42 protein-coding genes and 3 pseudogenes (2 of these 45 cut by a window edge) are annotated in these 57,671 nt (G+C 70.6%); 20 read left to right on the top strand and 25 right to left on the bottom strand.

Annotated elements, in window-relative coordinates:
• Positions 1-7, bottom strand: partial view of a FadR/GntR family transcriptional regulator gene (locus ABT009_RS35255; RefSeq protein WP_351304526.1) — the start only. It extends 728 nt beyond the left edge of the window; 7 of the gene's 735 nt are visible here — the first part of the coding sequence; it begins with the start codon at positions 5-7; its stop codon lies beyond the left edge, outside the window.
• Between the two features lie 218 nt (positions 8-225).
• Between ABT009_RS35255 and pgm the strand changes: the two genes are divergently transcribed.
• The gene (gene pgm, locus ABT009_RS35250; RefSeq protein ID WP_351304523.1) at positions 226-1,866 is read left to right on the top strand and encodes a phosphoglucomutase (alpha-D-glucose-1,6-bisphosphate-dependent); all 1,641 of its coding nucleotides are present in this window, start codon (positions 226-228) and stop codon (positions 1,864-1,866) included.
• Positions 1,867-1,941: 75 nt separating this feature from the next.
• On the opposite strand, the gene ABT009_RS35245 is transcribed toward pgm, so the two are convergent.
• On the bottom strand, positions 1,942-3,429 hold the full coding sequence (locus tag ABT009_RS35245) for a hydrolase (RefSeq protein WP_351304520.1): 1,488 nt from the start codon (positions 3,427-3,429) through the stop codon (positions 1,942-1,944).
• Between the two features lie 257 nt (positions 3,430-3,686).
• Between ABT009_RS35245 and ABT009_RS35240 the strand changes: the two genes are divergently transcribed.
• From ABT009_RS35240 to ABT009_RS35225, 4 genes are all read left to right on the top strand, one after another.
• A complete protein-coding gene (locus ABT009_RS35240; RefSeq protein ID WP_351304517.1) occupies positions 3,687-4,817 on the top strand; it encodes an XdhC family protein in 1,131 nt (376 codons plus the stop codon).
• Between the two features lie 207 nt (positions 4,818-5,024).
• Positions 5,025-6,290: an aminotransferase class V-fold PLP-dependent enzyme gene (locus tag ABT009_RS35235; protein WP_351304514.1), complete on the top strand. Its 1,266-nt coding sequence runs from the start codon at positions 5,025-5,027 to the stop codon at positions 6,288-6,290.
• Between the two features lie 244 nt (positions 6,291-6,534).
• Positions 6,535-6,897 (top strand): recombinase family protein, encoded by a 363-nt coding sequence (locus ABT009_RS35230; protein ID WP_351304512.1) that lies wholly within the window; start codon positions 6,535-6,537, stop codon positions 6,895-6,897.
• Positions 6,898-7,191: 294 nt separating this feature from the next.
• Entirely contained in the window at positions 7,192-8,718 is a 1,527-nt protein-coding gene (locus ABT009_RS35225; protein WP_351304509.1) for a hypothetical protein, read from the top strand.
• Positions 8,719-9,195: 477 nt separating this feature from the next.
• Here ABT009_RS35225 and ABT009_RS35220 read toward each other — a convergent pair.
• Together ABT009_RS35220 and ABT009_RS35215 are read right to left on the bottom strand one after the other, a co-directional pair.
• Positions 9,196-10,470 (bottom strand): annotated as a pseudogene (locus tag ABT009_RS35220) (DUF6777 domain-containing protein); the annotation flags it as partial.
• A gap of 151 nt (positions 10,471-10,621) precedes the next feature.
• Positions 10,622-10,858, bottom strand: coding sequence for a response regulator transcription factor (locus ABT009_RS35215; protein ID WP_351304504.1), 237 nt, complete (start codon positions 10,856-10,858; stop codon positions 10,622-10,624).
• A 336-nt stretch (positions 10,859-11,194) separates the two neighbouring features.
• Between ABT009_RS35215 and ABT009_RS35210 the strand changes: the two genes are divergently transcribed.
• Positions 11,195-13,636: a SpoIIE family protein phosphatase gene (locus ABT009_RS35210; protein WP_351304501.1), complete on the top strand. Its 2,442-nt coding sequence runs from the start codon at positions 11,195-11,197 to the stop codon at positions 13,634-13,636.
• Positions 13,637-13,783: 147 nt separating this feature from the next.
• Here the strand turns inward: ABT009_RS35210 and ABT009_RS35205 are convergent, their stop codons facing one another.
• The 5 genes and pseudogenes from ABT009_RS35205 to ABT009_RS35185 form a co-directional block, all read right to left on the bottom strand.
• Positions 13,784-14,332 (bottom strand): hypothetical protein, encoded by a 549-nt coding sequence (locus ABT009_RS35205; RefSeq protein WP_351304499.1) that lies wholly within the window; start codon positions 14,330-14,332, stop codon positions 13,784-13,786.
• 390 nt (positions 14,333-14,722) lie between these two features.
• On the bottom strand, positions 14,723-15,217 hold the full coding sequence (locus ABT009_RS35200; RefSeq protein ID WP_351304497.1) for a DUF1153 domain-containing protein: 495 nt from the start codon (positions 15,215-15,217) through the stop codon (positions 14,723-14,725).
• Between the two features lie 145 nt (positions 15,218-15,362).
• Entirely contained in the window at positions 15,363-16,052 is a 690-nt protein-coding gene (locus ABT009_RS35195; RefSeq protein ID WP_351304495.1) for a hypothetical protein, read from the bottom strand.
• Between the two features lie 893 nt (positions 16,053-16,945).
• The gene (locus ABT009_RS35190; RefSeq protein WP_351304492.1) at positions 16,946-17,137 is read right to left on the bottom strand and encodes an antitoxin; all 192 of its coding nucleotides are present in this window, start codon (positions 17,135-17,137) and stop codon (positions 16,946-16,948) included.
• An 885-nt stretch (positions 17,138-18,022) separates the two neighbouring features.
• Positions 18,023-19,039: pseudogene (locus ABT009_RS35185) on the bottom strand (DUF6777 domain-containing protein); the annotation flags it as partial.
• A gap of 445 nt (positions 19,040-19,484) precedes the next feature.
• Here ABT009_RS35185 and ABT009_RS35180 point away from each other — a divergent pair.
• Positions 19,485-20,831 (top strand): streptophobe family protein, encoded by a 1,347-nt coding sequence (locus ABT009_RS35180; protein WP_351304491.1) that lies wholly within the window; start codon positions 19,485-19,487, stop codon positions 20,829-20,831.
• 90 nt (positions 20,832-20,921) lie between these two features.
• Here ABT009_RS35180 and ABT009_RS35175 read toward each other — a convergent pair whose 3' ends face one another.
• The 7 genes from ABT009_RS35175 to ABT009_RS35145 form a co-directional block, all read right to left on the bottom strand.
• Positions 20,922-24,464, bottom strand: coding sequence for a S8 family serine peptidase (locus ABT009_RS35175; RefSeq protein WP_351304488.1), 3,543 nt, complete (start codon positions 24,462-24,464; stop codon positions 20,922-20,924).
• Between the two features lie 335 nt (positions 24,465-24,799).
• On the bottom strand, positions 24,800-25,810 hold the full coding sequence (locus tag ABT009_RS35170) for a serine/threonine-protein kinase (RefSeq protein ID WP_351304485.1): 1,011 nt from the start codon (positions 25,808-25,810) through the stop codon (positions 24,800-24,802).
• The gene (locus ABT009_RS35165; RefSeq protein ID WP_351304483.1) at positions 25,807-26,526 is read right to left on the bottom strand and encodes an SH3 domain-containing protein; all 720 of its coding nucleotides are present in this window, start codon (positions 26,524-26,526) and stop codon (positions 25,807-25,809) included. Before ABT009_RS35165 ends, ABT009_RS35170 begins: the two co-directional genes overlap by 4 nt.
• An 11-nt stretch (positions 26,527-26,537) precedes the next feature.
• Positions 26,538-28,931 (bottom strand): ABC transporter ATP-binding protein/permease, encoded by a 2,394-nt coding sequence (locus ABT009_RS35160; protein ID WP_351304480.1) that lies wholly within the window; start codon positions 28,929-28,931, stop codon positions 26,538-26,540.
• Positions 28,932-29,037: 106 nt separating this feature from the next.
• Positions 29,038-31,590 (bottom strand): glycoside hydrolase family 65 protein, encoded by a 2,553-nt coding sequence (locus tag ABT009_RS35155; protein WP_351304477.1) that lies wholly within the window; start codon positions 31,588-31,590, stop codon positions 29,038-29,040.
• Positions 31,591-31,592: 2 nt separating this feature from the next.
• On the bottom strand, positions 31,593-32,378 hold the full coding sequence (locus tag ABT009_RS35150) for an HAD family hydrolase (RefSeq protein WP_351304475.1): 786 nt from the start codon (positions 32,376-32,378) through the stop codon (positions 31,593-31,595).
• Positions 32,375-34,759, bottom strand: a complete 2,385-nt coding sequence (locus ABT009_RS35145; RefSeq protein WP_351304472.1) for a phosphoketolase family protein — start codon at positions 34,757-34,759, stop codon at positions 32,375-32,377. Before ABT009_RS35145 ends, ABT009_RS35150 begins: the two co-directional genes overlap by 4 nt.
• Positions 34,760-34,809: 50 nt before the next feature.
• Between ABT009_RS35145 and ppk2 the strand changes: the two genes are divergently transcribed.
• Positions 34,810-35,628 (top strand): polyphosphate kinase 2, encoded by an 819-nt coding sequence (gene ppk2 / locus ABT009_RS35140; protein ID WP_351304469.1) that lies wholly within the window; start codon positions 34,810-34,812, stop codon positions 35,626-35,628.
• 12 nt (positions 35,629-35,640) lie between these two features.
• Here ppk2 and ABT009_RS35135 read toward each other — a convergent pair whose 3' ends face one another.
• On the bottom strand, positions 35,641-36,519 hold the full coding sequence (locus ABT009_RS35135) for a universal stress protein (RefSeq protein WP_351304573.1): 879 nt from the start codon (positions 36,517-36,519) through the stop codon (positions 35,641-35,643).
• A 253-nt stretch (positions 36,520-36,772) separates the two neighbouring features.
• Between ABT009_RS35135 and ABT009_RS35130 the strand changes: the two genes are divergently transcribed.
• Positions 36,773-37,252, top strand: a complete 480-nt coding sequence (locus tag ABT009_RS35130; RefSeq protein ID WP_351304466.1) for a VOC family protein — start codon at positions 36,773-36,775, stop codon at positions 37,250-37,252.
• Positions 37,253-37,420: 168 nt separating this feature from the next.
• Entirely contained in the window at positions 37,421-38,659 is a 1,239-nt protein-coding gene (locus ABT009_RS35125; protein ID WP_351304463.1) for an FUSC family protein, read from the top strand.
• Between the two features lie 243 nt (positions 38,660-38,902).
• On the opposite strand, the gene ABT009_RS35120 is transcribed toward ABT009_RS35125, so the two are convergent.
• Positions 38,903-39,460 carry a hemerythrin domain-containing protein gene (locus ABT009_RS35120; protein WP_351304460.1) on the bottom strand — a complete coding sequence of 186 codons (558 nt, stop codon included), beginning with the start codon at positions 39,458-39,460 and terminating at the stop codon, positions 38,903-38,905.
• A gap of 309 nt (positions 39,461-39,769) precedes the next feature.
• Between ABT009_RS35120 and ABT009_RS35115 the strand changes: the two genes are divergently transcribed.
• Positions 39,770-40,999, top strand: coding sequence for a PP2C family protein-serine/threonine phosphatase (locus ABT009_RS35115; protein WP_351304457.1), 1,230 nt, complete (start codon positions 39,770-39,772; stop codon positions 40,997-40,999).
• 60 nt (positions 41,000-41,059) lie between these two features.
• Here ABT009_RS35115 and ABT009_RS35110 read toward each other — a convergent pair whose 3' ends face one another.
• The 3 genes from ABT009_RS35110 to ABT009_RS35100 all read right to left on the bottom strand — a co-directional run bounded on the left by ABT009_RS35110 (position 41,060) and on the right by ABT009_RS35100 (position 44,895).
• A complete protein-coding gene (locus tag ABT009_RS35110; RefSeq protein WP_351304454.1) occupies positions 41,060-41,578 on the bottom strand; it encodes a mycothiol transferase in 519 nt (172 codons plus the stop codon).
• 217 nt (positions 41,579-41,795) lie between these two features.
• On the bottom strand, positions 41,796-42,902 hold the full coding sequence (locus ABT009_RS35105) for an NAD(P)-dependent alcohol dehydrogenase (protein ID WP_351304451.1): 1,107 nt from the start codon (positions 42,900-42,902) through the stop codon (positions 41,796-41,798).
• Between the two features lie 505 nt (positions 42,903-43,407).
• Positions 43,408-44,895 carry an aldehyde dehydrogenase family protein gene (locus tag ABT009_RS35100; RefSeq protein WP_351304448.1) on the bottom strand — a complete coding sequence of 496 codons (1,488 nt, stop codon included), beginning with the start codon at positions 44,893-44,895 and terminating at the stop codon, positions 43,408-43,410.
• A gap of 206 nt (positions 44,896-45,101) precedes the next feature.
• Here ABT009_RS35100 and ABT009_RS35095 point away from each other — a divergent pair, with 206 nt between their 5' ends.
• Both ABT009_RS35095 and ABT009_RS35090 read left to right on the top strand, forming a co-directional pair.
• Positions 45,102-45,542, top strand: coding sequence for a MarR family winged helix-turn-helix transcriptional regulator (locus ABT009_RS35095; protein WP_351304570.1), 441 nt, complete (start codon positions 45,102-45,104; stop codon positions 45,540-45,542).
• 155 nt (positions 45,543-45,697) lie between these two features.
• Positions 45,698-46,551: pseudogene (locus tag ABT009_RS35090) on the top strand (pentapeptide repeat-containing protein).
• 158 nt (positions 46,552-46,709) lie between these two features.
• Here ABT009_RS35090 and ABT009_RS35085 read toward each other — a convergent pair.
• On the bottom strand, positions 46,710-47,117 hold the full coding sequence (locus ABT009_RS35085) for a hypothetical protein (RefSeq protein ID WP_351304445.1): 408 nt from the start codon (positions 47,115-47,117) through the stop codon (positions 46,710-46,712).
• 234 nt (positions 47,118-47,351) lie between these two features.
• On the opposite strand from ABT009_RS35085, the gene ABT009_RS35080 reads away from it, so the two are divergent.
• Together ABT009_RS35080 and ABT009_RS35075 are read left to right on the top strand one after the other, a co-directional pair.
• Complete coding sequence (locus tag ABT009_RS35080; RefSeq protein WP_351304442.1) at positions 47,352-48,167, top strand: PP2C family protein-serine/threonine phosphatase; 816 nt, start codon at positions 47,352-47,354, stop codon at positions 48,165-48,167.
• Positions 48,168-48,171: 4 nt separating this feature from the next.
• Positions 48,172-49,194 (top strand): MASE1 domain-containing protein, encoded by a 1,023-nt coding sequence (locus ABT009_RS35075; protein WP_351304439.1) that lies wholly within the window; start codon positions 48,172-48,174, stop codon positions 49,192-49,194.
• A gap of 30 nt (positions 49,195-49,224) precedes the next feature.
• Here ABT009_RS35075 and ABT009_RS35070 read toward each other — a convergent pair whose 3' ends face one another.
• On the bottom strand, positions 49,225-49,863 hold the full coding sequence (locus ABT009_RS35070; RefSeq protein WP_351304436.1) for an HAD family acid phosphatase: 639 nt from the start codon (positions 49,861-49,863) through the stop codon (positions 49,225-49,227).
• Between the two features lie 310 nt (positions 49,864-50,173).
• Between ABT009_RS35070 and ABT009_RS35065 the strand changes: the two genes are divergently transcribed.
• The gene (locus ABT009_RS35065; RefSeq protein ID WP_351304433.1) at positions 50,174-50,938 is read left to right on the top strand and encodes a nucleotidyltransferase domain-containing protein; all 765 of its coding nucleotides are present in this window, start codon (positions 50,174-50,176) and stop codon (positions 50,936-50,938) included.
• Between the two features lie 38 nt (positions 50,939-50,976).
• Here ABT009_RS35065 and ABT009_RS35060 read toward each other — a convergent pair whose 3' ends face one another.
• Together ABT009_RS35060 and ABT009_RS35055 are read right to left on the bottom strand one after the other, a co-directional pair.
• Entirely contained in the window at positions 50,977-51,420 is a 444-nt protein-coding gene (locus tag ABT009_RS35060; RefSeq protein ID WP_351304430.1) for a cupin domain-containing protein, read from the bottom strand.
• A gap of 77 nt (positions 51,421-51,497) precedes the next feature.
• Positions 51,498-52,508, bottom strand: coding sequence for a formylglycine-generating enzyme family protein (locus ABT009_RS35055; RefSeq protein WP_502990023.1), 1,011 nt, complete (start codon positions 52,506-52,508; stop codon positions 51,498-51,500).
• A gap of 630 nt (positions 52,509-53,138) precedes the next feature.
• On the opposite strand from ABT009_RS35055, the gene ABT009_RS35050 reads away from it, so the two are divergent.
• The 4 genes from ABT009_RS35050 to ABT009_RS35035 all read left to right on the top strand — a co-directional run.
• Positions 53,139-54,353, top strand: coding sequence for a D-alanyl-D-alanine carboxypeptidase family protein (locus ABT009_RS35050; RefSeq protein WP_351304427.1), 1,215 nt, complete (start codon positions 53,139-53,141; stop codon positions 54,351-54,353).
• 171 nt (positions 54,354-54,524) lie between these two features.
• The gene (locus ABT009_RS35045; RefSeq protein ID WP_351304424.1) at positions 54,525-55,838 is read left to right on the top strand and encodes a substrate-binding domain-containing protein; all 1,314 of its coding nucleotides are present in this window, start codon (positions 54,525-54,527) and stop codon (positions 55,836-55,838) included.
• Positions 55,839-55,938: 100 nt separating this feature from the next.
• On the top strand, positions 55,939-57,273 hold the full coding sequence (locus ABT009_RS35040; RefSeq protein ID WP_351304421.1) for an ABC transporter substrate-binding protein: 1,335 nt from the start codon (positions 55,939-55,941) through the stop codon (positions 57,271-57,273).
• Positions 57,274-57,379: 106 nt separating this feature from the next.
• Positions 57,380-57,671, top strand: partial view of a carbohydrate ABC transporter permease gene (locus ABT009_RS35035; RefSeq protein WP_351304419.1) — the 5' end (the start) only. It continues 695 nt past the right edge of the window; 292 of the gene's 987 nt are visible here — the first part of the coding sequence; the start codon lies at positions 57,380-57,382; its stop codon lies off the right edge, out of view.

Genomic DNA, 57,671 nt, shown 5'->3' with positions numbered 1-57,671 from the left:
GGTTCACGGTGGTGATACTCCAGGTGGCCGGACGAGGCTGTCAAGGGTTTGTATGCGCCGGGGTCCATTTCCATTCATTTCCATGGGGCCGTGAACCTCGGTGCTTCGCGGAGCGCCCCGCCCGGCCACTCTGGGACCGGCCGGAGGCGCACTCGCGGATCACGCCCACGAACCGGGAAAATGGACCCACAACCGAACGCACAACCGACGCCAAGGAGCGGGCTCATGCAGCACGAGCGAGCGGGGCAGCCGGCCCAGCCAGAGGACCTCATCGACGTCGCCCGGCTGGTGACCGCGTACTACGCGCTGCACCCCGACCCGGCCGAGCCGGGCCAGCGCGTGTCATTCGGCACGTCGGGCCACCGCGGATCGTCGCTCGCCACGGCCTTCAACGAGGACCACATCGCCGCGACCAGCCAGGCCATCTGCGAGTACCGGGCCCGGCAGGGCACCGACGGGCCGCTGTTCCTCGGCGCCGACACCCATGCGCTGTCCGAGCCGGCCAAGGTGACCGCCATCGAGGTGTTCGCCGCCAACGGCGTGACGGTGCTCATAGACGCTGCCGACGGCTACACCCCCACCCCGGCCGTGTCGCACGCCATCCTCACCCACAACCGCGGCCGCGCGGCGGGCCTCGCGGACGGCGTCGTGGTCACCCCGTCGCACAACCCGCCCGCCGACGGCGGCTTCAAGTACAACCCGCCGAACGGCGGCCCGGCCGGGTCCGACGCCACCTCCTGGATCCAGGACCGCGCCAACGAGATCATCGCCGGTGGCCTGAAGGAAGTCCGGCGGCTTCCCTACACCCAGGCCCTGGCGGCGCCCACGACCGGGCGGTACGACTTCCTCGGCTCCTATGTCGAGGACCTGCCCAGCGTGCTGGACCTGGACGCGGTGCGGGCGGCGGGCGTGCGCATCGGCGCCGACCCGCTGGGCGGCGCTTCGGTCGCGTACTGGGGCCGTATCGCCGAGCAGCACCGGCTTGACCTGACGGTGGTCAACCCGCTGACGGACCCCGCCTGGCGGTTCATGACCCTGGACTGGGACGGCAAGATCCGTATGGACTGCTCGTCGCCGTACGCGATGGCCTCGCTCATCCAGCAGCGCGACCGCTTCCAGATCGCCACCGGCAACGACGCCGACGCCGACCGGCACGGCATCGTCACCCCGGACGCCGGTCTGATGAACCCCAATCACTATCTCGCCGCGGCCATCGCCTACCTCTACACCCACCGCGACCAGTGGCCCGCCGACGCCGGCATCGGCAAGACGCTGGTGTCGTCGAGCATGATCGACCGGGTCGCCGCCGACCTGGGCCGTGACCTGGTCGAGGTGCCCGTCGGCTTCAAGTGGTTCGTGGACGGGCTGGTCGACGGCTCGCTCGGCTTCGGCGGCGAGGAGTCGGCCGGGGCGTCCTTCCTCCGGTGCGACGGCTCGGTGTGGACCACCGACAAGGACGGCATCATCCTGGCCCTGCTCGCCTCCGAGATCCTGGCCGTCACCGAGGAGACCCCCTCGGAGCACTACGCCATTCTGACCGAGCGCTTCGGCGAGCCCGCGTACGCCCGTATCGACGCGCCCGCGTCCCGCGAGGAGAAGACCATCCTCGCCAAGCTCTCACCGGAGCAGGTCACCGCCGACACCCTGGCCGGGGAGCCGGTCACGGCCGTGCTCACCGAGGCGCCCGGCAACGGAGCCCCCATCGGCGGCATCAAGGTGACCACGCCCAACGCGTGGTTCGCGGCCCGCCCGTCCGGCACTGAGGACGTCTACAAGATCTACGCCGAGTCGTTCCTGGGGCCCGAGCACCTCGCGCAGGTGCAGGAGGAAGCGAAGGGCGTGGTGTCGGCGGCGCTGGGCAGCTGACGCCGACGCGAAGGGGGCCGGGTCCAGCAACCCCGGCCCCCACCTGCGGCGTTACCACTTTCAGGTCACATCGGGTCAGCTCACGTCGATGGCCGTGTCGTCGACGACGAACGACGTCTGCAGGACGGAGCCCTCGGTGCCGGTGAACTTGAGCGTGACGGCCTGTCCGGCGTAGGAGCTGAGGTCGAAGGTGCGGCGGGTGTAGCCGGTCGCCGCGTTGAGGTTGGAGTAGGTGGCCAGGGTGGACAGGACCGTGCCGCTGCTGTTGAGAACCTGGACCTTCAGGGTGTCGTAGGCCGTGGTGGTCGTGGTCTCGGCTGTGTCGATGTGCAGATAGAAGCTGAGGGCCGCCGAGCAGCCGGACGGGATGGTCACCGCCTGGGACAGGGTGTCGGTGTGCGCGGAGCCGTATCCGGAGAGCCAGGCCTTGTACGAGCCGGTACGGGCGGCCTGGCCTGAGTCGTTGGTGATGACGCCACTGGTGGCGGACCAGGAGGTCGCGCCGGACTCGAAGCCGGGGTTGGCGAGCAGCTGAGCGGCCGTGCAACTGGTGCCGCCTCCCCCGCCGCCGTCGCCTTCGCCGCCCGACAGCCACTCGGTGGCGTTGAGCGCGAGCGCGGCATTGGTGCCCGCGGTGTCGTTCCAGCCGTCGTAGAGCGTGTTGCCGGACTGGCCGGTGCCGTCGTCGATGGGTGAGCTGTCGCCCCAAACTGCGACCCGGCCGCTGCCGAAGGTGCTGGTGGCGAAGAAGGCGCCGGTGTTCCCGGAGTAGCCGGAGCGGTAGACCAGGCCCTTGACGGAGGAGTTGGCGGACGGGGTGAGCGTGACGGTCGTACCGCTGCGGATGATGCTGCCGGTGACCTTGCCGAACGATCCGTTCAGCACCGGGTCCGCGGTGTCCGTGATGGCCCTCGGATTCTCGGTGCCGATGCTCAGCGAGTCGACGGAGAAGCCGAAGGGGTTGGTGCTGTCGACGCTGTTGTTGGACATCAGGTCGTTGATGACCTCGACCGCGTCGTAGCCGTCGTTGTTGCGGTCCGCACCGGTGTGGTCCGAGACCAGGAAGAGGCCGCCGCCGTTCTGCACGAACTTCATGACGGCCGTCTTCTCGGCCGCGCTGAGCAGGACGTTCGGCTCCGGCAGCACGAACGTGTCGAAGTTCTGCAGGTCCAGCGCCGAGGTCGTGCCGTAGGTGATGGTGTTGCCCGATGGCAGCGTCTTGAGCGAGTAGTCGCCCGTCTTCTGCAGGGCGACGCCCCAGGCGGAGATGGCGCCGGTCCAGTCCGTCTCGGCCGTGGGGGTCGCGTCCTGGCCCAGCGGGTCGGGCTGGCTTGTGCCGATGATCCAGTCGGCGTTGCCGGCGGTCTCGGCCTTGGTGTTGTCGAAGAGCACGCGGTGCGGGGTGGCCGCGGCGGCCTCGGTGGCCTGGGTGGATGCCGCCGCCGTCATGTCGGCCGGGGCGGCTCCTGCCGTGCCCGTGGCCGTGCCCGCGGACAGCAGTCCGCAGAGGGCCAGGACCGCGGCGGCTGAGAGTCTGTGGCGGGATCTTGTGGATCCGAGCATCCGGCATACCTCCGTGAGGGGTGGGGGAAGGAGCGGTGCGGGTGTCGGGTCTGCGCGCGTAGACAAGTAGGTCGACGAACCGTCGAGCTACACATGGGGCGCGTGCACCGTACATGACAATCCACTCCTCGCAACAGACCACACGCGGCCCGGCGCGGCCGGGATGGCGGCGGCGCTGCCGAGCATGGACGCTTTCGTCAAGGGGCACAGTCTGGTCACGCCGGAGAACCCGGCAGCGGTGGAGAGAGGAGCGGACGATGCGTGAGATCCTCCCGGCGCTCAGCCGGTGGTACGCGCAGGGGTCGCCGTTCGGGCTGGCCACCGTCGTCGTGGTCAGCCGCAGCGCACCGCGCGATCCGGGGGCATCGATGGCGGTGGGCCCGGGTGACGAAGTTGTGGGCAGCGTCTCCGGCGGTTGTGTGGAAGGCGCCGTGTTCGAGCTGGCCAAGGAGGTCGTGGAGGGCGGCGAGGCGCGGCTGGAGACGTTCGGCTACAGCGACGAGGACGCGTTCGCCGTCGGTCTCACGTGCGGCGGCGAGATCACCCTTCTCGTACGGTCCGTCTCGCCGGAGACCGACCTCTCGTTCGGCGATGTCGCCGAGTCGGTCGCCGCGGGCCGCCCGGTCACCGTGGCGACGGTGATCGACGGCCCGGCGCCACGCGGCGCCACGCTGGCCGTGTGGCCGGACCGGGTGTCGGGTTCGCTGGGTTCGACCGGGCTGGACGTGGCCGTCACCGCCGACGCACGGGGTGAGCTGGCGCAGGGCGCCACCGGGCGGCGGCACTACGGCCCGCACGGGGAGCGGCGGGAGGACGCCGTCACGGTGTTCCTGCACTCCTTCGCCCCGCCGCCGAGGATGCTGGTGTTCGGCGCGATCGACTACGCGGCTGCGGTGGCGAGGATCGGTGACTTCCTCGGCTATCGGGTCACGGTGTGCGACGCCCGGCCGGTGTTCGCGACGCCGAAGCGGTTCCCCGCGGGCGTCGAGGTCGTCGTCGAATGGCCGCACCGCTATCTGAGCGGCACCGTCACCGACCAGCGCACGGTGATCTGTGTCCTGACCCATGACCCGAAGTTCGACGTCCCGCTGCTTGAGGAGGCGCTGCGCCGTCCCGCGGCGTACATCGGCGCGATGGGTAGCCGCCGCACGCACGACGACCGTATGAAGCGGCTGCGCGATGCCGGGCTCAGCGAGGAGGAACTCGGCCGGCTGCGCTCGCCGGTGGGCCTGGACCTCGGGGCCCGTACGCCCGAGGAGGTGGCCGTCTCGGTCGCTGCCGAGATCGTCGCTCTCCGCTGGGGCGGCACCGGCACGCCGCTGGCGGAGACAACCGGCGCGATCCATCCGCCGGGCGCGGCGTCGCAGTCGGACCCTGCGCCGCAGTGACGAGTACCGCCTTCGTCCTCGACGGGAGCGGCAAGGAAACCCGCGGGCAGGGCGGGGCGGGCACGGCCAGGGGCGGGCGTCACCGGCACGCCGACCGCTTGATCCCCCGGTCCCTCGGGCTGCGTGAACACCTGGTGGGCGAGGTGGTGGGAGCGCTGTGCCAGGATGCCGCGGAGTCATCAGATCGAGATACGGAGCCCTCGCCCTGTGAGCCAGACCGACGTCACCACGGCGCCGCCGCGCCCCCTGCTCCTCGCGGACGGACGGCCTGCCGCCGAAGCCTGGTCTCTGGACCCCGCGCAGAAGCACCTCAACCACGGATCGTTCGGCGCGGTTCCGGTCGTGGCGCAGGACGAGCAGAGCCGGCTGCGGGCGGAGATGGACCGGTCTCCGGGCCTCTGGTTCCCGGGCCTGTCCCAGCGGGTCGCCCGTGCCCGGGCCGAGATCGCGGCGTTCCTCCACGTCGCTGCGGAGGACCTCGCGCTCGTCCCGAACGCGAGCGGCGGCGCGAGTGTGGTCTATGCGAACGTCCCGTCCCGGCCCGGCGGCGAAGTCCTCGTCACCGACCACGGCTACGGGGCCGTGACCATGGGGGCCGAACGTCTCGCCCGGCGCTGGGGCGGCACGGTCCGTACGGCTCATGTGCCGCTCGACGCCGACGAGGACCAGGCGTACGAGGCCGTGGCCGCCGGGATGAACGAGGCGACCGGCCTGATCGTCCTCGACCACATCACCTCGGCGACCGCGCGCTGGATGCCCGTCGAGCGGATCGGTGCGGAAGCGCGGGCCAGGGGAATCCCGGTTCTTCTGGACGGGGCGCATGTGCCCGGACTCGCCGAGGACCCGTTGGCCGGCGTGGAGTGCGATTTCTGGATCGGCAATCTCCACAAGTTCGGCTGCGCGCCCCGCGGCGCGGCTGCGCTCGTCGCCCGCGGTGCGCTGCGCGACGGGCTGTATCCGCTGATCGACTCCTGGGGCGCTCCCGATCCGTTCCCCGACCGTTTCGACACCCAGGGAACCGTCGACGTCACCAGCTATCTGGCAGCTCCGGCCGCGCTCGACTTCGTCGAGTCCAACTGGGGCTGGGGCACGGCCCGTACGTACATGGGCGATCTCGCCGACTATGCCGAGCGGATCCTCGCCGAAGCCTTCTCCGGACTCATCGGCGAGAGCGCCACCGTCGACGTCGGCATGCCTGTCAACGCGCTCCGTCTGGTGCGGCTTCCGGACGGTCTGGCCCCGACACGCGTCGACGCGGACGCCCTGCGGGACCGGGTGGCGCGGGAACTGGGTGTGGAAGCGGCCTTCACCAGCTTCGACGGCGTCGGCTACATGCGGCTGTCGACGCATGTCTACAACACCGCCGAAGACTTCGAGTACTTCGCCGAGCGCTGTGTCCCGATGCTCGGGGCGTGGGCCCGCGAACGGCTCACCGCGGGCGGCGTGACGGGTTGCCAGCAGTTCCTTGGTTGACTGGTCATGCTTGGCCATTTTGGGATTACTTGCCGGGATGGTTCAAGGGATGGTTTCGGCGACGCGGGCTGTGTGGATTCTGGGTGTGTGGACCCGGACGCTGTGCAGGTACACGGCATCTGGCGTGCTGGCGGACCGCAGGTCACCGGGAGGGAAGCGCGTGTTCTCCGTGGTCGAGCTGGAGGCACTGCGGGCCGTGGCTGGACGGCTGCCGGACGTTGAGGGCGTAGTGCTGTAGGGGCGTGTGTCGTCGCAGCGGCAGCGCACTGAGGGCGACCTCGATCGGCAGATGGCTCGGTTGCGGAAGGCTGCGGCCAGTCGGCCGGTGGGCGAGTTCTTCGATGTCGCGTCGGGTCTGTCGGACCAGCGCCGGGGCCTGCGGTGGGCGTTGACGTTGTGCCAGCGGCCGGAGGTGTCGGTGCTGCTGGTCGAGCATGAGGGGCGCCTGGCCCGATTCGGAACCGGCATCATACGGGATGTGATGCTGCCGGCCTTCGGCGTAGAGCTGGAATTTGCCGGTACGGATGAAGACCTGGACGCTTCGCAGGAGTCGGAGCTGGTGAGGGACATGCTTGCGGTGGTCACGTCGTTCTCGGGCCGGTTGTAGGGGCAGCGTTCGGCGAAGGCCAGGGCGTTGACGAAGGCAGTTAAGTCCACTGCACCCACCCCGGACTTGTAGGACATGCTTGGCCACGAATGGTAGGGCGATCTTGTCGCTCGGGGAGGAGGCTGGCCAGTGGCGCGTAAGAAGCGTGGCGAGCGCCTGCGTGAGCTGGCTACCCCTTTCACTGTCGCCGCGCCGTCTGGTGCCCGTATACGGGACCGTGTGCACGACACCGATGCTGACGCCGAAGTCCTCACGCTGGTTGGCCAGCATCTGGGTCACCATCAGCGGGCTGACTTGGCCCGACGCGTTGAGATCGGCAAGGTGCGCGTCAAGGACAACCAGCGCACCGAGCGCAAGCGTGAGCTGACGAAGCACGCGTCGTCCCGTATGGCCGGTGCGATGACCAGGGCGAGCGAGGACCAGTACCAGCTGTCGTTGCGGTGCCTGTACGACGAGGCATCCAGCCTGCGGCGTGCGATCCGCACCATCACCCGGCGCCTGGCTGTCGCGTGCGGCACCAAGAAGGGCAAGGTCCGCGGATACAAAGACCAGGCCGAACGCTTCCAGAAGCAGCGTCGCTTGCAGGTCCTCAAGGCCCGTCTCACGGCCGTAGATGCGCGTATCGCATCCGGCCGGCCGAGCATTGTGGTCGGCGGCCGGCGCCTGGCGAAGGCCCGGCACAACCCCGCTGACGCACATCTGACCGAGGCTGAGTGGCGCGCACGCTGGGATGCTGAGCGGCTGTTCCTGACCGCCGATGGCGAGTCGGGGGCGCCGTTTGGGAACCACACGATCTGCGTGGACCCGAACGACGGCAGCGTCACGATCGTGCTCCCGGAGCCGCTGCGGCATCTCGCAAACATGCCTCGGGGCCGGTACCGGCTGGGCGGCACCGTCGCCTTCTCCCACCGCCGTGACGAGTGGCTCGACCGGGTGACCGCCAACAGGGCAGTCCGGTACGACTTCGCATACGAGCCGAGCCGTGGACGCTGGTACCTGGATGCGTCCTGGGGCGCCGACAGGGCCGTCCTCCCTACCCCGGGCGAGATCCGGGACTTCGGCGAGCGGACGATCGGCATCGACCTCAACGCCGACCACCTTGCCGCCTACGTCCTCGACCCGCACGGCAACCCGATCGGCCAACCTCACACCATCCCACTCGACCTGGTCGGCCCGGCATCGCAGCGGGACGGCCGCCTGCGTGACGCGATCAGCCAGCTCATCACGCTTGCCCGGCAACATGACTGCGCGGGCATCGTGGTGGAGAACCTCAACTTTGACGACGCCCGCGCCACCGGCCGGGAGCGGATGGGACGCGGTGGCCGGGGCAAAAAGTTCCGGAAGACGGTGGCTGGTATTCCCACCGCCCGGTTCCGGGAACGGCTGCGCGGCATGGCGTTCCATGCCGGCCTAGTCGTCATCGCGGTCGATCCGGCGTACACCAGCATCTGGGGCGAGCGGTACTGGAAGACCCCGCTCCAGCAGACCAACAAGAAGACCACCGTCACACGCCACCACTCGGCGGCTGTGGCGATCGGCAGGCGTGGCCTGGGACACCGGATCCGGCGTCGGCCAGGTGTGACCCCCGCTCACCAGAGGATGAGCGCGGGGAGAGCTACCGGCCAGACCGTATTCGTTCCCAGGCCACGCGGGACCGCGAGTCCACCCAGGACAGCGAGCGCGCCCGTACGGGGCGGTAAGACTCGACAGTGCCAAGGTGACCAACTCGCGCTGTTCCCCGACCCCGAAGACCGTTCGAGGGGTCACCGGATCAACGATCCGGTAAGTCATGGTTCGGCCAACACTGGCCAATCACGATAGGAACGGTTAGCGCAGCCCGCCGGACTCACGTCAGCTTCCGCTCCCGTCAGACTGCGGTCGAGTACGGGGTGGGTCGCGGGGCTGAGGCGGGGGCGGTCTCTTGGGGGGAGGCGGGCTGACCGGGGGTGGCGGTCGCGTTGCCCCGTGAGGTCTCGGACTCGGAAGGGGCCGGGGTGATCAGGGAGTCGTAGGGCTTCGGGGGCTCCGGGGACTTTGGGGTTCCGAAGATGTCGGCGGATCTGTGGAGCCCTTGGAATCCGGAGGCTTCGGGGAGTCGGACGACTTGGAGGATTCCGAAGAGCCTGGGGATTCCAGGGATTCGGAGGACTCTGGAGATTCCGGGGATTTCAGGGATTCGGGGGATTCGGGGGACGCCGTCGCCCCTGGAGTCCCAGCCTCGTCCGGCGGTTGGGTTGACCCCGGCGTCTCTCCCGAGTCCGGCGGCTGCGAGGACTCCGTCGCGTCCAGCGACTTGGGAGACACCGGTGGGTTCGCGGACTCGCGCGAGTCAGGCGGAGTTGACGATTCCGAAGGCCCGGGCGGCTCAGGGGACTTGGGGGGCTTACCCGACTCAGGTGGCGTTGGGGACTCGGAGAGCTCGGAGGACTCGGAGGACGGAAGAGGCTCCGAGGAACGCGACTCCGGAGACGAGGTGCCCGGCGACGGCGCGTCCGTACTCGGCGAGGCCGTGTCCGTCGTCGGCGCCGGTTCCTCCGCCAGCGGGTTCGGTTCCTCCGTCGGCGAGGTGGGCTCGGTGCCCTGCGGAGTCGGCTCGGCGGTCGTCGGCCGGGACGTCTTGCGGTCGTGGGTGCCGGTGTCACCGGGTCGGCGGGAGAACCAGTCGTCCTTCTCCGGGTCGACCATGACGAACGCGTCCACCGGCCGGGGCGCGGGTGTCACGACCACGACGTTCGACGGCCGGTACGCGGGCCATGGGTCGCCCGTCGTGTCGGGCGTGCCTTTCTGCGCGACCGGAGGGAGCAGCGGGTTTCCGCAGGCGCACCGCACGCGCGGCACTCCGCGGTCGTCGACGAGGACGGCGGTACCGGCCTGCAGCACCGCCTGATAACTGGTGGCAACGCCGTTCCGGTAGCCGTGGCTGGTGACCCGCGTGTCCACCCGTAGCTGTACGGGTGTGAGCGACCGCAGATAGTCCGGCACCTCTGAGGGTTCGATGCCCAGCGCCGTGGCGAACGCCTTCTTCTTCTCCGGAGCCGCGTCGAGCGCGGCGATCTGCTTCTCCACATCACAGCTGGAGACGTTCCGTGTGCCGCCGTAGAGGCCGGGCGACGACCCCTCGACACCGGGCGTCACATTGGCCGTCTCCGTGGCGTCGGGGCTGGCCAGGGAGGGCGGCGACGGCGGAGGAGAGCTCTCCCGCGCGGTCGACTCTGTGAACGGGTCCTGACCCGTCGTACCGGCGGCCTGGAGGAAGACCTCACCCTGGTTCTGCGCAGTACCGCCGTCGGGACGCGTCAGGACGGCGACGAGGGCCACCACGGCCGCGATCACGGCGACGATCAACGAAAGTCGGTGGGGCGACCTCCACCTGGGGCGACCCGGGTTTCCGGGGTCCTTGCCCGGCTTCCCGGAACCGTCGCGGCCTGCCCCGCCTGCCCCGCCTGCCCCGCCAGGCTGTCTGCTCGGCGGGCCCGGCGGCGGGGTCGGGCCTGGGCCCGGCTCGGGGGGACTCGCGAGCGGACCCGGCGGGGGCCCTTCGGGGAGGTTGGGCGACGGGGGTTCGAGGGTCACGAGCTGCTCCTCGTACCGGAAAGGCCGCGCGGCGGAGTTGCGCATGCGGGTCGGGCGAGCGACCACGCGGCGCGCGCACGGAGATGGTGCAGGCCGAGGCGGAGGCCAAGGCCAAGACGACGGCGAAGACGAACAGATCGGCTCACAGGAATCACAGCCCCAGGGATATGGCCAGCCGCGTGAGCTCCGCCGTGCTGTTGATGCCCAGCTTCGCCCGGATACGGCGGAGGTACGCGTCGACCGTGTGCTTCGAGAGCCCCATGTGGCGGGCCGTCTGCAGGTAGGTGCGCCCTGCGGCGATGTGCCGCAGTGTCTCCTGCTCGCGGGGCGCCAGCGCGAGCTGCGCGGCTGCGAGCGCTTCGGCCTGCGGCGTGGTCGTGAAGCTCATGGGGTTTCCTCGACGAATCGGCTCCGGTCTTCACTGCTCACGCCCTCGGAAGCAGGGATCTCATACCGGAATGTCGGTATTTACCCCCATTCACGCCAGGAGTCCGGAGTCCGGTTCCACGCCGTTGCATGCCTTCTGAAGATTTTTTCGTCCTTGGCGCCAAGGCTCCCGGGCGGGCGTTCCCGCCGTACCCGGCAGGCGGGCGCTCCCGCCGTACCCGGCACTGCGTTTGGTGCTCCGCGCCCCGCAGGATCATGCTTGTCAGTAGAGCCCTGGTCGTGCAGGTTCCCGCGGGAAGAGCGGGGAGAGGATCGAGCAAGGGCGAGATGAGCGGCGATGGAGCGACTTCCCACCCCTCCTGACGAGCGGCCGGACGCGCCGGACGAGTCGGACGCCTCCCTTGAGTTTGCGTACACGGCCACGGCCACCATCGACGAGCAGGGCACCGTGACGGGGTGGAGCGAAGGTGCCCGGCGGCTGCTCGGTTACGTGCCCTCGGAGGTCGTCGGCCGGCCCGCCGCCAGGCTGCTCGCCGACGAGGCCGCCGAAGGGGCCCGCCGAACCCCTGCCGGGAAGGAACGATGGAGCGGCACCCTGGCGCTGCGGCACCGGGACGGCCACCGGGTGGAGACGGGACTGCTCGCGCACCGGCGGTCGTCGGACGGCGGGATCACCGAGTGGCTCGTGGTGTCCGCCGTGGCGGGGCGACCGCGCACGCCCGCGGGCGAAGCGCTGAGGGAATGGACGTTCACCCAGTCCCCCGACATCCTGGCGATCTTCGACACCGATCTGCGGCTGGTGGGCGCGAACGCCGGCATGGAGCGGGCGCTGTCCCTGACGGAGGCCGAGATGGAGGGGCTGCACCTGACGGAGATCGCCCCGTATCCGGTGAGCGACGAGGCCGAGAGGAAGATGCGGCTGGCGTTGGAGACGGGTGAGCCCCAGTACGTGGAGGCGTACATCCGTCCAACGGGCGTGAGCCCGGAGCGCGGCTGGTCGACCTCGTTCGCACCGTTGAAGGACCCGGACGGCAGGGTGTGCGCGGTGTGCCTGACGGCGCACGACAGGTCCGGGGAGTACCTGGCCCGGCAGCGGATGCTCCTGCTGAACGAGGCCGGTTCCCGCATCGGCACCACTCTCGACGTCGCACACACCGCGCAGGAGCTGGCCGACGTCGCCGTGCCCCAGCTCGCGGACTTCGCAGCCGTGGACCTGCTGGACCTCCCCCAGCAGGGCGACGAACCGGCCTCCGCGCAGTCGCCCGGACCGGTCACCATGCGCCGCACCGCTCTGCGGTCGGTCGCCGAGGAGAGCCCCGACTCCTTGGTCGCGGTCGGCGACACGAATGTCTACCCCGCGCTCTCACCGCCGGCCGAGTGCCTGACCACGGGCCGTGCCGCGTTGTACGAGATGACCGACTCGACCATCGCCGGATGGGCGGCGCGGGACCCCGGAGCCGCCTGGATCCGCGAGTACGGGACGCGCTCGGTGATGGTGGTGCCGATGCGCGCCCGCGGCATCACTCTCGGCGTGGCGCTCTTCAGCCGCCACCGGCGCCGGGAGCCGTTCGAGTCGGACGACCTGCTGCTGGCCGAGGAGCTCACGGCCAGAGCGGCCGTGAGCATCCACAACGCCCGCCGGTACACCCGGGAGCGCACCACCACCATGACGCTGCAGCGCAGCCTGCTCCCGCACACGCTGCCCGATCAGGCGGCGCTCGAGATCGCCTCCCGGTATCTGCCCGCCGGTACCCGGGCCGGCGTGGGCGGCGACTGGTTCGACGTGATCCCGCTGTCCGGTGCGCGGGTGGCGCTCGTCGTGGGCGATGTGGTCGGCCACGGGATACGCGCCTCCGCCACCATGGGCAGGCTGCGTACCGCGGTGCGGACCCTGGCCGACGTCGACCTGCCGCCCGACGAACTGCTCACGCACCTCGACGACCTCGTCATCCATCTGTCGGCCGACGAGGGCAGCGGGGACCCCGCCGCCGAAACCGCCGGGGGCATCGGCACCACCTGCCTGTACGCGGTCTACGACCCGGTGTCGCGCCGCTGCACCCTCGCCCGGGCCGGCCATCCCCCACCAGCCGTGGTCACCCCCGAGGGCGCGGTCTACTTCCTCGACGTCCCGGCCGGCCCGCCGCTGGGCCTCGGCGGCCTCCCCTTCGAGACCTTCGAGACGGAACTGCCCGAGGGCAGCGTCCTGGCCCTGTACACCGACGGTCTGCTCGAGCCCCGCGACCACGACATCGACGAAGCCCTGGACAAGATGTTCTCGGCTCTCGCGCTCCCGGCGGCGACGCTGGAAACGGTCTGCGACAGGGTTCTCACGTCCATGCTGACCCACCGCCCCGACGACGACATCGCGCTGCTCGTGGCCCGCACCCGGGCCCTCCACGCCGACCGGGTCGCCGCCTGGGACCTGGCCTCCGACCCCGCCATCGTCGCCCAGGCCCGCAAGAACGCCACCGACCAGCTGGAGGCCTGGGGTCTTGACGACGCGGTCTTCATCACCGAGTTGATGGTCAGCGAACTCGTCACCAATGCCATCCGCTACGGCCATCCGCCCATCAAGCTGCGGCTGATACACGAGAACAGCACCCTGATCTGCGAGGTCTCCGACTCGAGCAGCACCACGCCGCACATGCGGCGCGCCCGGACCTTCGACGAAGGGGGGCGCGGACTGCTGCTGGTCGCCCAGCTCTCCGAGCGCTGGGGTACGCGGCACGCCCCGGTCGGTAAGACCATCTGGGCCGAGCAGTCGCTTGCCGCGGCCTGAGGGATACGCCTGCCTTACAGACACGTCGTGCCCAAGGGGGCGTCTTGCGGGGTGCGCCGATCCGTTCGGAGTCGGCGTGATGCTTCTGCATGGGCCGGGGACCGGACTACGAGTCCTGCCCCACCGCAGGTGCGGCGGGGCACGAACTCAGCCCATGCCGCCGTTGCCGCCGCGGCCGCCCTGGCCGCTGGTCTCGCAGCCCACGCCGACGCAGGTCCCGCCGTCGCCGCCCTGACCGCCGTCGCCACCGTCGCCGCCGTCGACCGCGTCCCCGCCGTCGCCACCGTCGCCGCCGTCGCCGCCGTTGGCGCTGCCGTTGCAGACCCCGACGCACACCCCGCCGTTGCCGCCCTTGGTGCCGTTCTGGCCGGGCTGACCCTGGGTCCCCTTGGCGCCGTTGGCGCTGCCGTTGCAGAGCCCGACGCAGACCCCGCCGTCGCCGCCGTTGGTGCCGTTGACGGTTCCGTTGCAGTTTCCGGCGCACACGCGGTCGCCGATCTGGACGTTGTCTTCGCCCACCTTGATGTCACCAGACAGGTCGTCGTGGTCCTGATCTGCGGGCAGATGCCGGGGGGAACTCGACACGTCGGCGTTCGCCTGTGGCATGGGCGCTGCGGTCGCGGCCGGCGCCAGCGCGCCGCCGCCTATGAGAGCGGTCGAGACCATGAGGCCGAGACGGAATTTCCAAGAGCGCATGCGCATAGAATTACCCCTTTTTCGGAAGACGGTTTTCCGTGACGCGGATTATGTGTCTGCTCGCCTTTTCGTGCCGCCTCGCGGATAAGAACTTTCCACGCCGCCTCGCGGAAGAACAGGAAAAGCAGAAAGGGCGGCCGTTCGTACTTTCCTGATCGATGCGACCCGGTCCGCGGCCCGGGCGTCACGCCCCCGGCTTTCAGCACCTGACCCACCGTGTGGGCGCCCCGCCCGCACCGGGGCGGGGCGAGTCGGGCTTGGATCGGCTCATAGGGACGACGGAGCCCCTGGACGGCCGCCGATCGGCCGCTGCGCTGATCCCCCATCCGCAGCGGACCGGTACGCCTCGCCGACGCGTTGTTCGGCGGTCCGAGCGGCCCGCCGCCAAGGTCACGGGTGCGTGGAGCGGTCTTCGTCTCCGAGCAGCGCGGACCAGTCACCCTCGATGAACTGCTTCTGCCAGGTCTCGATCTCCTCTTCGGAGACCTTGTACTTCTCGGCGACCTCGACCTTCGTGGCGTCTCCGGACGCGATGGCCCACACGATCCGCACCTTGTCCGCCGCCGTGAGCTCTTCCTTGGGCTTGTCCGGCAGGTCGTCGTGCCCGTCGTCGTGCCCGACACAGCTGGACTGACCGGGCTGGCCGGGCTTGCCGGGCTCACCGGGCTTGCCGGGTTCACCGCCCTTGCCGCCCTCCCCACCCTTACCGCCTTCGCCGCCCTTGCCGCAGTCCGAACCGTGCGCGACATCACCGGGCGCATCTGCCGAGTAGCTGGTGGCGGTCGCGGCGCTCTGCGGCGCCTGTGCGGCACATGCGGTGCCAGTGGCGAGGCCCAAGGCGGCTATCGCCAGGATGACGGGACGGTGCCAGTGACTTCTGGACATGAGGATTCTCCATTCACTCGTGGGATCGCTGGGGATCAATGAGATTGGGGGGACGGAGGTGGAGGTCGCCGAAGACCTCCACCCCGTCGTGGTGGGCGGCCGCGACCCGCTGCCGCGGGCCGCCCAAGCCGTCGTCCTGCTGCGATCAGATGCCGGTGCCTCCGACACCGCCGACTCCACCGGCACCACCGGGGCCGTTGGTGCTGGTGCCACCGGTACCGCCGGTACCACCGGTACCACCGTTGCCGTTGGTGCTGCTGCCGCCGTTACCGCCGGTACCACCGGTACCACCGGCACCATTGGTGCTGCCGCCACCGCCACCGCCGGAGCCGCCGCCACCGGCGTTGCCGTTGGTGCTGTCGCCACCCTTACCGCCGGTGCCACCGGTACCACCGGGGCCGTTCACGCTCCCGCCGCCGCCACCGCCGCCGCCACCGCCGCCGCCCGGGCCGTTGGTGCTGCTGCCACCGGTACCACCGGTACCACCGGAGCCGCCGGGGCCGTTGGTGCTGCTGCCGCCGGAGCCACCGGAGCCACCGGAGCCACCGGGGCCGTTGGTGCTGGTGCCGCCGGTACCACCGGAGCCACCGGAGCCACCGGCGCCGTTCGTACTGTTGCCGCCGGCACCACCGGCACCACCGGAACCGCCAGGGCCGTTGACGCTGGTGCCGCCGGCACCACCGGCACCGCCGGCACCGCCGTCGGCAAAGGCAGAGGACGCCGGAAGGAAGATGCCCCCGGTGATCAGCGCGGCCGAGGCGACGGCCGTCGCGAGGCGACGGCCCCGCCGCTTCTTCGGTCGGGCGTCGATGGTGGGACTAACCTCATTCATCATGGGTTTTCTCCTTCTGATATCGAGAGGAATTCTGACGCGCCCCGGTAATAGGGGGTCGTGGTCAGCGGATCGATTCCGACTCATGCCGGAACATCCGTCGATTCGGCGAGGGTGAGAATCCTCGGCAAGGATTTCCGCCTCATCCTGCTGCCTCGTTCCCTTTCCGGTGAGGCCCGCACTTCAAGTAGGCCCGACCCGCAATGAAGGGTCATGTTCCGAGGACTCGGGACTTGACTGATCCGGAGGCGTCGTATAAAAGCCAATGGGATACGCCGCCGGGCGGCCTCTGACCGTTCGGGAGCCCGCATCGGCCCGCAGGGCTCGCAGAACTCGACAGCCACGTCGCGGAGGTCGAGCACGCCGCCGCAGGACCGCGTGTGCAACAGGATCAGGTGTCCAACACCACCCACCACCGCCGGGCCGACCGCGCGCAACACACGCCAGAGGCCGCCTCCGGCGAGCGGAAGCGGCCTCTGGCATGAGAAAGGCGCGGTCTCGGTTGTGAACCTGCGGTGCCCTGCGCGCGGTCTTACGGCGTTTCTGCCCGTCAAGCCACGACGGGCACGTTCGCCGAGTTCCAACGGTGCCTGAGTTTACCGGAGTTCACGATACGTCGTGTCGGATTTCAGGCCGCCGGATTTGCAGTGGGCCCGGTGACCAGCACCGCGTCGCCGGCCGGATCCGGGGAGGGCGGCCGAGGTTGCCGGAGAGAGCTGCTGCGGCTCTGGACGACAGGTGCAACTGCCACGACGGGTGCCACAGCGCCCGGGACGGAGGGGCGCGAGTACCCAGGGAGTCGCGCTCGCTAGCCCGTGGGCTCAGACCGGCCGGCTGCGGGCGCACGTGGTCGAAGTCGGTTCGTACGCACGCCGCCCGCAGGGCCCCGATAGGCGTCAGCTCTGGGGCGGCTCCTGCTCCCGGCCCCTGCCGAACTCGTCCTTGAGCCTGTCCTGGGCGGTGTCGACCTGGCCCCGGTACCTGCCCTGGGTCTTGTCGTCGATGTAGTCGCCCGACTTGTCGATGGCCCGATCGGTCTGGCTCTCGTGGCCCTTCAGCAGCTGCTTGATCTTGTCCATCATGGACATGACTGATCCTCTTTCGGAGACGGCCCCCCACCACTCCAGGTTCACCGCACCACGCGCGGCTCGCATCCGGGCGCACATACGCGAGTCCTGCGGCCGTCGCGGACGGTCCCGGTCAGGCCCCAGGAACTCCCGATCCGCACCTTCGGGTGCCTAACCCTCGCCGCCCCCACCGTCTCCGCCGTCGCCGCCCCCACCGTCTCCGCCGTCGCCGCCCCCACCGTCGCCGCCGTCGCCGCCCCCATCGCCGCCCGGGGGCTCCGCAGGCGGGGGCTCCGCAGGTGGCGGCTCCGCAGGCGGGGGCTCCGCAGGTGGCGGCTCCGCAGGTGGCGGCTCCGCAGGTGGCGGCTCCGCAGGTGGCGGCTCCGCAGGCGGGGGCTCCGCAGGTGGCGGCTCCGCAGGCGGGGGCTCCGCAGGCGGGGGCTCCGCAGGCGGGGGCTCCGCAGGTGGCGGCTCCGCAGGTGGCGGCTCCGCAGGTGGCGGCTCCGCAGGTGGCGGCTCCGCAGGTGGCGGCTCCGCAGGTGGCGGCTCCGCAGGCGGGGGCTCCGCAGGCGGCGCCTCCTCAGGCCGCTTCTGCTCCTCCTCAGGCGGCTTCGCAGGCGGCTCCTCCTCAGGCCGCTTCTGCTCCTCCTCCGGCTTCTGCTCCTCCTCCGGCTTCTGCTTCTCCTCGTCCTCCTGCTTCTTCTTCTCCTCGTCCTGCTTCTGCTCCTCCTCCGGCTTCTGCTCCTCCTCCGGCTTCTGCTTCTCCTCGTCCTCCTGCTTCTTCTTCTCCTCGTCCTGCTGCTTCTTCTTCTCCTCGTCCTGCTTCTGCTCCTCCTCCGGCTTCTGCTTCTCCTCGTCCTCCTGCTTCTTCTTCTCCTCGTCCCGCTTCTGCTCCTCCTCCTGCTTCGGCTCCGACGTCCCCGTGGGCGGGGCCGTCTCCTTCCCCGTAGGGAACGGCTGCGTCTTGGGCGCCGCCGTCTTCTTGTCGTGCTCTCCCGTCTTGTCGCCGTTCTTCCGGGCGAACCACTCGCCGTCGTCCGGGTCCTGAACGACGAACTCCTTCACCGGGCGGGGTGCGGGCACCACGACGACGGTGTTCGTCGGCTGGTAGCCCGGCCAGGAGTCGCCGGTGCGCTTGGGATTGCTCTTCTGCGCGACCGGCGGCTTGAGCGGGTTTCCGCAGGCGCAGCGCACCCGTGGCACGCCGCGGTCGTCGACGAGGACCGCGGTGCCGGCCTGCAGCACCGCCTGATAAGGGGTGGCAACGCCGTTCCGGAAGCCGTGGTTGGTGACCCGGGTGTCCCCCCGCAGCTGTACGGGTGTGAGGCCTCGCAGATAGGCAGGGACTTTGGAGGGGGCGATGCCCAGCGCCGAAGCGAACGCGTTGTTCTTCGCCGGATCCGCCTTGAGCACGGTGATCTGCTTCTCCACGTCGCAGCTGGCCACGTTCCGCGTACCGCCGTAGAGGCCGGGAGCGTTTCCGTCAACGCCCTTCGCCACGTTGCCCGTGGCGTTCGGCGTGCCGGGCGCCGATGGCCTCGGCGGCGGCGTGGCGGTCTTCCGTGCCGTCGACTCCGTGAACGGATCCGGCCCGGTGCTCGCGGCGGGCTGGAGGAAGATCTCACCCTGCTGCTGGTTCGACGAGCCGTCGGGGCGGGTGAAGACGACGATCAGGACCACCGCCGCAACGATCGCGGCGGCGATGGTCGCCACCTGGGGCACCGACCTCCACCAGGGGCGACGAGGGCCTTCGCCGGCGCCGCCCCCACGCCCGCGGCCCCTGCCTCCTCCGCCCGGCGGCTCACCGGTGGGAGGCCTGCCACCGCTGGGCGGGGGCGGTGTGCGATGCCGCTGCGAGGGGCCCAAGAGCGGACCTGACGGGGGGCCTTTGGGGCGCTCGGACGGCGGAGGTTCGACGCTCACGAGCTCTTCTCCCTGCTTGGGAGCCTGCAGGTCTTCAGGCCGCGTAGGGCCGGGGGAGTCCCGCGGCGGGGCGGCGGCAGTCGCTCGGTGGGAGCACCGGCGAGGCAGGCGTCCCGGAGCGGAAGCGTCCCGAGGAGGCGGAACGGTCCTCCGCAGCAGAGGTCCTGCGACGCAGAAGCCCGGATGCGGCCAGAAGCCCCGATACGACCAGAAGCCCGGTTACGACCAGAAGCCCGGATACGCCCGGAAGCCCGGACACGGCCCGCAAACCCGCACCCCAGGCCGGCAACCGGCCGGGGAAGGCTGCGAACCATGCGGCCAGAAGGCCATGCGCCACTCTTCCCTCTGCATATCCATTGTGTGCGCTCGCTCTGCGGGGCCCGCAAGTCGACGCGGTCGGCTCTCCCGAGGGGCGGGTCGGCGACGTGCTGCTTAGCGTGACAGCGTGAGCCGCGAGACACCGACCGACCGGGCAGGCGCCCAGCATGCCTCCGACCGGCGGAGGAGCGCCTTCGGCAACCGTCAGGCCCGCCACGGCTGGGTCGAGGCCCTCGTGGTGGTGCTCGCCGGGTTCCTCGTCATGGCCGTCGTCGCGGCACTCGGCCTGTGGGCTGCCGGCGCGGCCGGCCTTCCGGGCGCGGCGTTCCCCCGTGTCGTGGCGGGCGTCGTAGTGATGGCGGTCGGCGGCTCCGTACGTTTCTCGGGTGATGCCGGTGCGCTCGCCGAGACGCGTGCGGATATGTCCGTGGTCCCGCTGTCGGTGACGGTCGCCGGTGCCCTTGTGATCGCCGCCGGGATCCTCCGGCCGCTGCGTCACCGTGCGGTCGCGGGGGCCCGCGAACTGGCCGGGTGGGGCGGCCGCCTCGCGGTCCTGTGGGTCCTGGCCCTCGTCGGCCTGTCGTTCCTCGCACGTCAGACGTTCGCCGTGCCCGCGGGGAGCGAGACGCTCAGCGACATCGGTGAGCTGCTGGACATCTCGCCCAGGATCGGGTTCGAGACGGATCTGCCCCTCACTCTTCTCTTCGGTCTGCTGTGGCTGGTCGGCCTGTTCGTACTGACTCTGCTGGTGTCCCGCAGGGCGCCTCTTCCGGCCCGTCTGCTGCGCTTCCAGGAATCGGTGCGGCCGGCCGCATTCGCGATGGTCGTCATGCTGCTGGTGTGTGTCGCCCTGGGAGCGGTCATCGGGCTGGTCTCGGCGGCGGCCCAGGGAGGTGCCGCCGACAAGCTCGCCGTGGTCCTGCTCTGCCTGCCGAACCTGATGTGGCTCGCCCTCACCGTCGGTCTCGGCGCGTCCTGGGAGGGCCGGGTCGAAGGGCAGCCGTTCGAACTGCCCATGCCGCATGCGCTGGACACCGTGCTGCGCAACGCAGACGATTCCACCCTGAACCTGCGCAGCCTCACGGAGATCGACGGCCGCTGGTGGTGGCTGGCGGTCGCCGCCGGGATCCTCGTCCTGGCCTGCGCCTTCCTGATGGCGGCCCGGTCACCGGCCCATATGCGGGCCTGGCAGCACGGGGTGCACATGGCGGTGGCCCTCGCCCTGACGGTGCTCACGATCTGTCTCCTCGGGCGGGTCTCGGCGCACTTCGCCCTGTCGGTCCTGGGCATCGGCGACCTCGGCGGAGGGCTTTCCGGAGAGGTGTCGCTGCGCCCCCAGCTGTGGACCGCACTCGGCTTCGCCGTGCTGTGGGGGTTCATCGGCGGCTTTCTGGGCGGCCTGCTCGCCCGGCCGGTCCATCGTCGGGGCGAGGTCCGGGCCGCCGGCCGCCCCACCGCGGCGCACCGGGCCTGAACCCGCGGCGGGAACGACGAGGGACCTGCCCCGCCCTGCGGCGGGACAGGCCCTTTGGTCGGCCTTTTCGTCGGCCCTTCCGTCGTCCCGTCAGGCCTTGTCAGGCCGGTCGGTGACGCGGATCGCGTTGACGAGCGGCTTCCCGGCGCTCGCCACGAACCGCACGTCGAGCACGCCGTCGGTGACGGTGACGGTGACCGTGCGCTTCACCGCCTTGTAGGTGCCGGCCTCGAGCGCGATGTCCAGGGACGACACCACCTCGGTGTCCTCGGCGAGGACGTCGAAGACCCGCTTGGTCGGCTTGGTGGTGGACAGCTCGGCGAAGTCGAGCTCCACCGTGTAGACGCCGTTGGGCACATTGTCGAACCGGTACTCGTACATGCCCTCCCGCGCGTTCTGGAAGAGCTCCGGTTCGTCGGTGCCGGTGATGGCGTTGCTCGTCGACCTGGTGCTGGACGTGCCCTGGAAGCCGAAGGAACCTGCCGCGTACTCCTGGTCCGGCTGCCAGGTGTCGCCGAGAGCGTCCACGACTGCCTCGCCCGACGCGCCCGTGTCGAGCGCGGCCTGGTAGCGGGGCACGACGACCTTCACCGGCACGGTGACCACCGGTGCGCGGCCGCTGTCGGACTTCACCTGGACGTCGGCGGTGAGCACCTCGCCCGGCTCGTGTCCGGCCGTGTCGACGGAGAGCGTGCCGGAGGCGTTCGCACCCGCGTCGAGGTTTCCGTCGGCCAGGCTGACCGACAGCCACGACGCGTCCTCGGTGACCGTGAACGCCGTCGGCGAGCCGGAGTTGGCGAGCGCGAAGCTGCGCTCGCGCTTCTCGCCCTCGGGGACGACGATCTCGTACGCCTCCTTGGCGACTGCCACCTTGCCGGTCTTCAGCGAGTCCGAGACCGACTCGACGCCACCTGCCTCCAGCTTCACGGCCTTCTCGGCCGACTGATAGGCGGGAGCGGTGAGCTTCACCGAGGTGTCGCCCGCCGGGGCCTGGACGAGGTAGGCGCCGTCCGTCCCGGTGGTGGCGGTGACGGCCGTGCTGCCCGTGCCCACGGTGACCGTGGCACCGCCGACGGCCTTGCCGTCGTTGGCGTCGAGCACGGAACCGCGCACCACGCCGGTCTTGGTCGTGCGGAAGCCGATACCGAGACCGTCGGAGAGAGTGCCGCCCGTGTTGTACGAGTACTGGAAGCCGTCGGTGCCCGTGGCGTTCTCCGCACCGATGGTGGCGCTGGAGCCCGACTCGTAGCTGATGCCGGCGATGTCCTTGTAGTGGTAGGAGATCTTGCCGTCCTCACCGATGACCGCGGAGAACGAGAACGGCTCGGACTGGGCCGAGTAGTGGGCGACGTTGCGCCACTCGACGACGAACGAGCGGTGCGGGGCGGTGCCGATGACACCGGTGTAGACGCCCGCGGTGCTCGCGGGCACGACCAGGTCGTCCCAGAACGGGTACAGCGCCGCGTTGGGCGTGGTCGTGCGCGGGATCGTGTTGTTGGCGGCCGTGGTCGAGCTGGAGGCGAACATCAGCGCGCCGTTGGTGCTGACCCACCCGGACGTGTAGGTCTTGCCGTACAGCGGGACCGGGAAGGGCAGGGTGACGGCGAGCGTCGCGGTGTCGCCGGTCAGCGTGGTCTTGTCCGTGCCCGCGACGTAGTCGTCCTTGGCGGCCACGCACGCGTACCCGAAGGTGTCGACGACGTCCGGCAGGGCGATGTCCGCGGTGGTGTCGTTGTTCACCGCGGCTTGCGCGGCGCCCTCGGTGGTGCACTTGGAGGGGCCGGACGCGGTCAGGTCGTACTCGCCCAGCGGCAGGGTCACCTCGTAGTGGCCCTTGGTGTCCGCGGTGGCGGTCACGGGGGTGTCCTCCACGGTGACGGTGGCGCCGGCCACGGGTCCCGTGTACGAGGTGACGGTTCCGGAGAGCTTCGCCGACGGGGCCTGCTCCACCGCGATGTCACGGGTGGCGGTCTCGCCTTCGGCGATCTTCACATCGCCGGTGCCCTTGAGGTAGCCGAACTTCGTGACGGTGACCGTGTAGTCGCCGACGGAGAGCACGGGCAGGGCGAAGGTGCCGTCCGACGCGGTGTTGACGGTGCGGTCGATCGGGCCGTCCACGACGACCTTCGCGCCACCGAGAGCCTCGCCCCCGGAGGTGACCGTGCCCTTCAGTCCGCCGGTCGCCCCGCGCGGGGTGGCGGAGACGGCAGCGAACGCGTCGAGCCGGCCCTCACCGAAGACGTTGTTGTCGGCCGCGGTGCCACCGCAGGTGGTGTTGTCGACGTCGATGGCGGTCCCGTCGAGCAGCGCCTCGGTCTGGGCGATGTCGCCCGCGATGGCGGGGGCCGCCGACCACATCAGCGCGACGGTGGCCGCGGTGTGCGGGGACGCCATCGATGTGCCGTTGTACGAGGCGTAGCCGCCGCCGGCGACGCTGGAGCGGATGTTGACGCCCGGGGCTGCGAGGTTCGGCTTGATCGCCCCGTTCTCGCCCGAGCCGCGGGCGGAGAAGCTGGCGATGACGTTGCTGCTGTCGAACGCACCGGAGCTGTAGCTGCTCACGTACGAGCCGGGCGAACCGGCGGTGTTGCAGGACGGTCCTGCGTTGCCGTTGGAGAACGCCGGGAAGATGCCGGCGGCGCGCCAGGCGGACACGACCTCCGAGTACCAGGCGTCGTAGGTGTTGGCGCCCCAGGAGTTGTTCACCACGTCGGGGGCGAGGTCCGGGCGTGGGTTGGCGCCGGTGAGGTCGGTGGGCGCGACGATCCACTGCCCGGAGGCGAGGAGGGATTCGCGGGAGCAGGAGTTGGACTCGCAGCCCTTGGCGGCGATCCACTTGGCGCCGGGAGCGACGCCGATCTTGTTGTCGGCGCCGTCGTCACCGACCATCGTGCCCATCGTGTGGGTGCCGTGGCCGTTGTTGTCGCAGGGTGCGGCGGTGGAGCAGACGGAGGCCGGGTCGAACCAGCTGTAGTTGTGGTCGTAGGTGCCGTCGCCGTTCAGGCCGCGGTACTGGTTCTTGACCGCCGGGTGGTCGTACTGGACACCGGTGTCGATGTTGGCGATGACGATGCCCTCACCGCGCACCCCGAGATCGCTCCAGACCTTGGGCGCGTTGATGCGGTCGATGTTCCACTCGACGGCGTCGACCGTGGGCTCGGTGTCGCCCTTGATCGGTTCGTCGATCGTGATCTCGTCGTCCGCGCTGATCCCCTCGACTTCGGGGAGTTCGGCGAGCTTCTCGACGAGTTCTTCGCCGCCGACGACCTTGATGGAGTTGTCGATCCAGTAGGAGGTGTAGTCGACGTCCGCCGACTTCAGCAGTTCCACCACGTCCGCCTGGGACTCCTTGGCGTGCTGCTTCTTCGCCTGGTAGACCTCTGCGGCCATCTTGGCCTTGGTGGTGGCCTTGGCCGCCGCCTGGAGGTCGGCGTCGCTGTCGAGCTCTATCCAGAAAGTGACCTTCTTCTTGTCCTCGAGCTGGTCGAGGAGTTCGGCTTCGGCCTTCTGCTCGACCACGCTGATGCCCGAGGGATCCGGCTGGGCGAACGCGGTGCCGCCGGTGAGCGGTATCACCACGAGCGAGGTCAGGGCCGCGAGGGCCATCTGCAACGGTCTTCTCTTCCTTGCCACGGGTCTCCTTGACTACGTCGGCGGGGGTGGCCCGCCTTGGGGTGTCGGAAACGTGAGTGGTGCAAGTACGGCGTTGCGGGTCACCCGCGCACGCCGAAGCGGCCGTCGGTCGACGGTCAGGGGCGTGAGCAGGCGGAGAGAGCGTTGACGATCCTCGGGCGATCAGCGGCCGCGATCAAGATATCTGCATGGCGCATGCATGCCATGGCATGAACACGCCATGAAGTTGAGACCTTTGATCACAGAGCGTCAAATACCAGAATTCTCCGGCTAATTGGGCCGGACCGACAGCAGACCGAGGCCGCCGGCCGCCGGCCGCACGGGCGACGCCGCGGCTAGCGAGGCAGATGCGGGAAGACCGGCCGGGCCCAACGGGGAGGTTCCGGGGGCGGCCCCGGGTGTGCGGGCACCGCCACGATCCGCATGTCGACCTCGGTCGGCGCATGGCCGCCTTTGCCGGGGGCCGTCGCCGCGGCACGCAGTGCGGCCACGAACTCGAGGCAGGAACCGTAGCGGTCGTCCGGAGTCTTGGCCAGGGCCTTGGCCATGACGCCGTCGACGGCGGGCGGCAGGTCCGGTTGCTTCTCGGTCAGTGGAGGCGGCTGGTCGTACTGGTGCGCCCAGAGCAGCGCCATGTCCTCCTCGCGCTGGAAGGGCGGCTTCCCTGTGAGGGTCTCGTAGACGACGCAGGCGAGGCTGTAGACGTCGCACCTGCCGTCCACGGGGCGGCCCGAGATCTGCTCCGGCGCCACGTAGTCGAGCGTGCCGACGAACTCGCCCACGGTGGTGAACCCGGTGAGCGACAGGGACTTCTTGGTCAGCCCGAAGTCCGTGAGGTAGACGTGCTCGGGATGTTCGCTGTCGGTGCCCTTGGCGACCAGGATGTTGCCGGGCTTGACGTCCCGGTGGACCAGGTTGTGTTCATGCGCGGCGTCGAGGGCGGACGCCACCTGGCCGGCGATGCGGATGGCGGTCGCGGCGGGGAGCGCGCCGTCGCGGTCGAGCATGGCCCGCAGGTCGACGCCCGAGACGTAGCGCATGGCGATGTACAGGACGCCTTCGGTCTCACCGGCCTCGAAGATCGGCACGATGTGGGGATGGTCGATGGCGGCCGCCACCCGGGACTCGTGCGTGAAACGGCGACGGAAGGTGTCGTTGCGGGCCAGTTCGGGGGCGAGCAGTTTGAGCGCGACGGTGCGGTCGAGCCGCAGGTCCTTGGCGCAGAAGACGACGGCCATGCCTCCGCGGCCGATCTCGCGCTCCACCCGGTAGCCCGCGATCTGCTTGCCGATCAGGCCGGACGGTCGGCCCGAGTACACGCTCATGTCGTCCGATGCCGAACTCATGAAGCGCGCCCACCCGGCGGACCCTCACCCGAGGACGCCGGATCGTCCGTCACGGGTGGGATCACGCGGGTCGGTTCTCGACGGACGTCGCCGCCCTGCACCGTCCCGCCCGGCTCGTCCCCGACCGCACGCGCCGCCTCCGCCGACCCTTCGGGGTACGCACCCCCGGCCCACTCGATCCCGGATCTCGTCTCCGCGCTGCCGGCGGGTTCGCTCTCCGCGGCGTGGGCGCGGGGCTCGCCCGAGGCCGCATACGTACTCAGATGTGTGCCGTCGCTATAGACCCACCGCTCGTGTTCGGCGTCGTACAGCCAGGCTCCCTCGCCGTCGACGACCATCCCCACGCGAAGGCCCCGGGTGCGGCTGCGGAAGGTCTCGCCGTCGATGCGGTCGTCCATCAGCTCCTCCGTCGCGCGCCGGTAGCGGCCCAGCTGGTCCTCGGCCCTGGCCAGCAGCGGCCGCGGGTCCGCCGTGCGGGCAAGCGGGCTGCTCGCGGCCGGCGGCTCCTGCGGTACGGCGACCAGGAGCCGGCCGTCGACCCAGCCCGACCAGCCGTTGGAGCAGACGATGCGGCCCCAGTCGCCGCGCCGGTCGACCAGCTGGACAGGCAGCAACGCGTCGAGCGCGGCCGTCGGGCGCGTGGCGTCCGGGGTCTCCCAGGCGGGCAGTCCGTCCTGGGGGACCACATGAGAGGGGCGGAAGTCCGCAGTGGTCATCGCTTGTGCTCCTACTTCCGCATCAGGGCGGGTTCGCGCTGCCGCAGCAGCCGCATGACGGCAAATCCGAAGACGGCCGCGAGAACGACGAGCATGCCCATGTTCAACAGCCACGTCCCTGCGGCGTGCTCGAACATCGGATCGTCCGTCACATCGCCCGGCACGGTCCTGGCCAGCCCCACGGTTCCCGCCATCGCCGCCACCGCCCACCGGGAGGGCATCAGCCACGCCAGTTGCTCGAGCCCGGGAACCCCGTGCAGGTCCAGCAGCAGACCGCAGAACACGACCTGGACGATGGCGAGCAGCACCAGCAGCGGCATCGTCACCTCCTCCTTGCGGACCAGGGCGGAGACCAGGAGACCGAGCATCATCGACGTGAACGCCAGCAATGCCACGGCCGCGGTGATCTCCAGCAGCGGCGGCATGAGCACACCGTCGTCGCGCGGCGCGTTCAGATCGACGCCGAACAGCGCCACCAGGGTCAGTACGACGGCCTGCGCCACCGTGACGATGCCGAGCACGACGACCTTGGACATCAGATACGCGGATCTGGACAGCCCCACCGCGCGCTCGCGCTCGTAGATCACGCGTTCCTTGACCAGCTCGCGCACCGCGTTGGACGCACCCGTCAGGACCGCGCCGACGCAGAGGATGAGCAGCGCGTTGATCGCGGTCTCCGAGGTCAGCCGGCTCCCGCCGAGAGCGCGCGCCATCACACCCATCACGAACGGCACCGCGATCATGATGGCGAGGAAGACCCGGTCGGCGCTGAGCACGGCCGCGTACCGCCGCACCAGCGTGCGCAGCTGAGCCCCCCAGCTCTGCGGCTTCGGCGGCGCTCCGACGACCGGGACACCGGCGGCCTGCGGCGCGCGCAGCTGTGCCGTGGAGTCGCCGATGTACGCGGGGTGGAACGCCGAGCGCCGGTAGTTCTCGGCCCAGTCGCGCCCGCGGTCGTTCTCGAACGCCTCGAAGGCCTCCGGCCACTGCCTGAAGCCGAAGAAGCGCAGGGCGTCCCGCGGCGGGCCGTAGTAGGCGACCCTGCCGCCCGGGGCGAGCACCAGCAGCCGGTCGCACACGTCGAGGCTGAGGACGCTGTGCGTGACCACGATGACCGTGTGGCCGTGGTCGGCGAGCCCCCGCAGCATGTGCATCACCGAGCGGTCCATGCCCGGGTCGAGTCCGGACGTCGGCTCGTCGAGGAAGAGCAGCGACGGCTTGGTCAGCAGTTCGAGCGCGACGCTCACCCGCTTGCGCTGGCCGCCCGAGAGGCTGTGGATCGGCTGGTCGGCGCGCTGGTCCAGGCCGAGCTCGCGGAGGACCTCGTCGACCCTCTCCCACCGTTCCGACGGCGCGGTGTCCTGCGGGAAGCGCAGCTCGGCCGCGTAACCGAGCGCCCGGCGCACGGTCAGCTGCGTGTGCATGATGTCGTCCTGCGGTACGAGACCGATGCGCTGGCGGAGCTCCGCGTAGTCGCGGTACAGGTCGCGGCCGTCGTACAGCACCGTGCCGTGGTCGGCGGGGCGCAGCCCCGTCAGGGCGTTGAGGAGCGTGGACTTCCCGGCGCCGCTGGGGCCCACGACGGCGAGCAGGCTCTTCTCGCTGACAGGGAAGGACACGCCGTCGAGGAGCGTGTGGCGGCCCTCGTCGACCGCGACCGTCAGGTCCTGGACGTCCAGCGAGACCTCGCCGGTGTCGACGTACTCCTGCAGCTGGTCGCCGACGAGGCAGAACGCCGTGTGCCCGATGCCCACGATGTCGCCCTCGGAGACCTGTGCGTGGTCGACCGGCTGGCCGTTGAGGAACGTGCCGTTGTGGCTGCCGAGGTCGATGATCTCGTACGTTCCGTCGTGGTGGGCGTGCAGTTCGGCGTGCCGGCGTGAGACGACCAGGTCGTCGACGACCAGGTCGTTGTCGTCGGCGCGGCCGATCCGGACGGTGCGGGCGGGCAGCGGCCGGACCGTGGTCGGACTGCGGAAGGTGCCGGTGGCGGCGGGCGTGATGACGGCCGACGGCCGCTCGTGGGCCGCAGGCCCGGCCTCCTCGAAACCGGGCGCAGGACCAGCGGCGTCGTACTCGGGTGCTTTCCGGCCGACGAGGACGGCGCGGGGGCCGTCGGCGGGGTTACCGAAGCGGATGACGCTGCCCGGGCCCACTCCCTGGACGCGGACCCGCTGACCGTCTGTGTACGTGCCGTTCGTGCTGCCCGTGTCCTCGAGCGTCCAGCACCCGGCCTCGGCCCGCAGCACCGCGTGGTGCCACGAGACTCGGGCGTCGTCGAGGACGATGTCGCTCATCGGGTCGCGCCCGACGAGATAGTCCCGGCTCGGCGTCATCACGGTCGAACCCGTGTCGGTCTCGATGACGAGCTCAGGCGCAGTGGGCGCGACAGGCCGCTCTCCCATGCCGGAATTCTAACGATTGATCCATATGTGCGCCTGGTCCCCATCCATGAGTGCGCGTCATCGGGAGGATGGTCCGAGACAGGTCGGCCCCAGGAGAAACCGCAGGTCACCCGTGCGGCAACATCAGCGTGACGGACTCCCCGGGAGCCACGGCCACCGTGCGGTCCGGCAGAGTGATGTCGATCGGATCCCGGTCGGATTCCGGCACCGTCACCTCCAGCTGTCCCGAGCGCAGCACGAACCGCACACCCCAGTGGCCCTGGTAGCGCACCGCGAAGCCGTACTCGGACAGCTCCGGGAGCGGCACCGGGTCCAGGCACAGGGCGCCGCGCCGGGTCTCCAGGCCGGTCAGTCCGCGCTGGACGAAGTCGAGGGTGCCGGCCATGGCGCCGAGGTGGATGCCCTCGCCCGTGGTCCCGCCCTGGACGTCCGCGATGTCCCCGGCCAGCGCCTCCTGGCAGTACATCCACGCCTCCGCGCGCCGTACGCGGGCGAGCACCCAGCCGTGGACGAGGCTGCTGAGCGTGGAGCCGTGGCTGGTGCGGTGCAGGTAGTAGTCGACCGTGCGGTGCCAGTCGTCCTCGGTCAGGTCGTAGCCGAGCCTGCGGAAGAGTCCCTGGATTTCGGCGGGCGGGAAGAGGTAGCCGAGCATCAGCACGTCGGCCTGCTTGGAGACCTGGTAGTGGTTGACCGAGTCGCCCTCGGCCTCCAGGATCCGGTCGAGGCGCCGGATGTCCCCGTAGCGCCTGCGGTAGCCCTCCCAGTCAAGCTCGGCGAGCTCGCCGAAGCCCTCGAACTGGCTGATCACGCCCGCGTGGAAGGGCACGTGCAGCTTGCGGGAGACGTCCTCCCACAGGTCGGGTTCCTCCGGTTCAAGACCGATGCGTTCGACGAGCTGGCGGCGGCGCGGTTCGGGCAGGAGGTTCAGCACGTCGATCGCCCGCGCGAGGACCCAGGCGGCGGTGACGTTCGTGTACGCGTTGTCGTCCAGGCCCGGTTCCTTCGCCCCCGGGTAGGCCTCGTGGTACTCGTCGGGGCCGACGACACCCCGGATCCGGTACCGGCCGATGGCCTCGTCGTACGTCGCGGAACTCGCCCAGAACCGCGCGATCTGCAGCAGCATCTCGGCGCCCTTGGTGTGCAGAAACTCCGCGTCGCCGCTGGCCTCGCAGTACTGCCAGACGTTGTACGCGATCGCCGAACCGACGTGGTGCTGGAGGTGGGAGTGGTCCGGCAGCCACCGGCCCGAGCGTGGGTTGAGATGCAGCTTCTGCGTCTCCTCGCGGCCGTCGCTGCCGCTCTGCCACGGGTACATGGCTCCGGCGCGGCCGGCATCACGGGCGGCCCAGCAGGCACGTTCGAGGCGGCGGTGGCGGTAGTCGAGCATCGCCCGCGAGACCTCGGGGAAGTGCAGGTTCAGAAACGGCAGCACGAACAGCTCGTCCCAGAAGACGTGCCCGCGGTAGGCCTCTCCGTGCAGACCCCGGGCCGGCACGCCGACGTCCATGTCGGCGGTGTTCGGGGACAGGGTCTGCAGGACGTGGAAGAGGTGCAGGCGCAGGATGGAGCCGGAGCCGCCCGGCACGTCCAGCTCCGCGATGTTCCACAGCTGCTGCCAGGCGGTGTACTGGGAGGTCCGAAGCGCGTCGGCGGACGGGGCGCGGCGGATCCGGTCGACCGCGGCGTGCAGCGGGTCGCTGATGGCTCGGTCCCGGGAGGTGTGCAGGGCCACTGTCTTGTCGACGGTGACGGTGCGCCCGGGAGCCAGCGGGAAGCGCAGGGCGTGGACGACCTTCATGTCCTCGTGGCGGATGACCGACTCGCACGGCGTGTCCGCGGTCGTACGGGCCGCCATGCCGATGCGGATGTCGGAGGTGCTGGTGCGGCAACGCAGCCACACCGTGTCCTCGGCCGCCGAGCCGGTGTGGACGTGGGTGAGATGGCGGGTGTTCAGCTGCCGGTACCGCTCGACTCCTGTGTTCTCCACCGTCCCGTCGATGGCGGACTCGACCTCGAGGTCGCCTTCCCATCCCTCCGCGGTGAACTCGGTGCGCAGCATGGCCAGATGCGGCTGGAACATATGGACGAGCCGTAGCTGCCGCACCGCGAGGCGCCGGCCCAGCTCGTCCTCGTAGCGGAACACACGCTCGAGCGTGCCGGAGTCCAGGTCCAGCGTCCGGCGGTGGTATACGAGCTTGTGCGTCTCCGGGGTGAACCAGCCCATGTGTTCGGTCTCGGCCTGGAGTGCTTCCGCGGTCCGGAGGGTCCCGGTGGCCTCGAGGGTCGCGGAGGGCACCGAGGAGGCAGGGGAGCGCGCGGATCGCCCGCCGTCCTCGGACGGCGAGGACCACTCTGATCGGTCTGAGGTCCCCGACGGATTCGACCCCTCTGGTCGCTCCGGGCGAATGCGGAAGCGCAGCGGCAGCCAGTTGGGCGTGTTCACGACGTCTTCGTTCTCGACGATCCGCCCGGCCACGGCCGACTTCAGACGGTTGTAGCAGCCCGCGATGTAAGTGCCGGGGTAGTGGATGGCATCCGCCGTGCACTCGGGCAGAGCGCCCCGCGTCGCAAAATAGCCGTTGCCGAGGGTGCAGAGGGATTCGCGCAGCCGTTCCTGTACCGGGTCGTAGCCCTCGTACTCCCAGGTCAAGTGGCTCATCGTCAGTTCTCCGGGCTTTCTTCGGTGAGGAGCTCCCCCAGGTCGTGTACCACCAGGTCGGCTCCCTGCTTCAGCAGTTCAGCACGCGTTTGCGGGGTGCGCGCGCGGTCCACGCCGATCACCAGTCCGAAGCCACCGCGGCGCGCCGCCTCGACACCGGCCAGGGCGTCCTCGACGGCGGCGGCAGCGGCCGGGGCGACGTCCAGGCGCCGGGCCGCTTCCAGGAACAGCGCGGGATCGGGCTTGCCGGGCAGACCCAGCCGGGCCGCCTCCACGCCGTCGACGAGAGCGTCGAAGAAGTCCAGTACCCCTGCGCGTTCCAGGAGTTCGCGGGCGTGCCGGGATGCGGACGCGGCCGCCAGCGGGACCCTGGCGGAGTGCAGCACGGTCAGCAGCCGCACGGTGCCGGGGAAGGCGTCGACGCCGTGTTCCCGCAGCCGGTCGGTGAACAGCTTCTCCTTGAGCGCGGCGACGGCCCGAACGGTGTCCGTTCCGGGCCCGTCCGCGGGATCGCCGAGTGGCAGGTCGAACCCGCGGGACGCGAGGAAGTCCGCTGCTCCGTCCAGGCGGGACTTGCCGTCGACGTACCGGAGATAGTCCTCGCGTGCGTCGAAGGGGCGGCGCTGGGCCGGGTCCGGGGGCGGATGGTCGCGCAGGCAGGCGTCGAAGGCCTCCTTCCACGCGGCGGCGTGCACCCGCGCGGAGTCGGTGATCACACCGTCGTTGTCGAGGATCACGCCCGCCATGCCGCGCAGGACCCGGGGCACTGCCTCCGCCGTCGTGTTCATCCCGCCCAGGTCCATTCCGCGACCTCGGGCATGTCGACGCCGTGCGCGCGGATCCAGTCGTGGTGCCGGGCCCTGGCGTCGGCCATCTCCTGCCGCACGGCGGCGGCGCGCACCGCGAGGCCGGGAACCCGGTCGACGACGTCCATGACCAGCCGGTAGCGGTCCATGTCGTTGCTGACGACCATGTCGAACGGTGTCGTGGTGGTGCCCCGCTCCTTGTAGCCGCGAACATGGAAGTGGTGGTGGCCCTCCCGCCGGTACGCCAGCCGGTGGATCAGCCACGGGTACCCGTGGTAGGCGAAGATCACCGGCTTGTCGGGCGTGAAGAGGCCGTCGAACTCGAAGTCGCTCATGCCGTGCGGGTGTTCCTCCCGCGGCATCAGCCGGGCGATGTCGACGACGTTGACGACGCGCACGACGAGGTCGGGCAGATGGCGGCGGAGCAGCCCGGCCGCTGCCAGTACCTCCAGTGTCGGCACATCGCCGGCGCAGGCGAGGACGACGTCGGGTTCGCGCCCGCTGGTCTCGGTGCCCGCCCACTCCCAGATGCCGGCGCCGCGCGCGCAGTGCACCCGCGCCTCGTCCATCGACAGCCAGTCGAAGCTGGGCTGCTTGCCGACGACGATCACGTTGACGTAATCGCGGCTGCGCAGCGCGTGGTCCGCGACCGACAGAAGAGTGTTGGCGTCCGGCGGCAGATAGACCCGTACGACCTCGGGGCTCTTGTTGAGGACGTGGTCGACGAAGCCGGGGTCCTGGTGGGAGAAGCCGTTGTGGTCCTGGCGCCAGACGTGCGAGGTCAGCAGGTAGTTGAGGGAGGCGATGGGGGCGCGCCAGGTCAGCTGCCGGGAGGTCCTCAGCCACTTGATGTGCTGGTTGACCATCGAGTCGACGATGTGGACGAAGGCCTCGTAGCAGGAGAACAGGCCGTGCCGGCCGGTGAGCAGATAGCCCTCCAGCCAGCCCTGGCAGAGGTGCTCGGAGAGGATCTCCATGACCCGGCCGTGCCGGGACAGGTGCTCGTCGGTCGGCAGGACCTCGGCCTGCCAGGCCTTGCCGGTGGCACCGTAGACGGCGCCCAGCCGGTTGGACTCGGTCTCGTCGGGCCCCACGACCCGGAAGTCACGGCGCTCCTGTGTGGCCTCCATGATCTGCTGGACGAAACTGCCGAGGATCCGGGTGGGCTCGTGCAGGGTCGCGCCCGGCTTGTCCACGGGTACGGCGAAGCGCTCCAGCACCGGCATCGGCAGTTCGCGTACGAGCAGGCCACCGTTGGCGTACGGCGTCGAACCGAGCCGCAGGTCGCCTTCGGGAATGCAGGCGAGAACCTGCTCGCGGGGCCGGCCGTGCTCGTCGAAGAGTTCATCGGGCCGGTACGAGCGCAGCCAGCGCTCCAACTGGCGCAGGTGCTCGGGGTTTTCGCGTACTGCGGCGAGCGGCACCTGGTGGGAGCGCCAGGTGCCCTCGACGGGTACGCCGTCGACCTCGTCGGGCCCGGTCCAGCCCTTGGGTGTGCGCAGCACGATGACGGGCCAGCGCGGGCGCTCGGTCGCGCCGTCCTCACGGGCCGCCCGCTGAGCGCTGTCGATGCGGTCCAGGGCCTGGTCGAGGGCCGCGGCCATGGCCTGGTGCACGGCCCTCGGGTCGTCGCCGGAGACGTGGACCGGCTCGTGGCCGTACCCGCGCAGCAGATCGTCGAGTTCGCTCTCGGGGAGCCGGGCCAGGACCGTCGGGTTGGCGATCTTGTAGCCGTTGAGATGGAGGATCGGCAGCACGGCGCCGTCGTGCACGGGGTCGAGGAGCTTGTTGGAGTGCCAGGACGCCGCCAGCGGGCCGGTCTCGGCCTCGCCGTCGCCGATGACACAGGCGACGAGCAGACCGGGGTTGTCGAGGGCGGCGCCGTACGCGTGCGCAAGGGAGTAGCCGAGCTCGCCTCCCTCGTGGATGGAGCCCGGGGTCTCGGGGGCGACATGGCTGGGCACGCCGCCGGGGAAGGAGAACTGCCGGAAGAGGCGCTCCATCCCGGCCTCGTCCCGGGTCACGTCCGGGTAGGTCTCGGTGTAGCTGCCCTCCAGCCAGGAGTTGGCGAGGACCGACGGGCCACCGTGGCCGGGGCCCCAGATGCATACGGTGTCGCGGCCGCGGGCCTTGATGACGCGGTTGAGATGCGTGTGGACGAGGTTCAGGCCCGGCGAGGTGCCCCAGTGGCCGAGCAGCCGCGGCTTGATGTGTTCGGGGCGCAGCTTCTCCTTCAGCAGCGGGTTCGTCATCAGGTAGATCTGTCCGGCGGACAGATAGTTGGCGGCCCTCCAGTGGGCGTCCAGGGTGCTCAGTTCGTCGTCGGTCAGTACCGTGCTGTCCTGGCGCTTGGCCTTGCGCATGAGGGACTCCGTAACGTCGTAGGCGGGCGTCGTCGGGGTAGGGAGGCGGTATGGCCGGTAACGAGTCACAGGGGCCGACCGCCCTGCCGCGGAAGGTCTACGAGCGCGAGCTGCTGCGCCTTCAGACCGAACTCGTAAAGCTTCAGGAGTGGGTGCGAGCCGAGGGTGCCCGCCTGGTGGTGGTGTTCGAGGGGCGGGACGCAGCGGGCAAGGGTGGCACGATCAAGCGGGTCGCGGACCGCCTCAATCCGCGCGTCGCGCGGATCGTCGCCCTGCCCGTGCCCACCGAGCGCGAACGCAGCCAGTGGTACTTCCAGCGGTATGTCGCGCATCTGCCCGCGGCGGGCGAGATCGCGCTGTTCGACCGCAGCTGGTACAACCGCGCAGGCGTCGAGCACGTCATGGGCTTCTGCACGAAGGAGGAGCACCAGCGGTTCCTCCACCAGTGCCCGATCTTCGAGCGGATGCTGGTCGAGGACGGGATCCTGCTCCGCAAGTACTGGTTCTCGGTGAGCGACGCCGAGCAGGAGAGACGCTTCCGCCAGCGTCTGGAGGACCCGACGAAGCGGTGGAAGCTCTCGCCCATGGACCTGGAGTCGATCCGGCGCTGGGAGGACTACTCCCGCGCCAAGGACGACATGATGGTGCACACCGACATCCCGGAAGCCCCGTGGTTCGTGGTCGAGAGCGACGACAAGCGCCGGGCGCGGATCAACATGATCGCCCACCTGCTCGACTCGGTTCCCTACCACGACGTGCCCTTCCCGGATCTCGAACTGCCGCCCAGGCCGCCGTCCAAGGGCTACGAGCGCCCGCCGCGCAACCTGCAGACATACGTCCCCGATCACGCGGCGAGCCTCACGGACTGAGCGGGCCACGGCTCAGGCCCGCTGCGGTACGACGGCGACGGGGCACGCGGCGTGGTGCAGCACCGAGTACGCGATCCGGCCCAGCTGAAGGCCGAAATGACCATGGCCGGGATGGCGCAGGGCGCCCACGACCAGCAGATCGGCCATGGCGGACGCCTCCCGGAGCACCCTGCGGGCCGTCCCCTCGACGGTCCGCCGGCACAGCCTGACGCCAGGATGGTCCTGCTCGGCCTCCTCCAGGACCTCGTCGAGGATCTCCGCTGCCCGCGTCTCGTGGTAATGCGCCGGGTCGCCGACCATCAGCGGATGGTTCGGGGTCTCGTGCGCCGGGCGCCGCCAGGTCCGTACGGCAATCAGCTCGGCGCCGCGCACCTCGGCCTCCTCGAAGGCGAAGCGCACGGCGGCCATGCCCCGGGGCGGTTCGCCCACGCCGAGCACGACACGCCGGTGCACGGTGTCCGGGTCGTGGCTGCCGCGCAGCACGATCACCGGGCAGTCGGCATGGGCGGCGACCGCCAGGCTCACCGAGCCGAGCACCAGCTCGGTGAGACCGCTGCGGCCCCGCGAGCCCGTGACCAGCACCGAGGCGTTCCGGGCCGCGCGCAGCAGCGCGGTCACCGTGTCCTCGGGCAGGACGGCGGTGGAGATCTTCGCTTCGGGGTTGCGGAGCCGGGCCCGTTCCGCCGCGGCGCAGACGATGTGCTCGGCCATCGCCCGCTCAGACGGGTCGCCCACATCATCGGCGAGCGCTGCGCCCTCGTATCTCTCCCACAGTGACGCGTGCACCACGCGCAGCTGCACCCCGTGCAGCACGGCCTCGTCGGCGGCCCACTCGGCGGCCCGAAAACTCGGCTCGGACCCGTCCACGCCCACGACCACGGGCAGCTCCATGGTTCCCACCGCCTAGACCTCACCGGCCGAAACACCCTTTTGCGGTCCTGGGTGCCCCCGATCGAGCCGATGACACGGGTTCCGGGGCGACACTGGTTCCGGCTGGGGCCGTTTCCAAGATCGGGGAGTTGCGGGCGGTCGCGCAACGGCGGTGGCTCCATACGGGCGAACAGGACGCTGCCCGGGCACCGATGAGTTTTCGGCCCCGGACAGGTCGGTACAGGTGAACACGCTCATCTGCGAGGAGGTACCGATGGCAGCAAAGGGATTCACCACGTGCCTGTGGTTCGACGGGCAGGCGGAGGAAGCGGCGAACCACTACATCTCGATTTTCAAGGACTCCAGGCTGGGGAGGATCGTCCGTTACAACGAGGCAGGTCCGGGTCCCGCCGGCTCGGTCGTGACCGTCGAGTTCGAGGCCAACGGTCAGAAGTTCGTCGCGCTGAACGGCGGGCCGGAGTTCACGTTCAACGAGGCCATCTCGTTCCAGATCTTCTGCGACGACCAGAAGGAGCTCGACTACTACTGGGACAGGCTCTCCGAGGGCGGCCAGGAGGTGGCCTGCGGCTGGCTCAGGGACAAGTACGGCGTGTCCTGGCAGGTCGTCCCCGTCGGCCTCATCGAGATGATCAGCGACCCGGACCCGGAGAAGGCGAAGCGCGCCACCGAGGCGATGCTCTCGATGGTCAGGTTCGACATCGCCGCCCTGGAGAAGGCGTACGCGGGCGAATAGGACGATCCGTACGCCGGCGACCGGGACCGGCCCGTGCGCCCGCGGGCACGATGCGGGCCCGTCGGCTCCGTCCCAGCCCTCGGTCGCTGCCACGCTTCCGCTGCGCCCTGCGGCACCCTGTACCACGTTGGTGGTCTGTGGTGCCGCAGAGCCGGGAAGTGACCAAGGATGCCTCAAGTACGTGGTGCAGCGGTGGCTGCGCCGGTGGCCCAGTTCGTGAAGCGAAGCCGCGAGCCTGTCGTCGTGCAGACGCTGCGTTCCACCGCGGCGGCCACCATCGCCTACGTCGTCGCCCTCCAGCTGAGCAACGAGCCGGCGCCGCTGACTGCTCCGCTCACCGCGCTGCTGGTCGTTCAGGTGACCCTCTACTCCACGCTGACTACCGGCATCCGCCGTGTGAACTCCGTCGTGGTCGGGGTGCTGATCGCCATCGGGTTCAGCGTGCTGGTGGGGCTGACGTGGTGGAGCCTGGGCCTGATCATCCTGGCGTCCCTCACCGTGGGGCACTTCGTCCGCGTAAGCGAGTTCGTGCCCGAGGTGGCGATCAGCGCCATGCTGGTGCTCGGTGTGACCCGGGTGGCCGACACCGCGTGGGACCGGGTGCTGGAGACGCTGATCGGCGCCGCGGTGGGCCTGGCCTTCAACTTTCTGCTGGTGCCGCCCGTGTGGGTCGGTGAGGCGGGCGCCTCGATCGAGGACCTGGCCCGCCGTATGCGCCGGCTGCTGCTGCGCAGCGGCGAGCAGCTGACCTCCCCCACGCCGCCCGAGCAGGCCGCCGACCGGCTGCACGAGGCGCGCAGGCTCGACCACGACATCGCCGAGGTCGACGCGGCTCTGCGGCAGGCCGAGGACAGCCTGCGGCTCAACCCGCGGGTCAAGGAGGGCCTGCTGCACCGCGTCGTACTGCGCACAGGGCTCGACACACTGGAGATCTGCACGGTCGTGCTGCGGGTCCTGGCGCGCACCCTCACCGATCTCGCCAAGGTGCGGACCGACGAGCCGCTCCTCCCGCGGGACGTCGGCGTGGCCCTCCAGGAGCTGCTGGGGCATGTCGCCGATGCCGTGGTCAGTTTCGCGGTGCTCGTGACCACTCAGGTCAGCGAGAACGCGGAGGCGGCAGAGGCCCGGCTCGCCGGCGAACTGGCGGCGGCGAACGCAAGCCGCGACAAACTGGCACTCGTGCTGCTGGAAGGCGTGCAGCAGGACCCCCGCAACTGGCACCTCCACGGTGCGCTGCTCACCGAGGTCAACCGCATCCTCGACGAGCTGGACATGGAGCACCGCTCCAAGCGCCTGCTGGAGGAGCTCGACCGCAACGCACGCGAGCAGCGGGAGCGCTATCCGAGGCTGGCCCGTATCCGCCAACGGCTCGGGTGTGACCGGTCGCCGCAGGGCGGCAGGTCGTGACAGCCAGGGCGGCAGGTCCTGACACCCAGGGCGGCAGGTCGTAACACCCCTTGTGCGCGCCACGGCTGTGAATTCCGTCGTGACGCCACGGCCGTGAGTTCCGTGGGGCCGTCACGGCCGTGAGTTCCGTCGGGCCGTCACGGCCGTGACCGCCCTGGGCACGCCTCTGCCCGGCTCGTGGGCCGCCACCCACAGCCGGGCAGATTCTCCCGTTCCGAGAGCGCTCTCAGGACGCCTGCAGAACTACTTGCCGCGGCCGGTCAGCGTGTCACGCAGCCGGTCGACGAGCCCGACACCGGGTGCCAGCAGCTTGTTGAGGGGCGGCTTGTCGGGAGCGGACGGATGCGGACGGGTGGGCGCAGTCTTCTTGGCCTGCCTCACCTTGTCCCCGAGTTCGTTCAGCGTCTCGGTGGAACACGACTCGCGCAGACGTGGGAAGAGGTTCTCCTCCTCGTCCGTGATGTGCTCCCGGATCTCCGTGATCAGCTGGGTGATCAGCGTGTCGAACTGCGGATCGTCGGCCTCGAGGCCCTCCAGGTCCTTCATCGTGCGCTCGGCCCGGGCATGGTCCTGCAGCTCCTTGTCCGCGATCTCGCCACCGCCCGGGACGTGCTCGCGCACGGCCGGATAGAGATATGCCTCCTCCGCCACCGAGTGCCGGACCAATTCGATGGTCGCCCGGTCGGCGTGCTTTTTCCGCATTCCGTCCCCGGACGGCAGTCCCTCGATGTTGACGAAGATCTCCTCGACTTCCTCATGGTCGGCGATCAATTCGGCGATTACGTCTCCGCCGTGTCCCATTTCGCTGCTCCCTCTGTGCGTTCCGGGGCCTCCCCCTCCCCTACGAAGACCCGTCCGGACGACAGTGAAACCCGTCGGCGCGAGAACCTCGTGTTCCGGGCTCCGTTGACACCGTGGCTACGCCCCATCGGACCAGGGACGATGGGCCGCCCGGCCGCACGGGTGACGCTCCGGACGGGCAGGAGGAATCGATGCCGGAGAAATCGGAAAGGGCGCTGGTATTGCCACGGGAATGGCCGGACAGGACCTCCTGTCTATTCTAGGAGTTCCGGGAGATCCGGAACGGGCATCGGTTCAGGCGGGCAGATCATGAGAGAGTCCGGTATCGACTACGAGGGCGTATTCCAGGCGCTTCCCAGTGCCGTGCTGCTGCTCGATCCGGACCTGGTCATCGCTGAAGCGAATCCGGCGTACGAGCGCGTGTCCGGACGTCCGCGCGACCGGCTGGTCGGCCGCCATGTGTTCGATATGTTCCCCGACAATCCCGCTGATCCCGCCGCCTCCGGAACGCGCAACCTCCGGGCGTCCCTGCAACGGGTGGCGGCCACCGGGGAGCGCGACAGCATGGCGCTGCAGCGTTGGGACGTGCAGGTACCCGACCGGCCGGGCGTGTTCGAGGAGCGCTACTGGAGCACGGTCAACACTCCCGTTCTGGATCAGGACGGGAAGGTGGTGCTGATCGTCCACCGGGTCGAAGAGGTCACCGAGCTCGTGCGCGCCCGCGGGCAGGGGGGCGGCGGAGACCGCCAGAGACTGATGGAAGCCGACCTGTTCACCCGCGCCGGGGAGCTGCAGGAGGTCAACGAGCGGCTGCGCGAGGCGCACGAGCGGGAACGCGGGGTGGCCCTCGCACTGCAGAGGGCGATGCTGCCGCCGCCCAAGCAGATCAGGCGCCATGGTGCGGCGGTGCGCTACCGGCCCGCCGTCGGAGCGCTGAACGTGTGCGGCGACTGGTACGACCTCGTCGATCTCGAAGAGGGCCGCATCGCTGTCACCGTCGGCGACGTCGTTGGTCACGGTCTGGAGGCGGCCTGCGTCATGGGACAGCTGCGCAGCGCGTTGTGCGCGGCTGTGCCGGTCGCGGACGGGCCGGCGGAGGCCCTGGACGCACTGGGTCTGTACGCGAGGTCGGTGGAGGGCGCCGAGTCCACCACGGCGGTCCTGGCCGCGATCGACCGCAAAGCCGGGACCATCACCTACAGCAGCGCCGGTCACCCTCCGCCCGCCGTCCTGGACCCCGGCGGTGCCGTGCGGTTCCTCGACGCGGCCACCGACCCTCCGCTCGGTGCGCGCCTCGAGCATCTGCCCCGGCCGCAGGCCCGCACGCACTACGCCGACGGCTCCGTCCTCGTCCTGTACACCGACGGCCTCGTCGAGCGACGCGGCGAGGACATCTACACGGGTCTGGGCCGGCTCGCCGACTGCCTCACGAGGCACCGGACCCTGGGCGCCGAGGAACTGGCCGACGCCCTCCTGACCGATCTGCTCCCGTGCAGCGGGAACACCGACGACACGGCTCTGGTCATACTGCGCCTGTGACGACGCAGGCACTCACGCGCCCCGTTGGCCAGTCCTCTGGTCAGTTGGTCAGTCCTCCGGTCAGTCCTCCTGACGGCGCTCCAGCACGCCGCGGACGAAAGCCGCCTGGCCCGCGTGCTGGAGGTCGTCCTCGATGACGCTGACCAGGCGGACGCCGAGGGTGACCGCAGGAGTCCAGCTCTCGTCCACGACACGGTCGAGGTCACCGTCCTCGAGGCCGTTCAGGAAGTCGAGGGTCTGCTCGTGCACCGCGTTGTAGTACCCGAGCAGCATGTCGCCCGACTCGACCGCCATCTTCCCGACCTGCCGGCTGCTGTGGCCGTACCCGGTCGCCCGCTTCGCGTAGGGCAGTTCGAATCGACCGGCCCAGTCCTGGGAGATCCATACCTGCTCGAGGCCGGCGACGTCGGAGATGTGATCGTCCTGCACCCGGGTCAGATGCCACACCAGCCAGGCGATCGAATTTGCCCCGGGATCGATGCGGGCGGTCAGCTCCTCGGGCGAGAGCCCTTCGACGGCGGCGTGCACCGCCTCCTGGATGCGGCCGTAGCCGTCGCGCAACACATCCGTACTGTTCACGTCCTGCCCCTTGCCCATTGCGGCTTGCCGTCGGCACTGGCCCCGGCCGGGCCGCGCCTGCTGTTCCACAATGGGGCAGCTGCTGCCCCCTGTGCCGAGAGCGACACGTCCGCGGCGGCCGGCGGTTTGCGACGCGAGGGCCGGCGGTTGCGACGCGAGAGCCGCCGCGGCGTGTGACGCCGCGGCGGCCCGTGGTCCCGAGTCTTCCGGCGTGGGTTCAGAACTTCAGGACCGGCTTGATCGCCTCGCCGGAGACCACGTCGCCCACCGCCTGCTGGATCTCCTCGAACTTGTAGTGCTTGACCAGCCGGTCGACCGGCATGCGTCCCGAGGCCACGAGCTCGACCAGGACCGGGATGAGCGCCTCCGTCTCGCTGTCGCCGAGGGTCAGACCGACGACCTGGCGGCCCGGCAGCATGAAGTTGACGTCGACCGGCACGGTCGAGCCGAAGGCCGGCGCTCCGACCAGGACCGCCGTTCCGCGTGCGGCGAGGGCGCCGATCGCGGCGCCGGCCACCTGGATGTTGCCGGTCGTCTCCACCACGCCGTCGGCGCCGTGGCCGCCGGTGATCTCGGCGACGGTCTCGGCCAGGTCGTCGCTGGTGGTGTCGATGGTGTGGGTCGCGCCGAGCTCACGCGCCAGCTCGAGGCGGGCGGGAACGCGATCGACGGCGATGATGCGGGTGGCGGGAGTCAGCCGGGCCGCCATGACCGCGGACAGTCCGACGGCTCCGGCGCCGGTGACGACGAGGGTCGCGCCGGGACGGGGCTTCAGTACGTTCCACACGGCGCCCGCACCGGTCTGCACACCGCAGCCGAGCGGCGCCATGAGCTCCAGTGGCACGTCGGCCGGGACCTTGACCAGGCTCCGCTCGTCGACCAGCGCGTGGCGGGCGAAGGACGACTGGCCGAAGAAGTGACCGCCGATGGCCTCGCCGCCACGGGTCACGGTGGCCGAGCCGTCCGCACGGGCGCCGCCCAGCAGGTTCAGCGGCAGCCACGCGTCGCAGTACGCGGGGTGTCCGTCGCGGCAGTTGGCACACCGTCCGCAGGAGGTGAAGGACAGCAGGACGTGGTCACCGGGCTTGACGCGGCTCACGGCGGAGCCGACGGCCTCCACGACACCCGCGCCCTCGTGCCCCAGCACGCCGGGCAGCGGGAAGGGCAGCGCGCCCCCGGCGACGCCGAGGTCCGTGTGGCAGACGCCGGCGGCGACCATGCGTACGAGGACCTCGTCCGCGCGGGGCTCGGCGAGTTCGACCTCGGAGAGGGAGAAACCGGCGCCTGGCGACTCGACGACAGCCGCGGCAGTGGTGGTGGTCATGTGCAAGCTCCTTGCGGACAGCGCAGATTGGGTGGCGAAGCGGCCCGATCAGGGGACTTATCGGGACTATCGGGGACCAGGGACTATCGGGGACCGAGGAAGGCCGATCGATCGAGTGGGATGGGGCCTCGCAGGGGAGGGACAAGGCCCCATCGAGTGGGGAGGCCCTCGCCGGGGAGGAGCGAGGGGCGAGCGAGCCGGATCAGGGCCCTCGCCCGGCAGGGGCGAGGGCGGGCCTGTCGCTCGGTGGTCCGGCCAGGGGGGTGGGCCGGCCGGGCCGCGGGCTGACCGGGTGGTGAACCGGCCGAGCGGTGGATGGTGCGGACAGGTGAGTGGTGCGGACAGGTGAGTGGTGCGGCGGGTGGCTCGTGCGGGCGGATGGTTCGTACGGGCGGGCAGCGGGGGCCGGGGGAACCCCGTCGAGTCGGCGAGCAGCCGGGCGAGTGAAGGCCGTCAGGCCAACGAGCCGATCGCCTCGCCGCCGCCACGGGCCGGAGAGCGCCCGTCAGGCCAGCGAGATCACCACGGACTTGACCTTGGTGTACGCCTCCAGGGCCTCCGGGCCGTACTCCCGTCCGAAACCGGACTGCTTGACGCCGCCGAAAGGGATCGCCGGGTCGAGCATCGCCCAGTCGTTGACCCAGACGATGCCCGCCTGCAGCCGGGCCGCCACGCGGTGAGCGCGGGCCACGTCCTTCGTCTGCAGGCCGGACGCCAGGCCGTACGGCGTGCTGTTGGCCATGGCCACGGCCTCGTCCTCGGTGTCGAAGGACTGCACGGTCAGGACCGGGCCGAAGATCTCCTCCTGCACGGCGCGCGAGTCGTTGCCGAGGTCGGCGATGACGGTCGGCTGGAAGTAGTAGCCACCACCGAGGTCGAGGCGCTCGCCGCCGGCGACGATGCGGCCGCCGTCCTCCTTGGCGATGCGGACGTACTCCTCGACCTTGGCGAGGTGCCGCTCCCCCGCCATCGGTCCGACGACGGTCGCGGGGTCGAAGGGGTCGCCCACGGGCACCCCCGGGACGGCTCCGGAGAGCGCTCCCACCACGGCGTCGTACAGGGAGCTGTGCACCAGCAGGCGCGGGCCGCCCATACAGAACTGGCCGGTGTTGAAGATGAAGCCCTTGATGGCGGCGCCGATCGCCTTCTCCAGGTCGGCGTCCTCGAAGACGATGTGCGCGGCGTTGCCGCCGAGCTCCATGGTGACGGGCTTGAGGGCCTCGCCGGCGACGGCGGCCGCGTGGCGGCCGATCTTCGTCGAGCCGGTGAAGGCGAGCTTGTCGATGCCGGGGTGGCGCAGCAGCGCCTCACCCACGACGGAGCCGCTGCCGGTGACGACGTTCAGCACGCCGTTCGGGACTCCGGCCTCGGTCAGGATCTCCGCCATCAGCAGGGCGCTGAGCGGGGTCTCCTCGGCGGGCTTGTGGACTACGGTGTTGCCGGCGGCCAGCGCGGGGGCGATCTTCGAACTGCTGAGGATCAGCGGGAAGTTGAACGGGGTGATCGCGCCGACGACGCCGAGCGGCTCACGGCGGGTGTAGGCGTGCGCGGGGATCGGGATCTGCCGGGTGGAGCCCTCGATGCTCTGCGCCAGGGCCGCGCAGTACTCGTACTCCTCGGCGGCGGTCGCCACGTCGACCACGCGGCACAGCGACACCGGCTTGCCGACGTTCGCGCTCTCGGTGGCCACGAGCTCGTCAGCGCGGCGGCGGATGATGTCGCCCGCGCGGTTCAGGATGCGGGCCCGCTCGCGGCCCGGCAGCTGCGCCCAGCCGCTCTCGTCGAACGCCTTGCGCGCGGCCGCGACGGCGGCGTCGAGGTCGGAGGCGTCCGCCTCCGCCACAGTCGTGAGCACCTGGCCCGTGGACGGATCGATCACGTCCCGGCGCCCCTTGGCCTCCGCTTCTCGCCACTCGCCGTCGATGAAAAGCCTGCCCGGTTCGATGTGCGGCCTGCGCACAGCGGAGACGTTCTGCTCCTCGGAAAGGGACATGGCCCGCTCGCCTTCCCGGCACGGCGGCTCGCCGCACCGCACAGATGGTGGCCGCACCACTGCGACCAACAGGTTTCCTGATGATTACGCCCCATGGCGTCGATGGCAAGAGCCTGGGCATAATCAGGAAACCTGAATGTCGAGGACGGCGGAGGAGCCACGTGGCGCGCACAGCCAGCAGGAGCGGCGACGGAGGAGCGACAGGCATCGCGGAGATCCCGCAGCCGACCCTGCTGTACACGATCAAGCAGGTCGAGCTCGTGACGCGCTCCCACCTGGACGAACTGGTCAAGCCGGCCGGCATCACCGCGCTGCAGTACACCGCTCTCACGGTGCTCCGCCGCCGCGACGGAATGAGCTCCGCGCAGCTGGCCCGCAACTCCTTCGTCACCGCGCAGTCCATGGCGGACATGGTCACGGCCCTGGAACGGCGCGGCCTGATCACCCGCCGCCGCAACCCGGACAACCGGCGGGTGCTGCTCCTCAGCCTCACCGAGGCGGGCCGGGACCTGCTCGACACGTACGAGGAAGCGGTGACGGAGCTCGAGGAGCGGATGGTCTCCGGCCTCACCCCCACTCAGCGACGGAACCTGGCGGACTACCTCAACAGCGTCCGCGCGGCGCTGTCGGAGGTTCCGCCGCACTGAACCGCAGACTGTGAGCCTGCCTGCTGCGAAAGTCAGTTCTGTGACGCGCATCCGTCGGGAACAATGGCGGCTCGCCCCCAGAACGACGAGAAACGGCGGAGACGGCGGGATGCACCCGACAAGCGGTCCTCACCAGCGGCAGGAGGTCACGCACGTTGTCCCCGAAGCGCGATAACCCGTCGGCCGGCGAAGCCGGCCTGGGCAGTCCCGATCTCCGGGCGGACTGCACACGCTGCTTCGGGCTCTGCTGCGTTGCGCTGCCGTTCGCCGCGTCGGCCGACTTCGCCGTCGACAAGGACGCCGGGCAACCATGTGCGAACCTCCGGCCGGACTTCCGCTGCGGCATCCACGACCGGCTCCGCGACAAGGGCTTCGCCGGGTGCACGGTCTTCGACTGCTCGGCGCCGGACAGAAGGTCAGTCAGATCACCTTCGGCGGCCGTGACTGGCGGCAGGCTCCCGAAACCGCACGGCAGATGTTCGACGTGTTCCCGGTCATGCGGCAGCTCCATGAACTGCTTCGGTACGTCACCGAAGCCCTCGGCCTGGCTCCCGCCCGTGCCCTCCACAAGGACCTCCGGCGCGCGCGAGAAACCCTCGACCGTCTGACTCGCGGCAGCGCCGAATCACTCGCCGCACTCGACGTGGCGGCGGTCCGTCACGACGTCAACGCTCTGCTGCTGGGCGCCAGCGAGTCGGTGCGCGCGAACATCCCAGGAGGCAGGAAGAACCACCGAGGAGCCGACCTCGTCGGCGCCTGGCTGGACGGAGCCGACCTGCGGGGCGCCAGCCTCCGGGGCGCCTGCCTCATAGCGGCCGACCTCAGCCGCGCCGATATGCGCACGGCCGACCTCATCGGCGCGGACCTCCGAGGCGCCGAGTTGAGCGGCGCCGACCTCACCGGAAGCATCTTCCTCACCCAGCCGCAGGTGAATGCGGCGAAGGGCGACGCCGAGACCCTGCTCCCGGCGACGGTCACGCGCCCCGCACACTGGGGGCACCACCGCTGACGGGCGAGGCCTCGCCACCGCCCGCGGGGCCGCCACGGTCCGGCTGCTGCGGACCGGAAGCTCCGCCGGAGCGGCTGATGTGGGCCGGAGCGGAGCGGCTGATGTGGGCGGGACGGTCGTCGACCCGGCCCGTACGTCCTCGTCCCGCTGCGACCCGGCTACTTCGTCGTCAGCCGCAGTTGATTCTCGGTTTCCTGGTCGCCGGAGACCTTGCCGACCACCTCGACGGCGAACACGGCGCCCAAGGCGTCGCGCAGCCGGTCGACCGCGTGGTAGCCGCCCTGGATGTTCGCGATGACCGGACCCGTCAGCTGCGCAGGTTCGGCCACGGCGCCCAGCTTGCCCGCGGACCCCGGCTCGCACACGTCGAACGTCGCGTTCCACACGGTCGGGCGGGTCGCGTGGGCCTCGTGCGGCACCTCATTGGGCCGGCGGTCGCATGCGAAGGACGTGCGCAGGGCGGAGAAGACGGTGTGGGCGTCCTGCGCCGAGCATTCGCTGAGCTCCACCGTGACCTCTGGTTCATGCGCCTGGACCTCTGGTTCATGCGCCTGAGTGCTGTTCACCCTCGGTTCGCTCCTCTCCTCACAGCGCTCTGCCCCCTCTACAGCCTCACCCTTCGGCGCCGTGGCGGCGACCGGAGCCGGCACGAGGGCCATGGCACCTGGGTACCCCGCACGCCTGCCGTAAGCACGCTCTCCGGCTCGCCGAACGGTCACCAGAATCAGCCAGCAAAAGTCTCCCGCAACAGCGGTAACGTGATATATGGCTCAACTCCGACAACACCGGAGTGTTATGCCATGCCTCGACGTCGTACCGCTCCGTCCAGCAGCGCCGAAGAGCGATTGCGCACGCTCGGTCAGCTCACCGGCCAGATACTCGAGCGGATCAAGTTGCAGCAGGCCCGGGTGGAACTCGCGGCCGCGCTGCAGCGTCAGTGCCTCCCCACCGAGATACCGCGACTGCCCGGTCTGCAGGTCGCGGGACGGTACGCACCCGCCAGGGACGGTCTGGACATCGGCGGCGACTGGTACGACGTCTTCCCCATGTCGGACGGCTCGATCGGGTTCGCGATCGGAGACGTACAGGGCCACGATGTCGAGGCAGCGGCCTACATGGGGCAGGTACGCACGTGTCTGCGCGCCGTCGCGGTGGCCACCACGGACCCGGCGGAGATTCTGGGCCGCACCAACGACCTGCTGGTCTCCATGGGCTCCGACCTCTTCGTGACCTGCTTGTTCGCCCGTTTCGCCCCGGCGACCGGCGAGCTGACGGCTTCCCGCGCCGGACACATTCCCGCGGTCTGGGCATCGTGCGACGGCCAATGCGACGTCATCATGGCCGACGGCGGCCTGCCCCTGGGCATCATGCCCGATGAGAAGTACCCGTCGACCCGCCGCGTGCTGACGGGCAAGGGAGCCTTCGTCCTGCTCACGGACGGCGTGGTGGAAGGCCCGGACTACGAGATCGAGCAAGGGCTCGACCGGGTGGCCGCACTAGTGCGTGACTCGTGCGGCGCCGACCCCGACGCCCTGGCCGCGGAAGTGATCAAAGTCGCCGATCTCACCGGCCACAGCGACGACGCCGCCGTTCTCGTTCTCACCTACGACACGTAAGGACATGACCGCCGTGGCGAGCAGCAGCCAGCGGTTCCGGCACCACGCCGCCGTGGGCCTGCGCATCATTGCCGTCGCGGCGGTCTACTACGCGGCCGCCAGGATCGGACTCATGCAGCAGCTGGTCCGCGGGCAGATCACACCGCTCTGGCCGCCGACCGGTGTCGCCCTGGTGAGTCTCCTGCTGTGGGGCACTCGGGTGTGGCCGGGGATCGCTCTCGGTGCGTTCCTGGTGAACGTGTCGCTCGGTCCTTCGATTCTTCCGGTCGTCGCGATCGCGGTCGGCAACACGCTGGCCCCGGTCTGCGCGTATCTGCTCCTCAGACGGGCGGGTTTCCGCATCGAGCTCGACCGGCTGCGGGACGCGCTCGCCCTGGTCTTCCTGGGCGCGCTGGGCGGAATGCTGATCAGTGCGACCCTCGGAGCCGGGGTACTGGTGCTCTCCGGCGCCCTGAGCGCCGACGGGTTCTGGCCCGCCTGGTCGGTGTGGTGGACGGGCGATGCGATGGGCGTGCTGGTCATCGCACCGCTCCTGCTCGCCATCCGGACCTGGCGGTGGCCACGCGGCGTTCCCGTCCCCCGGTGGGCCGAGGCGGTGGCCCTGCTGGCCGGCACCGCGGCCGTCACCGCCGTGGCCACCCAGAGCACGCTCGGCCTGCTCTTCCTCGTGTTCCCGTTCGTGATCTGGGCGGCGTTCCGCTTCCAGCTGGCCGGCGCCGCTCCCTGCGTACTGATCATCTCGGTCATCGCGATCGACGCGGGCGCGAATGGGTCCGGCCCGTTCTCCGGTCACGACCTCCTCGCCAAAATGGTCACCCTGCAGGCCCTCAACGGGACCGTGGCCCTGACGGCCCTGCTGCTCGCAGCCACGATCACCGAGCGGGACCACACCCGCCGGGAGATCGAGCAGGTCTGCCGTCGGCTGTCCGATGCGCTCGCCCGCCTCACTCCGGCCGAGAAGGCCGAGGAATGGCCGCCCATCCGGTCGCCGAAGAAGCCTGACCAGGACGCGCGACCCGGGAACTGAGGCGCCTCCCAGACCACGAACTGAGGCGCCTCAGGACAACTGCCCGTCGTAGTCCGGCAGCTTGAAGGTCCGCTCGGCGTGCCCGCCGACGAGGTCGGACTCGTTGTTGCCGACGTTTGCGATGATCGTGTAGCCCCGCGCCTCGATCTCGGCCCGCTTGCTGGTCTTGTAGGCACTGACCTCATCGAACAGATCGGGAAGGTCGCGTACGTAGACCCCGGAGACCGGATAGCCCACGGTCTTGAGGTTGGCCTCCGTAAGGCTCTTGATGATGCCGGGCCGTGCGGTGACGAAGAAGATGTCGACACCCCGGGACTTCGCGTAACGCGCCAGTTCCAGGGACGGCTCGACCGCCGGGGTCGGGAGCTCGTACCAGGGATGGAAGTCCGTCTCCAGCGTCGTGTTGTCGACGTCGAAGACGATCGCGAGCTTCTGCCCGGCGGCGTTCGCGGTGCGCTGCTGGACGTACGGCAGAGCCTGATCGATCACGGCCCGCACGTCGCTCTGCCAGGTGTCGTAGTCGACATCGGCCTGCAGCGCCGAGACCGCTGTCGCCGTCGCTGCGGGGGCAGCGGCCGCCGGGACGGTGACGGCGGCGTTCACCCCCAGGCCCAGGGCCGCAACGACCGAAACCGCGCCGATCCGTCTACGCACATCGCGTCCTGCCATGGTCCGCTGCTCCTTCTCGTGGGGGGTTCGGCGAGGGTGCCCACTTGGCATCCGCATCCGGGTTGTCATGGTCACGATGCCGAGTGGACGCGAGGCTACCGGCGAGTTACCGGCCGGTAGAAGCCCTTCGACGAACAACTTCTCGGGCTGGTGGCCCCGCAGTTGACGTTGAGAGCGCTCCAACGGCCGTCAGGGGCCCTGAGATCGGGGCCCGAAGCCGTGGAGGATGCGCGGGGCGGCCGCCTCTCGCCGCAACCGCCTCCCGGCAGAATGCCGACCGATCAGGCCGTCACGGTGGAAGGGGCACCGCATGTTCACAGTGGAAGGGCGTCAGCAGGTACGGAATCTGCTGCTCGAACGGGCACGCCGGGACGAACGGATCGCCGGTGCCGCGCTCACCGGCTCCGCCGCCCGCGGCACAGAGGACCAGTGGTCGGACATCGACCTGTTCCTCGGGGTGGCGGCAGGCCATTCGGTCGAGGACACACTGCGGGACTGGAGCGCGTTCATCCATGAGGAACTCGGCGCCGTCCACCACTTCGACCTGCATGCCGGACCCGCGGTCTACCGCGCCTTCCTGCTGGGCGGCGACCTGCTCGAGATCGATCTGGGCTTCACGCCGGCTGCGGCGTTCGGTCCCTTGGGCGACGGGGCGTTCAGGGTGGTGTTCGGTACACCGGTCGAGCGGCACCCCGCCGCGGCAGGCGCTCAGCAGCGCCGGCATCTGACAGGGCTCGCCTGGCACCACGTCCTGCACGCGCGCGTGTGCATCGAACGTGGCGCCCTGTGGCAGGCCGAGTACTGGATCAGCGGAATCCGCGACCAGGTCCTGGCCCTGGCGTGCCTGCGGCTCGGCCTTCCCACCGCGTACGCGAAGGGCGCCGACCGGCTGCCCTCCGACGTCACCCGGCCCCTGCGCGAAGCGCTCGTACGCTCCCTCGATGCCGAAGACCTCACCCGTGCCCTGCAGGCCGCGACCCGCTCTCTCCTGAGCGAGCTGCGGGCGGGCCCGTCCGACGGCGGTACAGCAACATCCCTCGAGCAGGCGCTCCGTGAGCTGGCGGCCCTCGCATGAAGATCGCGAGGGCCGCGCCGCGACGGCAACGCCTCAGTTCAGTCCAGCAGCCGGAAGTCCGCGTAGTCGAAGCCGGGCGCGACGATGCAGCTCACCAGCACCGGCTCGTCCCCCGCCGGACGCGCCGACTGCCAGATGCCACCCGGCACCAGTACCTGCGGGCGCTCCCCGTGCTCCACGCCCGGCCCCACCCGGACCGCCTCGGGTTCACTCCCCGGCTCGGCGCCGTCACCGCCGAGGAACAGATCCAGCGGGCCGCCGCGGTGCCACAGCCACAACTCGTCGGAGCGCACCGTGTGCCAGCGGGATTCCTCACCCGGGTAGAGCAGGAAGTAGATGGCGGTGGCGGCTGACCTGGGGCCGGGGTAGCCGTCGGGCCGGAAGGTGTGGGCGGCGGTCCATGTTTCGGCGAACCATCCGCCTTCCGGGTGCGGCTGCATGTTCAATTGCTCCGCCAGAGCCGGGCGTTCACGATCGGTCACGGGCTCAGTCTGCTACGCCGGGCTGACTTCGCGCCTCGGAGGGCCGAAACCACGCGGGGGCATTCGTTCCTTCGTTCCTATCGGCCGGGTACGAGGTCACGGGCGCAGCGGAAGCCGCCGTGACCGGTGGAGGAGTCCGGGGTGTTGTGCGAGCGCGCGGCCACCCGGTAGCGGTTGCAGTACGAGGCGTGGCACAAGTAGGAGCCGCCGCGGATGACCTTCCCCCGCTGCCTGAAGGGCGCGGGAGGTGCCCCCACGCCCGGCCCGAAGGGGTCGGCGCACCATTCCCAGACGTTTCCGGATGTGTTGTACAGGCCGAATCCGTTGGGCTCGTACGCGGTGACGGGCACCGTCCCCGTCCGCCCGCCGGGGCGGTCCGAACGGTGGGGGAACTCGCCCAGCCAGGTGTTGCACATCTCCCGGCCGGCCGGGGTGAATTCGTCGCCCCAGGGATAGCGGGCGCCCTCCAGACCGCCGCGCGCCGCGTACTCCCATTCGGCCTCGGTGGGCAGCCGCGCCCCGGCCCAGGCGCAGTAGGCCATGGCGTCAGCGTGGGAGACATGGACGACGGGGTGGTCTGCGCGGTCCTCTACGTCGGAGCCGGGGCCCCCGGGCGCGCGCCAGGAGGCTCCGGCGACGCCGAGCCACCACGGGGCCTGCGCCACACTGCCCAGCACATGCGCCCTCGCCTCGTGATGGACGAGCAGATGGAAGACGAAGGAGCTGCCGAACCGTTCGGCGTCCGTGATGTGGCCGGTGGCTTCGGCGAAGGCGGCGAAGTCGGCGTTGGTGACGGCGGTGACGTCGATGGCGAACGGCGCCACGGTGATCTCGCGGGCGGGGCCCTCGCCGTCGGCCGGATAGCCCTCGCCGAAGGCGTCACCCATCCGGAACGTGCCGCCGGGGAGTTCCGCCATCTGCCGTATGGGGCGCGGGGTTTCCGGCGTCGGCCCGGCCGGCTGCGGGGGCAGGTCCGCTGCCTTGTCCTCCGCCGGGCCGGTGCGGGGGCCACGGCCGGGGGTGCAACAGGGTTTCGGCGGTGCGCCGTCGTCCTTGCGCGGGTCCGGCGTGGGGTCCGGGGCTCTCATGGAGGCTCCTGGGGCGGGGGCGTGCGGTGTCGGGAGCCAGCATCCCTTGACGGTGTACGGGTCTCACCGGCGCCCCCTGTCCAGTTGCGGCCGCGGCCGCCACCGGCCGGTGGGGTGGGCGGTGCGTCCGCGTCTGCGGGTCGTCGTCGGCTAGTGCGCCACCTGCCGGTGGACGGGTCGGGGCCGCGCCGGGATGTACGTCCTCGGTCTGGCGCCAAGCCGTACGTCGTCGGGTAGCGCCCGGACCTCGCGCCAGCCGCTGCGGGCGCACATCCCTCCCCCAAGCTCTCGGCTCCGCTCGAGCAGGGGGGATCCCCATCGTCCCCTTCGGCACGTACGCGACGATCGGCCGGTGGCCGGTATCGCCGTTGCTGCGGCGACGGGTGGGCAGCCGCGCCGCTCCCGTTGTGGGCAAGCGTTCCGCAGGGCTGGGGCACCTCCCAGCGGTAGCTGGGGGAGGGTGGCCACAACCCCACGACGGCGGGTGCCTCGCGTACGGCCTGAGCGCAGCTTCCGGCAGGGGCCGCTGCCCCTTTGGGACAAGCGGCCTGCCCCCCGTACCCCACTCGGCCGCACCCACCCGGATCAAGCCGATCTGCGAACCCGACCCCGTCTTCCTACGGTGACTGAATGGCAGTCAGACGTCTCCTGTGCTCCCACATCATGCGTGCCGTGGCCCTGGTCACCGCCGCGCTCGCCCTCCTGCCCGCGCCGGCGGCGGCGCTCTCCGGGGCCGAGCCGGCGCCGCCCCTGCCCCGGCCCGCTCCCCCGCGTTCGCTGCTGGACGGACCGGGGACGAAGGTATGGGCCGCCAGGAGCACACCGGATCTGCCCGACGATCTGTCAGCCCTGTCGTGGCTCGTGGCCGACGCGGACACGGGCGAGGTGCTCGCCGCGCGGAACGCACACCGCCAGCTGCCGCCCGCCAGCACACTGAAGACGCTGTTCGCCGTCACCGTCCTCCCGCATCTCGACCCGCGCACCCGCCACACGGCCACCGATAAGGACCTCGCCGGCCTCGGCGAGGGCAGCAGCCTCGTGGGAGTGGCCCCCGGACTGACGTACCGGGTGGCGGACCTGTGGCGAGGAGTGTTCCTGATGTCGGGCAACGACGCCGTGCATGTGCTGGCGGCCATGAACGGCGGGGTGGAGACCACCGTCCGGCAGATGCAGGCCAAGGCGCTCGATCTCGGCGCCCAGGACACCCACGTGGTGACCCCGGACGGCTACGACGAGCCTGGGCAGGTCTCCTCCGCATACGACCTCGCCGTCTTCGGGCGGGCCGGGCTACGGGACCCGGATTTCGTACGGTACTGCTCGACCGCAGAAGCCGACTTCCCGGGCGACGACGGGTCTTCGTACCCGATCGCGAACACCAACCGGCTGCTCACCGGTGCCGACGGCGTGGGCCGTTATCCCGGACTGATCGGCGTCAAGAACGGATACACGACCAACGCCGGATACACCCTGATCGCGGCGGCCCGCCATGACGGGCGCACCCTGCTGGTGACGGTCATGAACCCTCAGTCGTCCGGCGGGCAGGCGGTGTACGAGGAGGCCAGAGAGCTGCTGGACTGGGGCTTCGACGCGGCGGGCGGCGTCAGGCCCGTCGGATCGCTGCTGCCTCCGTCGGCGACGCGTCCGGCCGTTGCCGGGCCGACCGGTCCGGACCCGCAGGACCTGGGGGCGGGGAAGGCCGGGGGCGGCCGGGCCGGGGACGCGGCCTGGCCCATCCTCGCCGGCACCGGCTCGGCCGTCCTGGTATCGGGTGCGCTGGCGACCGGTGTCCTGGTGACGGTCCGGCGCCGGAACAGGAAGCAGGCCGGAGGCGACGCGCCTGCGTGACCCCCGCTGCGGGCACGAGGGCTCCCCAGGGCCCCTTTCCATCTCCAATGCCGCGTGTTCGTTGATGCGCTTACGGCGTCGGTGTGTGGACAACCAGGGGTAACCGATCGTTATGCTGCACCCCAAACCGTTCAAACGCACATTGGGCACGGACACGGCGAGGGGGCCGTCATGCGCGAGCCGGTCGAACTCAGGCGTCAACGGATCCTGGCGGTCGTCCAGTCGCGCGGCGCGGCCCGCGTCACGGATCTCGCCGCTGAACTGGACGTCTCCGTGATCACGGTCCGCCGGGACGTCGAGGAGCTGGCGCGGGCCGGCAAACTGCGCCGCGGGCACGGCGTGGCCCGGTCGGTCGCCCCCGTCGAGGAGAGCGCGGCGCCCGACGAGCCTCCCGCGGACGGTGAAACGGTCGCCCTGGTCGTACCGGAGCGCCATTCGTATCTCTTCGAGACACTGCACGGCGCGCGGCCGGTCCTCGAGAAGGCCGGGCTGCGTATCGCTCTGCACATCGCTCCGCAGGTGCCGGGGGCGGAACGGCCCCTGGTGGAGCGCGCGTTGGCCGGCGGCGCACGCGGGCTGCTGATCGCTCCCCGGTGGCGCAGCGCGGCCGCGGAGGAGGCGGACTACGGCTGGCTGTCGGAGGTGGGCGTACCGACGGTGCTGATGGAGCGGCGGCCGCGGCCCGGCAGTGCGCTGCACGCGCTGGACTCGGTGTGCTCCGACCACTGGTACGGGATCCATCTCGCCGTGGACCACCTCGTCTCGCTCGGTCACCGGAGGATCGTGCTCGCCGCGCGGAACGACAGCCCGACGGCGCGCGCCATCCGGGCGGCCTTCGCCGACATCGCCGCCGGGCGACCGGAGATCGAGGACTGGGCGATCACGCTGAGCTCCCCGGATGCCGTGCCCGAGCCGGGTGGCCGCGTCCTTTCCGCGGCCGCCGGGCCGGCAATCCCGTCCGGTCACGGGATGACTTCGGCCGTCGGGGGCGCGGGTGCGTCGGGCGGCGCGGGTGCGGTCGGCGAGGGCGATGGTGCGTCCGGCGAGGGCACTCTCGCGCCGGACGGCGGCGGAACGGCCCAGTCCCGCGACTCCGGCACCTGGCCCGGCGAGGCCGCCACTTCGGCGGCCGGCGACACCCACGTCGATCTCGCCGCCCTGCTGCGCGAGCGCGGCGCGACCGCCGCCGTGCTGCACGGCGACGTGGACGCTCTGATGCTCGTTCAGCACCTCATGGACAGCGGCGTGAAGGTGCCGCAGGATTGCTCGGTCGTGGCGTACGACGACGTGGTGGCCGCTTTCGGCAGTACGCCGTTGACGGCCGTGGCCCCGCCGAAGGCGGCGATCGGGCGCGCGGCCGCCGAGTTGCTGCTGTACCGGCTGGCGGGGCCGGACGGGGCGGGGGCCGAGCCGGTGCGCAGAACCGAGCTGCTGCCCGAACTCAAGGTGCGCGGCTCGGCGCTGCCGTTTGCCTTTCCACACTGATCGTTTGACCGCTTTCACGATCTTCTGATCGATCTATTGACCCTGACCGGTCAGGCGATCAGTATTCCCGTGTCCTGAAGAGGAGCCGCGGGAGGCATACATGCCCGGTCGACAGAGCCGTCGATCCGTGCTCGCCGCGATCACCGCGCTGCCGCTGACCGGTGCCGTCGGCGCCTGCAGCAGCGGCAGCGAAAACCCCCGATCGCGCAGCACCAGCACGACCACACACATCACCTTCTGGTCAGCCCTGCGCGGCAGCCAGGAGGTGGTGGACGCTTTCAACCGTACGCACGACCGCATCCAGGTCGACTTCCAGCAGATCCCCTCGGGCAACCAGGGGGGCTACGCCAAGCTCAGCAACGCCGCCCGCGCGGGCAACGCCCCGGACGTCGCCACCATCGAGTACCCGCAGGTGCCCGGTTTCGCCATCGACGGCGTCGCCCGGGACATCACCTCGCTCGTCAGCGACCGGCTGCGCGCCAAGCTGCTGCCGCAAGCACTGGGCCTGACGACATTTCAGGGGCGTCAGTACAGTGTCCCGCTCGACGTCGAGCCGATGGTCATGCACTACCGCACCGATCTCTTCGACCAGTACGGCCTCCAAGTACCCCGTACCTGGGACGAGTTCGAGGAGACGGCGCGGGTGGTGCGGCGCAAGGCGGGCGACCGGCGGCTCGTCCTCTTTCCCACGGACGGTGCGACGCAGTTCGCCGCCTACTCCTGGCAGGCCGGCGCCCAGTGGTTCGACACCCGCGACGGTGCCTGGAACGTCTCGCTCGCCGACGAGCCGACCCGGCGCGTCGCCGCGTACTGGCAGCGCCTGGTCGACGACGACGTGGTCTTCATGAACGCGGTGGAGAGCCGGCAGAGCGACGCCCAGATCGCCGAGGGCCTGGTGCTGACCCGGCTCAGCGGCGCCTGGGAGGCGGGTGCGCAGATGAACGCCCGGCCGGCGCAGAAGGGCCAGTGGAAGATCGCACCGCTCCCCCAGTGGGACCCGGACCGGCCGGTCGTCGGCACCCACGGCGGCTCCACCTTCGCCGTCACAAAGGACAGCAAGCACCCGGAAGCCGCCATGGAGTTCATCGAGTGGCAGGTCTCCCACCCCGACGCGCTGCGCGCCCGGCTGTCCAGCGGCACCAGCAGCCAGTACCCGGCCGCCCCGGATCTCGTCGCCGTCGGCCGGAAAGCCTTCGACCGCTCGTACTACGGCGGCCAGGACATCTACACCCTCTTCGAGGAGCAGGCGGGCAGGATCCGCGACGGCTGGGTCTGGGGACCGCGGATGACGGCGACCCAGAAGGTCATGCAGGACGGCTTCGCAAGGGCGAGCGGCGGTCAGGGTTCGCTCATCGGCTCCGTGCGCGCTGCCCAGGACGGCACCATGCCCGACCTGAAGGCGCTGGGGCTGTCCACCACCGAGCACAGCACGTGAGCGCCGTGGCTCCCGACCGAGCACAGCACGTGAGCCCGGTGAATCCCATGAGCACCGGAGCCCCTCTCCTCTCCCTGCGCCCGCTCGAAAGGCAGGTGACATCCCCATGACCACGACAGCCACCTCCCGCGCCGCGGCCGCCCGCGGCACCGCCCGGTCCTCAGGCACGGTCGCGCACCGCTCCCGCAAGGCGGCCCGCCGCCGTCAACTCGCCGCGGCCGGTGTCCTGATGACACCGTTCTTCCTCCTTCTGCTGACGGTCTTCCTGATCCCCGTCGGGACCGCCGTATGGCTGAGCTTCTTCAGCGACGACCAGCCGGGGCTCGGTTTCGGCCCCGAGCGCACCGTCTTCGTCGGCCTCCGCAGCTACGCGGCCGTGCTGACCGACCCGACGTTCC

The sequence above is a fragment of the Streptomyces sp. NPDC002896 genome (genome assembly GCF_040295225.1).
In the GTDB taxonomy this organism is placed as follows: Bacteria; Actinomycetota; Actinomycetes; order Streptomycetales; family Streptomycetaceae; genus Streptomyces.
The sequence above is the reverse complement of the archived record's forward strand: the minus strand, read 5'-3'. Positions and strand labels throughout refer to the sequence as shown.

Bases quoted from the DNA above. Each gene is read 5' to 3' on its own strand.
- ABT009_RS35165 (WP_351304483.1), bottom strand. From the start codon at position 26,526: ATGACCACTGCGGACTTCCGCCCCTCTCATGTGGTCCCCCAGGACGGA.
- ABT009_RS35170 (WP_351304485.1), bottom strand. From the start codon at position 25,810: ATGAGTTCGGCATCGGACGACATGAGCGTGTACTCGGGCCGACCGTCC.
- ABT009_RS35080 (WP_351304442.1), top strand. From the start codon at position 47,352: ATGCCTCGACGTCGTACCGCTCCGTCCAGCAGCGCCGAAGAGCGATTG.
- ABT009_RS35205 (WP_351304499.1), bottom strand. From the start codon at position 14,332: ATGCGCTCTTGGAAATTCCGTCTCGGCCTCATGGTCTCGACCGCTCTC.
- ABT009_RS35215 (WP_351304504.1), bottom strand. From the start codon at position 10,858: ATGAGCTTCACGACCACGCCGCAGGCCGAAGCGCTCGCAGCCGCGCAG.
- ABT009_RS35040 (WP_351304421.1), top strand. From the start codon at position 55,939: ATGCCCGGTCGACAGAGCCGTCGATCCGTGCTCGCCGCGATCACCGCG.
- ABT009_RS35130 (WP_351304466.1), top strand. From the start codon at position 36,773: ATGGCAGCAAAGGGATTCACCACGTGCCTGTGGTTCGACGGGCAGGCG.
- ABT009_RS35190 (WP_351304492.1), bottom strand. From the start codon at position 17,137: ATGTCCATGATGGACAAGATCAAGCAGCTGCTGAAGGGCCACGAGAGC.
- ABT009_RS35100 (WP_351304448.1), bottom strand. From the start codon at position 44,895: ATGTCCCTTTCCGAGGAGCAGAACGTCTCCGCTGTGCGCAGGCCGCAC.
- ABT009_RS35160 (WP_351304480.1), bottom strand. From the start codon at position 28,931: ATGGGAGAGCGGCCTGTCGCGCCCACTGCGCCTGAGCTCGTCATCGAG.
- ABT009_RS35135 (WP_351304573.1), bottom strand. From the start codon at position 36,519: ATGGAGCTGCCCGTGGTCGTGGGCGTGGACGGGTCCGAGCCGAGTTTT.
- ABT009_RS35045 (WP_351304424.1), top strand. From the start codon at position 54,525: ATGCGCGAGCCGGTCGAACTCAGGCGTCAACGGATCCTGGCGGTCGTC.
- ABT009_RS35155 (WP_351304477.1), bottom strand. From the start codon at position 31,590: ATGAGCCACTTGACCTGGGAGTACGAGGGCTACGACCCGGTACAGGAA.
- ABT009_RS35240 (WP_351304517.1), top strand. From the start codon at position 3,687: ATGCGTGAGATCCTCCCGGCGCTCAGCCGGTGGTACGCGCAGGGGTCG.
- ABT009_RS35150 (WP_351304475.1), bottom strand. From the start codon at position 32,378: ATGAACACGACGGCGGAGGCAGTGCCCCGGGTCCTGCGCGGCATGGCG.
- ABT009_RS35200 (WP_351304497.1), bottom strand. From the start codon at position 15,217: ATGTCCAGAAGTCACTGGCACCGTCCCGTCATCCTGGCGATAGCCGCC.
- ABT009_RS35125 (WP_351304463.1), top strand. From the start codon at position 37,421: ATGCCTCAAGTACGTGGTGCAGCGGTGGCTGCGCCGGTGGCCCAGTTC.
- ABT009_RS35050 (WP_351304427.1), top strand. From the start codon at position 53,139: ATGGCAGTCAGACGTCTCCTGTGCTCCCACATCATGCGTGCCGTGGCC.
- ABT009_RS35145 (WP_351304472.1), bottom strand. From the start codon at position 34,759: ATGCGCAAGGCCAAGCGCCAGGACAGCACGGTACTGACCGACGACGAA.
- ABT009_RS35245 (WP_351304520.1), bottom strand. From the start codon at position 3,429: ATGCTCGGATCCACAAGATCCCGCCACAGACTCTCAGCCGCCGCGGTC.
- ppk2 (WP_351304469.1), top strand. From the start codon at position 34,810: ATGGCCGGTAACGAGTCACAGGGGCCGACCGCCCTGCCGCGGAAGGTC.
- ABT009_RS35055 (WP_502990023.1), bottom strand. From the start codon at position 52,508: ATGAGAGCCCCGGACCCCACGCCGGACCCGCGCAAGGACGACGGCGCA.
- ABT009_RS35075 (WP_351304439.1), top strand. From the start codon at position 48,172: ATGACCGCCGTGGCGAGCAGCAGCCAGCGGTTCCGGCACCACGCCGCC.
- ABT009_RS35065 (WP_351304433.1), top strand. From the start codon at position 50,174: ATGTTCACAGTGGAAGGGCGTCAGCAGGTACGGAATCTGCTGCTCGAA.
- ABT009_RS35070 (WP_351304436.1), bottom strand. From the start codon at position 49,863: ATGGCAGGACGCGATGTGCGTAGACGGATCGGCGCGGTTTCGGTCGTT.
- ABT009_RS35210 (WP_351304501.1), top strand. From the start codon at position 11,195: ATGGAGCGACTTCCCACCCCTCCTGACGAGCGGCCGGACGCGCCGGAC.
- ABT009_RS35115 (WP_351304457.1), top strand. From the start codon at position 39,770: ATGAGAGAGTCCGGTATCGACTACGAGGGCGTATTCCAGGCGCTTCCC.
- ABT009_RS35195 (WP_351304495.1), bottom strand. From the start codon at position 16,052: ATGATGAATGAGGTTAGTCCCACCATCGACGCCCGACCGAAGAAGCGG.
- ABT009_RS35120 (WP_351304460.1), bottom strand. From the start codon at position 39,460: ATGGGACACGGCGGAGACGTAATCGCCGAATTGATCGCCGACCATGAG.
- ABT009_RS35105 (WP_351304451.1), bottom strand. From the start codon at position 42,902: ATGACCACCACCACTGCCGCGGCTGTCGTCGAGTCGCCAGGCGCCGGT.
- pgm (WP_351304523.1), top strand. From the start codon at position 226: ATGCAGCACGAGCGAGCGGGGCAGCCGGCCCAGCCAGAGGACCTCATC.